Raw genomic sequence first — 47507 nt, 5'->3', positions numbered from 1 at the left:
CTGCACCCATGATCGATGTTGCGATGGTCCGGAAGGCGGTCGACCCGTCTTCGCTGTCTGTCAAGAAGCCTGTGGCGGCCGAACTGCAGAGGATCATGAGGGTCAAGTCGTTCGCCAGTGACCGCGGCGGCGCTGCGTTGATCCGAGCGTCGGCGCTCATCGCCGTGTTCGCGGGACGTGAGCGCAGCAGAACCCTCGCTGAAGCGCTCCGGGTACCGGATCAGGATCTGTCGCATGTTCAGCGGGGATGCCAGCGAGAGGCGTACGCCACCGGCTGCTGTGCCTCCGCTCGTGGTGCGACGCCGCCGACGGTGGAGGATCGGACACTCGGCTGGTCAGTGAAGCAGCCTCTGATGGATGGGCTCGGGCTGCGTCATCACATCGACCGATCTCCCGAAGAACGTCAACTGGACGAGTTCATGCCCGTGTCTGGGCACCTCGATCTGTACGCATCGGACATGACGATCCTGTCGACGATGTGGCTCTTCGGAGGATCCGAGGAATGGCCCGTCCCGCGGATCGAAGACGAGTGGAACCGCAATGCGACCGCCATCCGGAATCTCCCCGGACACCTCCATGACTGATCGCACGCTGCATCCGCAAACAGGAGGCAGAGATCCCGTCCACCGAGTGATTCTCACGCTGCGGAGGCGGCTGCACCCATGATCGATGTTGCGATGCTCCGGAAGGCGGTCGATCCTTCGTCCTTACGCGTTGCACGACCAGTCGTCGCGGAACTGACGAAGATCGCCGCGTTGAAGTCGTTCGGCAACGACCGGGGAGGCGCTGCCTTGCTCAGGGCTTCGGCGCTGGTCGCCGTGTTCGGGGGTCCGGAGCGAAGTGCGTTGCTCGCAGCCTCGCTGCGGGTTCCCGATCCGACGCTGCCGCACACGCAGAGGACTCGGCAACGCGGGGCCTACGCCACCAGCTGTTTCGCCGCTGCGCGCGACGACGTTCCACCGCCTGTGGAGGACCGGGTGTCAGGCTGGAGCGTCAGGCAACCGCTGCTGGACGGACTCGCGCTTCGGCACTACATCGACAGATCCGCTGCAGAGCGGGAGGTGGACGAGTTCATGCCGGTATCGGGTCACCTGGATGGCTCCGTGTCGGACATGGCGATCCTGTCGACGATGTGGCTCTTCGGAGGTTCCGAGCACTGGCCCATCCCGCGCATCGAGGTCGAGTGGGACCGCAACGCCAACGCAATCCGAGGACTCCCGGGGTACCTCGCCGACTGATCGCGCGCGGCGCGAAGGACGGTGGTTCTGCGGTGCTTCCCCCATGATCGTCGCTTCGACAGCGGTCGGCAGCGACGGCTCAGTCCTCGTCGAGCGCCCCGACCAGCTCCGGCGCCGTGAGCAACCGCGGCTCGTCCTCGATCGACGACGGGTCGGTGATCACCTTCGACTCGTCGAGCAGGGACAACCGCCGTGCACTCGGCAGCACCTGCCGTTCGAGCGACCCCACGAACCGGTTGTAGTCGACGACGCTGCCGCGGATCGAGCGCCCGAGCTTGTCGACGTGCCCGGCCATCGTCGACAGCCGGCCGTAGAGCTCCCGCGACACCCGGAACAGCTCGCGCGCCTCGGTCGTGACGACGTCCTGCTGCCACGAGAACGCCACGGTCTTCAGCACGGACCAGAGCGTGACCGGTGACGCCAGGGCCACGCGCTTGCGGAAGGCGTGGTCGAGCAGCCCGGGGTCGGCGGCCAGGGCACTCGCGATGAGGGACTCCGACGGGATGAAGGCGATCGTGAGTTCGGGGGAGGCGTCGTACCCGGACCAGTACTCCCGCGCGGCGAGGGCGTCGACGTGTGCCCGGAGCGCCTTGACGTGCTGCGCGACGAGGGCGTCCCGCCGAGCCCCCTCGGCACCGGTCGCGGTCGCCGGGATCTCGGCGGCCTGCAGGTAGGCGCTGAAGGGCACCTTGGCGTCGACGGCGATGCTCTTGCCGCCGGGCAGGTGCACGATCATGTCAGGTCGTGCGGCGCCGGCCGAGGTCGTCACGGAGGACTGCACGTCGAAGTCGACGCGTTCCAGCAGCCCGGCGGCCTCGACCACGTTGCGGAGCTGCGTCTCGCCCCAGACCCCCCGCGTGCTGTTCGAGGACAGCGCGCTCGCCAGGGTCTCCGCCGTGGCGCGGAGCCGTTCCTCGGACTCGGCGGCGGACCGCAGCTGCGTGGAGATGGCGCCGTACTGCTCGCTGCGGGACCGTTCGAGCTCGGCGATCTTGGCGCGCATGACGTCGAGCGTCTCGGCGACGGGGCTGAGCGCGGTGAGCACCTTCGACTCGCCCTGGGCCCGGACCGACTCGGCGCCGTGCATGCGCTGCACCAGGTGTTCGAGTTCGGCGGACCGGCGTTCGAGCGAGTCCACCTGTCGCCGGTACTGGGCGTCCTGCGCGTCGAGTCGTTCCTCGGCGTCGCGCCGGACCTCGTCAAGGCGCGTGCGCAGCGCCTCGGCGGTCGCTGCAGCGGCTTCGGAGGCGGTCGCCGCGGAGACGGCGCGGGAGCGCGCGAGCGACCAGGCGACCGTGGCGCCCGCCAGGGCGCCGACGAGCAGGCCGATCAGCAGGCCGGTGAGCAGGGCGGTGAAGTCCATGGTCAGACCTTCCCAGGTCCCACCGACAGCAGCGTGGCGAGGCCGTGGCGAGCCTCCAGACCGACCTCAGAAACCATGTAATGACATTAGGCCAATCAGCGTGTACAGTCGTGATCGTCCGCCGATGAAGCCGCACGGAAGGTCCCTCGCGTCGCATGACCAACGAAGCTCCCCACGCCTACGACGTGATCACCATGGGTCGCGTGAGCGTCGATGTCTACCCGCAGCAGACGGGACCGCTCGAGGACGTCACGACGTTCTCGAAGTCCGTCGGCGGCAGTGCCACCAACGTGGCCATCGCAGCCGCTCGGCACGGCGCGGACGCCGCGGTCATCACGCGCACGGGCAACGACCCGTTCGGCCGGTACATCGCGCGGACGCTGCCCGAGTTCGGCGTCGCGAACGCGTTCATCGAGACCGTCGACGGGCTGAACACCCCGGTGGCGTTCTGCGAGATCCTGCCGCCGGACGACTTCCCGCTCTACTTCTACCGGGCGCCCAAGGCCCCGGACCTGATGATCACGACGAAGTCCCTGCCGCTCCACGAGATCGAGCGGGCGCGGGTCTTCTGGACCACCGTCACGGGGCTGAGCGAGGAGCCCAGTCGGAGCGCGCACCACGCGGCATTGAGGGCGCGGAGCGAAGCGGAGCTTGCCCGAGGGATGTATACAGTGTTGGACCTGGACTACCGGGCCATGTTCTGGTCCTCGCCCGAGGCCGCGACGCGCGAGGTCGCCGGCGCGCTCGAGCACGCCACCGTCGCGGTGGGCAACCGCGAGGAGTGCGAGGTCGCGGTGGGGGAGACCGACCCGGTCCGCGCTGCCGACGCCCTGCTCGAACGCGGCGTCGAGGTCGCCATCGTCAAGCAGGGCCCCAAGGGCGTGCTGGCCAAGACCCGGGACGAGTTCGTCGAGCTCCGGCCGCACACGATCGACGTCGTCAACGGCCTGGGGTCGGGCGACGGGTTCGGCGGTGCCCTCACGCACGGTCTGCTCGCCGGTTGGGGCCTTGAACGGACCCTCGCCTTCGCGAACGCGGCCGGTGCGATCGTCGCCACGCGCTTCGAGTGCTCGACCGCGATGCCGACGAGTGACGAGATCGAGCAGTTCCTGCAGGAGAACCCGACGGAGGAGGCAGTCCGTGCCTGAGTCCACCAGCACCAGCACCATCGCCGGCACCGCGATCAGCAGCGGCGCCTTCCAGCGGCTGCGCGACGTCCGCGCCGGCTCGCCCCACGTCGTCGCCGAGACCCTCGCTGCGCGCGTCCGGCGTCCCCTGCTCGGCGACGACGGCAAGCTCTTCATCGTCGCCGCCGACCACCCGGCCCGCGGTGCGCTGGCAGTCCGTGACGACGCGTCCGCGATGGCCGACCGGTACGACCTGCTCGAACGGCTCGTCGTCGCCCTCGGTCGGCCGGGCGTCGACGGGGTGCTCGGCACGCCGGACATCCTCGAGGACCTCGCGCTCCTGGGCGCACTGGACGGCAAGGTCGTCGTCGGGTCGATGAACCGCGGCGGGCTCCGCGGCGCCACGTTCGAGATGGACGACCGGTACACCGCGTACTCGGCCGCCGCGATCAAGCAGGCCGGGCTCGACTTCGCCAAGCTGCTCGTCCGCGTGAACCTGTCCGACGCCGGCACCGCGCCGACCCTCGAAGCGACGGCACGCGCCGTCTCCGAAGCCGCGGCGCACCGGCTGCCGATCATGCTCGAGCCGTTCATGTCCGACTGGCGCGACGGCAAGGTCGTCAACGACCTGACCGCCGACGCGGTCATCACGTCGATGGCGATCGCTGCCGGGCTCGGGGAGTCCAGCGCCTACAGCTGGCTGAAGATCCCCGTGGTCGAGGACATGGAGCGCGTGATGGCGGCCACGACGCTGCCCACCCTGCTGCTCGGCGGGGACCCCTCGTCGCGGCCGCTGGAGACGTACGCCCGCTGGGCGAACGCCCTGGCCCTGCCCGGCGTCCGTGGCCTGGTCGTCGGACGCACCCTGCTGTACCCGCCGGACGGGGACGTCGCGTCCGCCGTGGACGTCGCGGCCGGGCTCGTCCACAGCCAGGAGGCCCGGCGCGGGTTCTCCACATCTGCTCACGACGGCGGTGCGGAGCGCGATGCGTCCGCCACGATGAACACGCCCGTCCCGGAAGGAAGCAACGCATGACCATCACCGACCAGACCACCACGACCGTCGGCCACTGGATCAACGGCAAGCACGTCGCATCCTCCTCCGGCGCAGCGCCCGCCAGGGTCGCTCCCGTGTACGACCCCGCCCTCGGTGTCGCCACGAAGCAGGTCGCGCTGGCCGACGAGGCCGAGGTCCAGGCGGCGATCGCGAGCGCGAAGGCGGCGTTCCCGGCCTGGGCTGACCTGTCCCTCGCCAAGCGGCAGCAGATCCTCTTCGCCTTCCGCGAGGTCCTGAACCGCGACAAGGCCGAGCTCGCCGAGATCATCACGAGCGAGCACGGCAAGGTCATCGACGACGCCCTGGGCGAGATCGCCCGCGGGCAAGAAGTCGTCGAGCTGGCGACGAGCATCCCGAGCCTGATGAAGGGCGAGTTCAGCGACCAGGTGTCGACCGGCATCGACGTCTACTCGATCCGGCAGCCGCTCGGCGTCGTGGGGATCATCAGTCCCTTCAACTTCCCGGCGATGGTGCCGCTGTGGTTCCTGCCGATCGCGATCGCGGCCGGCAACACCGTCGTGCTCAAGCCGAGCGAGAAGGACCCGAGCGCCGCCATCTGGCTGGCGCAGAAGTTCCAGGAAGCCGGGCTGCCCGACGGCGTCTTCAACGTGCTGAACGGTGACAAGCTCTCCGTCGACGGGCTGCTCACGAGCCCCGACGTCGAGTCGATCTCGTTCGTGGGGTCCACGCCCATCGCGCAGTACGTGTACGAGACCGGGACGGCGCACGGCAAGCGCGTGCAGGCCCTCGGCGGCGCGAAGAACCACATGCTCGTGCTGCCCGACGCCGACCTCGACCTGGTCGCCGACAACGCGATCAACGCCGGGTTCGGCTCCGCGGGTGAGCGCTGCATGGCGATCTCGGTCGTCGTCGCCGTCGAGCCGGTCGCCGACGAACTGATCGCGAAGATCAAGGACCGCGCGGCGACGCTGCGCATCGGTGACGGACGTCGTGGCTGTGACATGGGCCCGCTCGTCACGAAGCAGCACCGCGACAAGGTCGCCTCGTACATCGAGGTCGCCGAGCAGGACGGTGCGACCGTGGTGGTGGACGGCCGCACGGTGCAGCCCGACGGCGACGAGAACGGCTTCTGGCTCGGCCCGACGCTCATCGACAAGGTGCCGACCACCAGCCGCGTCTACACCGAGGAGATCTTCGGCCCGGTGCTGTCGGTCGTGCGGGTCGCGTCCTACGAGGAAGGCCTCGAGCTGATCAACTCCGGCGCGTACGGCAACGGCACCGCGATCTTCACGAACGACGGCGGCGCAGCCCGACGCTTCCAGCGCGACGTGCAGGTCGGCATGATCGGCATCAACGTGCCGATCCCGGTCCCGGTCGCGTACTACTCGTTCGGCGGCTGGAAGAACTCGCTGTTCGGTGACCACAAGGCGTACGGTGCCGACGGCGTGAGCTTCTTCACCCGGCAGAAGGCCATCACGTCCCGCTGGTTGGACCCGTCGCACGGCGGCATCAACCTCGGCTTCCCGTCGAACGGCTGAGCACACCGATGACGAACGACAGCTGGTTCATCCCTCGGGGCAGTCGCTCCGAGGACGGCTGGACCGACGTGGTCGACGGCCGCATCGCGGGCTGGGCGCACACCGGTCTGCGGACGGCGACGCTCGAAGACGGGCGTGAACTGCGCCTCCAGGCCGCCGCGGTGGAGCGCATCGTCGTACCGCTCGCGGGGAGCTTCGACGTGACCTACGCCGGTGCCGCCGGTGACGGGTCGCAACGACTCGAGGGGCGTGCCAGCGTCTTCGACGGCCCGACGGACGTGCTCTACCTGGGGTCCGGCTCGTCCGCCACGATCACCGGGACGGGCCGGTTCGCCGTCGCCGAGGTCCCGACCGACCAGGTCGCCGCGAGCACGTACATCCCGCGCCAGGCCGTCCCGGTCGAGCTCCGCGGCGCCGGCCAGTCGAGTCGTCAGGTGCACAACTTCGGCACCCCGGCAGCGCTCGACGCGGTGAAGGCGATCGTCTGCGAGGTGATCACCCCCGCAGGCAACTGGTCCTCGTACCCGCCGCACAAGCACGACACCACCGTGCCCGGGCAGGAGTCGGACCTCGAGGAGATCTACTACTACGAGTCCGACGTGGCACGTGGTGTGGACGCCCCCGACGCCGCCGAGCCCTTCGCCCTGCACCGCACCTACGCCTCGGACGACCGGCCGATCGACGAGTTCCGTCAGGTCCGCACCGGCGACATCGCCCTGGTGCCGTACGGCTGGCACGGTCCCGCTGTGGCCGCACCGGGCTACGACATGTACTACCTCAACGTGATGGCCGGGCCCGACCCGGAACGCGTCTGGAACATCACCGACGACCCGGCGCACGGCTGGGTCCGCAGCGTGTGGGCGAGCGAGCAGCTCGACCCGCGTCTGCCGTACGAGAGGGAGAACGCGTGAGCACCGCGCAGCGCCAGTCCGGAACGACACGCCGGATGACCGTCGGCCAGGCCCTGGTCGAGTTCCTGGCCAACCAGTGGACCGTCGACGGCGACGTCCGCGAGCGCACCATCCCGGGGATCTTCGGCATCTTCGGCCACGGCAACGTCGCCGGCGTCGGGCAGGCGATCAAGCAGCTGCACGTCGAGCAGCCCGGGTTGCTGCCGTACCACCAGGCCCGCAACGAGCAGGCGATGGTGCACGAGGCCGTCGGTTTCGCCCGGATGCACCGTCGCCGTGCCACCTTCGCCGCGACGGCGTCGGTCGGCCCGGGCGCCGCGAACATGCTGACCGCCGCTGCCCTGGCGACGACGAACCGGCTGCCGGCGCTGCTGCTGCCGTCGGACACGTTCGCCACGCGCACCACGGACCCGGTGCTGCAGCAGATCGAGTTGCCGCACGACACCTCGTTGCAGGTGACCGACGCGTTCCGCCCGCTGTCACGCTACTTCGACCGCGTGGAGCGCCCCGAGCAGCTCTTCTCGATCGCCCTGGCCGCCATGCGGGTCCTGACCGATCCGGCCGAGACCGGTGCGGTCACGATCGCCCTGCCCGAGGACGTCCAGGCCGAGCAGCTCGACGTCCCCGTCGCGTTCCTGCAGCCGCGCGAGTGGCACATCCGGCGCCCGCTGCCCGAGCGCAGACCGCTCGAGCGTGCCGTGGCCGCGATCCGCAGTGCTGCCCGTCCGGTCATCGTCGCCGGCGGCGGGGTCCTGTACGCGGACGCCGCTGCCGAGCTGCGCGCCTTCGTCGAGGCCACCGGCATCCCGGTCGGCACCTCGCAGGCCGGCGGCGGTGCGCTCGCCTGGGACCACCCGCAGTACCTCGGCGGCATCGGCGCCACCGGCACGGCGGCCGCCAACGCGATTGCTGCCCAGGCCGACGTGGTGATCGGGATCGGGACGCGCTACAGCGACTTCACGACCGCGTCGCGCACCGCGTTCCAGAACCCCGACGTCACGTTCGTCAACGTCAACGTGGCCGCGTTCGACGCGTACAAGCACGGCTCGCAGCTGCCGGTGGTCGCGGACGCCCGGGAGGCCCTGGTCGCCCTGTCCGCGTCGCTGACGTCCGACGCGGCGTTCGTCGTGGACGCCGAGTACGCCGCCGAGATCGCGGCACGGAAGTCCGCATGGGACACGGCCGTCGACGCCGCGTTCGCGCCGTCCGGCAACGCCCTGCCCGGCCAGCCCGAGATCATCGGCGCGGTGCAGTCCGTCTCCGATCCCCGCGACGTCGTCGTCCAGGCAGCCGGATCGCTGCCCGGCGACCTGCACAAGCTGTGGCGGGTGCGTGACGAGCTCGGGTACCACGTCGAGTACGCCTTCTCGTGCATGGGCTACGAGATCGCCGGCGGGATCGGGGTCCGTCGCGGTGCCCCCGACCGGGACACCATCGTCATGGTCGGCGACGGCTCCTACCTGATGCTGCACACCGAACTCGTCACCGCGGTGGCCGAAGGCATCAAGATCATCGTCGTGCTCATCCAGAACCACGGGTACGCCTCGATCGGGCACCTGTCCGAGACCGTCGGGTCCGAGCGCTACGGCACGCGGTACCGCTACCTGGACGAGACCCAGTCGTTCGAGGACGGCGCCCCGCTGCCGGTCGACCTCGCCGCGAACGCCCGGTCCTACGGCGTCGACGTGATCGAGGTCCAGCCGGGTCCGGATGCGATCGAGGACCTCAAGGCCGCGGTGCGCCAGGCCAAGGCGAACGACCACACCACGCTCGTGCACATCAACTCCGACCCGCTCGTGTACGGCCCCGAGGGCGACGGGTGGTGGGACGTCCCGGTCGCACAGACCTCGACCCTCCCGAGCACCCAGCAGGCCCGCGCTGCGTACGAGCGGCAGGTCGCGGCACAGCGCCCCCTGCTCGGCTAGCCACCCCGACCACCACCGCAGAGAGACCCACGTCGACATGACCGAAACCCCCGCCGCCTCCATCCGCATCGGCACCGCCCCCGACTCGTGGGGCGTCTGGTTCCCGGACGACCCGAAGCAGGTGCCGTGGCAGCGCTTCCTCGACGAGGCGAGCGCCGCCGGGTACGAGTGGATCGAGCTCGGCCCCTACGGCTACCTGCCGACGGACCCGTCGCAGCTGTCCGACGAGCTCGAGTCGCGCGGACTCAAGCTGTCGGCCGGCACCGTGTTCACCGGGTTCCACAAGGGTGACGACCAGTTCCAGCGCGCCTGGGACCAGGCCGTGGCCGTCGCCGGACTCGCCGCGGCGCTGGGCGCCGAGCACCTCGTGACCATCCCGGACCTGTGGCGCTCCGACGCCACCGAAGAGGTGCTCGAGTCCCGCACGCTGACGGACGACCAGTGGAAGCGCCTGGGTGCGGGCCACGACCAACTCGGCAAGGCGCTGCTGGAGGAGTTCGGGGTGCACCAGCAGTTCCACACGCACGCCGACAGCCACGTCGGCACGTACAAGGAGACCGTGCGCTTCCTGTCGGTGACGGATCCGCAGTACACGAACCTCTGCCTGGACACCGGGCACTTCGCCTACTACGGCGGCGACAACCTCAAGCTCATCGCCGAGCACCCCGAACGCATCGGCTACCTGCACCTGAAGCAGGTGGACACCGACCTGCTGTTCGACGTGCTGAAGAACGACGTGCCGTTCGCCACCGCGGTGTCGCAGGGGATCATGACCGAGCCGCCGAACGGCACGCCCGCGCTCGCGCCGATCATCGAGGCCGTCGCCGCGATCAACCCGGCGATCTTCGGCATCGTCGAGCAGGACATGTACGGCTGCTCCGTCGACGCCCCCGGTCCCATCGCCGAGCGCACGTTCCAGCACATCTTCGGCTCGACCTCGGCCGCCCGCGCGTCCTGACGGCTGAGCGACCCACCACACCACTGCAGGAGAACAGCATGAGCACCACTGACAACCTCCGCGTCGCCGTCGTCGGCGCGGGCGCCATGGGCAGCGACCACATCCGCCGGATCACCTCGACGATCGCCGGTGCCGACGTCGTCGCGATCGTCGACCCCGACACCGCCCGTGCGACCGCGGCGGCCGAGAAGGCGCCCGGTGCGATCACCGCCGCCTCGTTCGAGGAAGCGCTCGACGCCACCGCGATCGACGCCGTCATCGTCGCGACGCCCGGGTTCCTGCACGAGCCCGTCCTGGTGCCGGCGATCGAGCGCGGACTCGCGGTGCTGTGCGAGAAGCCGCTGACGACGAGCGCCGAGGACTCCCTGCGGATCGTGGAGCTCGAGCAGGCGTCGTCGGACCGCCCGAAGATCCAGGTCGGCTTCATGCGCCGCTTCGACAAGGGGTACCAGGAACTCCGAGCCCTGCGCGAGTCCGGGTCGAACGGCGCCCTGCTCGCCCTGCACCACGCGCACCGGAACCCGACCACCCCGCCGAACTTCAGCGAGTCGATGCTGATCCACGACTCGGTGATCCACGAGATCGACATCATCCCGTTCATCACCGGTGAGCCGATCACGAGCGTCGAGGTCAAGAAGCCCCGCAGGAACTCCCTGGCGCCGGCCGACCTGCCCGAGCCGCAGTTCGTGCTGTTCACCACCGAGTCCGGCACCATGGCGATCGTCGAGATCAACGTGAACGCCCAGTTCGGTTACCAGGTCACCACCGACGCCGTGTTCGAGTCGGGTGTGGCCTACATCGGCCGCGAGACCTCGCTCAACCTGGTGTCGCACGGCGTCTCCGGGCAAGGGGTCACGCCGTCGTTCGTCGAGCGCTTCGGTGCCGCCTACGACGAAGAGGTCCAGCGCTGGGTCGACGCCGCCAAGCAGGGCGGCATCGACGGGCCGAGCGCCTGGGACGGCTACACCGCGTCCGTCGTCGCCGAGGTCGCGGTCCGTGCGCAGCAGTCCGGTGCGCTCGAGACCGTCACCTACGCCACGGCGAAGCCGGCGTTCTACGAGACCACCGCCGCGCTGCAGGGGGCGTAGTCCGTGCCGAAGATCGCCCTCGACCCGACGCCGTTCCACCACGACCTGTCGCTGCTGGAGTTCCCGCAGAAGGTCGCCGACCTCGGCTACGAGTACCTCCAGCTGACCCCGCACAGGGACTTCATCCCGTTCTTCCGACACCCCAAGGCCGACGACGACCTGGTCGACGCGTTCGCTGCGGCCTGCTCGGACGCCGGAGTCCAGGTGGCGAGCGTGCTGCCGGTGCTGCGCTGGTCCGGCCCTGACCGCGATGCGCGAGAAGCAGCCGTCGCGAAGTGGAAGCGCGTCATCGAGATCACGAAGCGGCTCGGCGTGGACACCATCAACACCGAGTTCTCCGGCCGGCCTGAGCGCCCCGAGGAGTCCGAGGACGCGTTCTACCGCTCGATGGAGGAACTGCTGCCGATCATCGAGGCCGCCGACCTGCGCGTGCTCATCGACCCGCATCCGGACGACTTCGTCGAGGACGGGCTCGAGGCACTCCGGGTCATCCGGGGGCTGAACTCCAAGCACGTCGGCTTCGTGTACGTCGCCTGCCACACCTTCCACTACGGCGGCAACATGGACGAGGTCATCGACGCCGCGGGCGACTCGCTCCAGTTGGTCCACGTCGCCGACGCCTACGACCACCACCGGTCGCACGGGCTGCGCTACATCACGAACCCGCCGGGCAACCCCGTCCGCGTCCACCAGCACCTGCCGGTCGGCCAGGGCGACGTCGACTTCGACGCGTTCTGGGCCGCGCTCGACCGGGTCGGGTTCTCCTCCCGACCGGACACCGTCGCCGTGTCCAGCGTCTTCGCCGAGGACGAGCACGCCGACGAGGTCTCGCGCTTCCAGCTCGACACGATCACGAAGGGACTGCACCGATGACGACTGCACCGATCACGACTGCACCGACGAGCGCCACGCTCGAGACGTCGACCGAACGCGTGGTCGACACCCGCCCTGTCACCCTGCAGGCAGCAGAGCAGACCGTCACCGCGCTGTGGAACGACTCCGCCGATCCGCGAGAGCTGTCGACCGCGATCCACGAGTACGGCGCGGTGGGAGCGACGTGCAACCCCGTCATCGCGTACACCTGCATCAAGCAGGACCCGGGGACCTGGGTGCCGCGCATCCGGGCGATCGCCGAGGAACACCCGACCGCGGGGGAGTCCTGGATCGGGTGGAAGGCCGTCGAGGAGCTCTCGATCGCCGCCGCCGCACAGTTGTTGCCCGCGTTCGAGGCCTCGGGTGGTCGGAACGGTCGGCTCAGCATGCAGACCGACCCCCGCCTCCACCGCGACGCCGACGCGCTCGTCGAGCAGGCGGTGCGCTTCTCGGGCCTCGCCCCGAACATCATCGTGAAGATCCCCGCGACGAAGACCGGCATCGCGGCCATCGAGGAAGCCGCCTACCGCGGGGTGTCGATCAACGCGACGGTCTCCTTCACGGTGGCGCAGGTCGTCGCCGTGGGGGCGGCGATCGAACGCGCGCTGGACCGTCGTGCGGCGGAAGGGCTGCCCGAGCAGGAGTTCGGCCACGTCGTCACGCTGATGGCCGGGCGCCTGGACGACTGGCTGAAGACCGTCGTCAAGCGCGACCACGTCCTGATCGACCCCGGGTACCTGGAGTGGGCGGGCGTCGCTGCCGTCAAGCATGCGTACCGGGTCTTCCAGGAGCGCGGCTACCGCGCACGGGTCCTCGTCGCTGCGTTCCGGAACGCGTTGCAGTGGTCGGAGTTCCAGGGCGGGGACCTCGTGGTGTCGCCGCCGTTCCAGTGGTCGAAGGACATCAACGACAACGCGTTCCCGTTCCGTCCGGACGCCATCGACGACGCGGTCCCCGCGCACGTACTCGACGCGCTGCGGGCTGCCACGCCGGAGTTCGCGCGCGGGTACGACGTGGACGGCATGACCATCGACGAGTTCGAGCGGTTCGGTGCGACGGTGACGACCCTGCGGCAGTTCCTGGACGCCGATGCGCAGCTCGACGCCCTGGTCCGGGACATCATCGTCCCCGTCGCGTAGCCCGCCCGGTACCCGGCCGCCGCCCGGTCTGGTCCAGCTAAGCGACAGTGCTCGCGCGACATCCGCGCGAGCACTGTCGCTTTTCCGACGCAGTTCATGTGCTGACAAACTCGGGCACGCAGGCTAGAATCGTTGTCGCGCTCCAACGCGCCACTGAACGAAGGAGTTCTCATGGACACGATCGGCGTCGGCCTGGTCTCGGTCGGGTGGATGGGCCGACTGCACTCGCGGGCCTACCGGGCGATCCCGGACCACTTCCCAGAACTCGACGTCCGCCCCCGGCTCGTCGTGGCCGCGGACCCGATCCCCGAGGCCCGCGCCCAGGCCGTCGAGCGGCTGGGCTACGAACGCGCCGTCGCCGACTGGCACGAGGTGCTCGCCGACCCCGACGTCGACGTCGTGTCGATCTGCTCGCCGAACTTCCTGCACCGCGAGATGGCCGTCGCCGCAGCGGCCGCGGGCAAGCCCTTCTGGATCGAGAAGCCGATGGGCCGGTACGCCAGTGACTCCCGTGCGATCCACGAGGCCGTCCAGCAGGCCGGCATCGTCACGAGCGTCGGCTTCAACTACCGCCACGCGCCGGCGATCGAACGCGCGCGCGAGCTGGTCCGCAGCGGACGCCTCGGACGCATCACGAACGTGCGGGGATCGCTGCTCGCCGACTACTCGTCCGACCCGGACGCTCCGCTGACCTGGCGCTTCGAGCGGGACCGCGCCGGCTCCGGCGTCCTCGGCGACCTGCTGTCGCACGGCCTCGACCTGGCGCAGTACGTCGTCGGACGGATCGCGAGCGTGACCGCGCTCGCCGAGACCTTCGTCACCGAGCGCCCGCTCCCCAGTGCTGGCATCGTCGACCGGTCGGCCGCGGCGACCGGCGAGCACAAGCCGGTCGAGAACGAGGACTACGCGGCACTGCTCTTCCGCTTCGGGGACGGCGCCGTCGGCACGATGGACTCCAGCCGCGTGATGCACGGCCCGCACGCCGAGTACACGTTCGAGGTCTACGGCACCCGGGGCTCGGTGCGCTGGGACTTCCAGCGGCTCAACGAACTCGAGGTCGCCCTCGACGGGCAGGAGCTCGCCGGGTACGCCACCCACTACGTCGCACCGGGGGACGGCGACTTCGCGCGCTTCCAGCCCGGTGCCGGCACGGCCATGGGCTACGACGACCTGAAGACGATCGAAGCGGCGCAGTTCATCGCCAGTGTGCGACGGGGCGAGCAGCTCGCACCGTCGGTCGCCGATGGCCTGGCTGCTGCGTCCATCGTCGAGGCGGCCGAGGCCTCGCTCGCCGACGGGGCGTGGCACGAGGTCGCACGGGTCGACGGGCCGCTCACCTACCCGGAAGCGACACCAGTGCTCTAGGGGTGCCCACGGGCAGAAGGACGGGAGGCGCGGTGCCAGCTGGCACCGCGCCTCCCGTCCGTTGTCGGGGCGCACTGCCTCGTGGTACTTTGTCCTAACAAAGTCCCGAACCGCAGGAGGCACCATGCCGCTCGTCCGCATCGACCTGAACACCGGACGCACCCCCGAGGCGGTGCGCGCCATCGCTGACGCGATCCACACGGCCATCGTCCAGGTCTACGGGATCCCTGAGCGCGACCGGTTCCAGGTCATCACCGAGCACCCGGCGCAGCAGATCATCGCGCAGGACGCCGGGCTCGGGTTCGAGCGCACCGACGGCGTCGTCATGATCCAGGTCTTCACCCAGCGCGGACGGAGCGACGAGGCGAAGCAGGCGCTGTACGCCGCGGTCCACGACGCGCTCGCCGCGGTCGGCGTCGCATCCGAGGACGTCTTCATCGGCTACGTCGAGAACGGCCCGCAGGACTGGTCGTTCGGGTTCGGCCGCGCGCAGTACGTCACCGGCGAGCTCGCCACACCCTCGGCGAGCTGAGCCCCGCGTTCGCCTGGGTCGCGCTGGCCTACTTGTCGACGAGGGTGACCTCGAACGAGTACCGGTCGGGTCGGTAGCAGTGCACGCCGTACTCGACCGCCCGGCCCGAGGCGTCGTACGCGGTGCGGCTCATCGTCAGCACCGGGTCGCCGTCCTCGATCTCGAGCAGGTCGGCCTCGTCGCCGGTCACCGCACGGGCGCCGATCCGCTGCTTGGCCACCCGCATCGTCACGCCCCGGCCCCGCAGCAGCTGGTAGAGCCCGTGCGCCTGCAGGTCCTCGTCGGTGATCTCGAGGAACTCCGGCGGTAGGTAGTTCTCGAGGATGGCCATCGGCACGTCCTCGGCGAACCGCACTCGCCGGATGTGCGCGACGACCGTGCCGGGCTCGACGCCGAGGGCCTCGGCGACGGCCTTCGGTGCGGGGACGTCGTCGCGCGTCAGGAGCTTCGTCGCCGGCTGCTGGGCGCCCTGGGCCAGGTCGTCGTACAGGCTCGTCAGCTCGACCTTGCGGGTGACCGGCCCGTGCACGACCTGGGTGCCGATGCCGCGACGACGGACCAGCAGCCCCTTGTCGACCAGGTCCTGGATCGCCCGGCGGATCGTCGGGCGGGACAGGCCGAGCCGTTCACCGAGCGCGATCTCGTTCTCGAGCCGTGCACCCGGGGGCATCGCTCCGGAGCGGATGGACTCCTCGATGCGTGACGCGACCTGGAAGTAGAGCGGCATCGGACCCGACCGGTCCAGGTCCAGGAACAGGTCGGACGGCAGCTGGCCTTCGTTGGGCATCGCGGTCCTTCGGGGAGTGCGGTCGTGCGGCACCGGTGCCACGCGTGGATTGTCGTGACAATACCATCGGGCCGGAGCGGGCCAGGCCATCAGGCCGGAGCGGGTCCGCGTCGCGCCGCGGTCAGCGCCGGAGCGGGTCCGCGTCGCGCCGCCGTCAGCGCCGGGCGGCAGTGTCGAGCTGCGCGAGGCCTTTCTCGAAGTCCTTGCCGATGAGGTCGTCGAGCCGCAGGACCTTGCCCATCACCCGGGACATGAACGTCTGCGGTGTCGTCATCGTCCACACCACGCGCGTCCCACCCGACACCGCGTGCAGCCGGAAGGCCGCCTCGCTCGTCGACCGGAACGGCGCCGTGAAGCGCAGGTCGACGTCGACGACCGTCGGCTCCGACCGGGTCAGGACCATGCTGCCGGCGCCCGCCTTGCGGTTGCCCTTCCACGTGTACGAGGACCCGACGACGCCCGGGACACCCTCGTACGAGCGCTGGAGGTCGCGATCGGTACCCTCCCACGGCGACCAGTCGACCCAGCGGTGGAAGTCCGCCAGCAGGGGCGTGATCTGCTCCGGGCGGGCGGCGATGACCCGCTCTCGCTCGATGATGGTGGGCAGTGCCATGCGATGAGGCTAGTGCCCCGCGGGAGATGCGACCGGTCAGTCCGCGAAGATCATCGGGCGGTTCGACAGGCGCGGCTGGTTCACCGGGCGGGGCTTCTCGGCCCGCATCCGCACCGGGTCGATCGTGACGCGGACTGCTGCGCCCAGCGCCTCGACCGTGTCGGCGTCGTGCCGGCCCGCGGCGTGCACGACGATGGCGGCGCAGGCCTCGGCGTCGGCAGCGGCGTCGTGGTGCTGGAAGCCCTGGTACCCGGCAGCCATCGCGGCGACGGGCAGCCGGTAGGAGTCGAGCGTGTACGTCCTGCGGGCCACCTGCAGCGAGCACATCGAGTGGTGCTCGGACAGGGTGGTCCCCGTCGCGGAGCAGCCCCCCGCGATCACGCCCATGTCGAAACGGGCGTTGTGCGCGACCAGGACGTCACCCGCGGTGAAGGCCACGATGTCGGCGTACTGCTCCGCCCAGCCCTTCGCCCCGATGACGTCCGACGCGACGATGCCGTGGATGCGGGTGTTCCACTCGAGGAAGGTGTCGTGCCCCTCCGGCGGGCGGATGAACCACGACGCCCGTTCGACGACCCGGCCCGCGCGGACCTTGACGAGGCCGACCGAGCAGGCGCTTGCGGGCGAGCTGTTGGCGGTCTCGAAGTCGATCGCGGTGAAGTCCAGTGACACGGTCCGATCGTCGCACGGGGTTCCGACATCCCCCGAACCGACGACGGCGTTGCGCGGTCAGCGCCCCGCCCGGAAACCGTCCGTCAGCGAGGAACGGCCCGTCAGCGCCGCCGGGTCCGCCGCGCGCCACGGCGTCGACGCGCGGTCGTGCGCCAGGTCGCCGCCCGCCGGGTCCGCTCCGCCGCCCACCACGGGTCCAGCAACGTGCCGACGAGCTCGAACGCCACCGCTGCCGCATCCAGACGCCAGCGCATCGGCAAGGACTTCACGTGCTCGGCGAACCCCGACGCGAACTCGGAGGTCACCGGCGGGAAGGCCGTCTCCGGCGGCGGGGTCGCAGCGCGCCAGCGGTCCTCGTCCTCGTGGTCGATCGCCGCGTCGTCGGGGTCGTACTCCACCAGGACGTCCGCCTCGAGCTCGGCCAGCGCGTCGTGCAGCGCCTCGAGCTCCCGCGGCGGCAGTGCCTGCAGCGCGGTGACCGTCTCGGGCGCGAAGTGGCGCCGTTGTTCCCGTGCGTCGAGTCCCACCGAGTGGACCCCCAGCCCGTCGCGTTCGAACCACATGGTGCAACCTTCCGTCCGTTCGTCCCCACGACCAGGCTGGCACGACGAGGGTGGCTGCGGCTGGGTAGCCTCGCCGGATGGAGAACGACGCACCCCCGCTCGTGCTGGTGCTCGCCGGCGCCGGGTACGGCCAGCAGGCGCCGCTGCTGTGGTGGACACGCTCGATCGCGCAGGCCGCCGGGTGCGAGGTCGTCGCACCCGCCTGGGTGGTCGACGACGCCGCCGGCGCAGACCCGGTCCCGTTCGTCGAGGCCGCCGTGCACGCCGCACTCGGCGACCGCCTGCCCGACCTCGTCGTCGCGAAGTCGTTCGGCTGCGCCGCCCTGCCCTGGGCGCTGCGACACGGCGTGCCCGGCATCTGGTTGACCCCGGTCCTGACCGACGGCGCCGTGGCGGCCGCGCTCGCCGCGGCCACCGACGCGCACGTCGCGATCGGTGGGTCCGACGACCCCGTCTGGCGGCCGGAGCGTGTCTCGGGGACGGCTGCGCGCCTCCAGACCGTCGACCGCGTCGGCCACACGCTCGAGGTGCCAGGGGACTGGCGCGCGTCCCAGCGCGTGCAGGCGGACGTGCTCGCGCACGTCGAGCAGCGGGTACGCGCGTCGGTCCGCTGACTCCAGTTGTCCACAGCCTGGAGGCCCGGGTCGGCTCCGGCAGGCGGCCCCGGTAGGCTGTCCTCCCGTGGCTCTCACCATCGGAATCGTCGGTCTCCCGAACGTCGGCAAGTCGACCCTGTTCAACGCCCTCACCAAGAACCAGGTCCTGGCGGCGAACTACCCGTTCGCCACCATCGAACCGAACGTCGGCGTGGTGAACCTGCCCGATGCGCGCCTCGACCGCCTGGCCGAGCTGTTCCACTCCGAGAAGACCGTGCCCGCGCCGGTGTCGTTCGTCGACATCGCCGGCATCGTCAAGGGTGCGAGCGAGGGTGAGGGGCTCGGCAACAAGTTCCTCGCGAACATCCGCGAAGCCGACGCCATCGCGCAGGTCGTCCGCGGGTTCACCGATGACGACGTCGTGCACGTGGCGAACAAGGTCTCGCCGAAGGACGACCTCGAGGTCATCAACACCGAGCTGATCCTCGCCGACATGGAGACCATCGACAAGGCGCTCCCGCGGTACGAGAAGATGCTCAAGCTCAAGCAGGCCGAGCCCATCGTGCTCGACACCGCGCGCGAGGCCCGTGCCGCACTCGAGCAGGGCACGCTGCTCTCCGCCACCTCCATCGACCTCGAGCCGATCAAGGAACTCGGGCTGCTCAGCGCCAAGCCCTTCATCTTCGTCTTCAACGTCGACGAGGCGATCCTGACCGACGCCGACCGCAAGGCCGAGCTCGCCGCCCTCGTCGCTCCCGCGCAGGCCGTGTTCCTCGACGCCCAGGTCGAGTCCGAGCTGATCGACCTCGACCCCGCCGACGCCGCCGAACTGCTCGAGTCGACCGGTCAGACCGAGTCCGGGCTCGACCAGCTCGCCCGCATCGGGTTCGACACCCTCGGGCTGCAGACGTACCTGACCGCCGGGCCCAAGGAGTCTCGGGCGTGGACGATCGGCAAGGGGTGGAAGGCGCCCCAGGCTGCCGGGGTCATCCACACCGACTTCGAGAAGGGCTTCATCAAGGCCGAGGTCATCTCGTTCGAGGACCTGGTCGAGACGGGCTCCATCGCCGAGGCCCGGTCCGCGGGCAAGGCGCGCATCGAGGGCAAGGACTACGTCATGCAGGACGGCGACGTGGTGGAGTTCCGCTTCAACAACTAGATCGTTGATCTGGTGCGCATCGAGCCGCGAAATCTGACACAGATTTGACTGCAAATATGGCTGCAAACGAAGATCCCAAGCAGGTATTTGCACCCACTTGCCCTCCTCGTGGCGGATGAGGAGGTCAGCTCCGCTGCCCTCCAGGGGGGAGAAGCAAAGCGCCGAGCTGCGCTCGTCGAATCGCAGCTCCGTTGCGAGCTGCAGCCTGCCGTGGGCAGTCTGTGGGAAGCGGTGCTTCCCAGCGAAGGCCGCAAGCGCTCTTCGCTATCCCGCTGGAAGGATGTTGGCACCCTTCCAACCCGCCCTCGGGCCGTTGCCACTCCGAGACCCCGCCGAAGGCTGCACCAGCAGACTTCGCTCCTCTCCACTGCGAACCCGCCCAGTGGTCTACGGAGATGCGCACACGCCTTCACTTCGGGCTCCGCTCGTTCCCAACTGCGGAGGGCAGTTCCATGTCCACAGCACATGGAGTGCTGGAAACTGTCTCCAAGGAGCCAACACCTTCACTCAATGCCCCTACTCGACTCCAGACGATGAGCCGAACTAACAGGAAATCTGAGCTTCAAGCACGGAAGCGGGAGCGGCGGCAGCGGCGATGGTCCGCGGTGATTTTTCTTCTTTTTGCTCGCGGACCGTAGGAGAGCAGTTCTGAGCCTAGGGTCAACAGCCGTTGTCACCGATGAGCCAGGGGTCAGCAGGAGAACAACTCTCCTAGGTTCCTAACTGCGCCGATGCACTCGACAATCAGCTCTCGAGTTCGTCCAGAGCAAGCGACACATCATGCAGCTCTTCATCGATTGCCCGCACTCGCCGCTCCCAGACGGCCGCCATCCGTTCCTCTCGCGGTTCACGCTCTCGGATACCGCGCTCCAGGGCTTCTCTCCGCTTAGCCAGGTGGGCGAGTCGAGTCTCTACTGCTGCGCGCTCCTCGTAGGTAGCTGTGACGCGGTGCATGTGCTGCTCGTCCCGGTAGGTAGGCTCAAGTTCGTCCACCTCGTTGACTAGCCTGCGTCCTTGCGCTTCCAAAACCTGTCGTTGTGTCTCAAGGAACCGTTGCTCCTCAGTCAGAACCGCAAGCTCCGTATGCATGTCTGCGCGCTGCCGCGAGGTCGAGCCATCGGAGCGATGCCGTTCGATGTTGCGCAGCTGACCCTCTCGGAGCTGGACAAGCTGTTCTCGGCGCTCGTGAAGGACACGCCGCGCGCGCTCATTGCCGCTCGATACCTCTTGCACCTCGTCCAGTGAGTTGTCGCTAACCGCGATCTGAGTTCGTTCCTTCGCATGCTTGAGGAACTGGAGGGGTTCATACAGATGAATGCGCCGCTCGGCTGCCGCCCAGTACTCATCGATGAGTTCGGGCCGCGCCCCTTGCGTTTGGCCTCGTTCGATGAGCCACCAATCTTCCTTCGCGTCGTCAGTAACGAAAATGACTGGTTTCTTCATGGCCTCGCCGAGCCGCAAGATCTCCTTCCATATGACAAGATCGCCGTACTCGTTACCGTTCGTCTTATTTGCATCTTTGTAGCCCGGCGGGACTTTGTGCTCGTAGCGCTGCTTGCCATCTTCCTCAATGGCGTCCAGTTCCTCGCGGCTGAAGCCCTGCCCAACCCGCTGGTCGTAGAGGTCGCTAATGCGGAAGAAGGTTCTTTCTGGATCGCCGTCTCCAGCAATCCACTCCGCGTGCTGTTCCGCTTGGGCGTCAACCTTGGCGGAGAATCGCTCGAAAAGCTTATCCAGCTGCTTCGTCAACTCGTTACGGTTCAGCGACGGATGATGCTTGTACTCGTTTAGCTTGCCAGTAACGGCATTTCGCGCTGTGCCAACGGACGCCTTGACCTTCGAGAAGGCATCGGCGGTGTTGCTGATCACTTCAAGCCTGCGACGCTGAAACTCTAGGCCGACCTGGTGAGGAATCCAGAGCGAGTCCTGGAGGCTTTCGAGCACGCTCAAGAACTCATCGCGAGTGCTCGGCGTGTAACGGAAGAAGTTCAGCAGGGTGTTGGTGTCCAGCACGATGATGCCCTCCGTCCAGAGAGCATCAAGTTCCTGGCCGGCTGGCGCGTAGTACGCCCTGAACACATCTCGCATGGTCATCCCTCCACCGCTGAGCGTTACTCATCCTAGCGGCTCGGCAGTACCACTCTCGATAGTTAGTCTCGGAGGTGGTGAACGATGAATGACACGCCACTACTCGGAGAACGGGTCGGGTTCCATGTGGACATCGGTTGGCCGCGCCCTAACCCGTGCTGGGGCGACTGTAGCTACTGCGCTCAGGGCCAGTACCGCTTCAAGGATGAGCAGACAGCTCAGCGACTTCTCGACCTTCTACGGTTCTGGCGTAACTGCGCCGACAGTATCGATATACCTCCTCGACTGAGGAGGTCATGATGCCCTTTCACCACCTGTTCAAGAAACAGTCTTCATCTGTTTGGGACGAGATGCTGAGTTGCGCTCGGCCGCCGCGCTTGCTTGCGTGTCGAGGTGAGTGAGTGGTGAGGCCGGAAGGTCCTATGTTCGCTCATGCTTTGACAGAAAAGGTCTCCGCGCATCACGGCAAGGCGAGCTTCGCGTATGGCGCTTCCACGATGCGCCTTCAGCCTGTCGTGAAGTCACGTTGCTTGCTTGGGGAGAGGTGTTGACCGCGTTCGCGGTAGATGGAATGCTGGCTGCATGGAGCGCATCGTCGTCTGGGACAGAAGTACCGAGGATCTTGGGTTTGCTGAAATAGAGGTCAAGAGCATCCGAGCGCTACACGGCGGTAGTACCGAGGTCGTCGAGGTGCCGTCCTCCGTTGATTGGGAGGATCTTGGTGCCTTCGTCGGCTCGGTAAAGCCAACTGTATTTCATTTCATCGGTCATGGATCGGCGAATGGATCGCTTGCGCTGTCCGAGGACCTTCGTCGTTCCTCATCGGATCTCATTCGACTTGTTCGTGCAGCCTATTCGGGCCTGCGCGGGGTGTTCTTGAGCGGTTGTTTCACCGCGAATCCAGGTCCAGAATTGCTGGCGGAACTCACTCCGGCAGGCGGATGGCTGGTTGGAACCACTGCTGCCGTGGAGGATGAGCTCGCTGCGCAATATGCTGGGCATTTCTACAGACAGCTCCTAAATGTGAACGCGGACCCTGCTCGTGCAGATCAGGTGGCTTCTGCATACGTTGTGTCTGATTGGGTGGAGCTTCCTCCGCACCGAGTGTGGGTATCGCACTCCAACCTACCGCCAGTGTCACAAATGGCACAAGACATTCACATCGCTCTAAGACAGATCCTGGACCGCCCTGCGTTCAAAATCGAAATGCGTCAAGAATTTTCTCTCCAGCAGGTTCTAGACGCCCTCGACGACGTGAGTCACGCGCTCGGTACGGGCCAAGTGCGCTCAAGGAGGTGGCGCACTGTTGTCGATCCTGCTTCATTCCCTCCAGAGTGGCTGCAAGATCGAGCTATCCAGAAGTTCGTGGGGTCGGCACATAGGGCCATTGTGAATGTGCGACACGCACTCGCTGACCTCGACGGCTTTTTGAACGGGGCAGACAATGTGGGGAATGTCGTCGCGCAACTCACTGATAAAGAGTTGACGGCGGTGATGGAGTTGTCGAATAAAATTGATCATTCCAGGAATGTCATTCTCAAGGAAGTAAACAGGCTGTTGGTGTCAAGGCAAGTGCTACCCCTCCCTCCGATACCTTTGTCTTTCAGTGCGCAAGAGCTTGCGGCGGCGAGACGACTGAGCAACGGTGACTGAGCAAGTCTGTGGCGTGAGAACTTCGCCGCGACGGACTATGAGCGCTACCGTGCTCCCATGACGTACACGGTCGACTTCGTCGATGTCTCCACGACGGGCCTCGAGACCTCCCCGGTCGCCGACGCCCTAGCCGGCCTCCGCGCGAACGAGGCCCGGTACTACAAGAACAAGTACGACCGCGTGTTCGTCACGAGCACGGTCGACGAGGCGCCCGAGGTCCTCGCGTACATCGAGAAGGTGCTCAAGGACGAGCGCGACATCGTCATCGCGTCACCCGCGCTCGAGGTCTCGGCGTTCGAGGTCGACGGCCTGAAGATGGCGTACGTGTTCTACGAGTCGGGCCTCGCGATCAACGTGATGTACGCGATCGAGGACGGCGGCAAGCGCGCGGTCGGCTTCAAGCTCTCGATGGGCATGGACGTCCCCGACGAACTGAGCTCGTTCAAGTTCGCCCGGCAGCGGTCGAAGTTGGCTGGGGAGATCCGCGGCTCGTACTTCGTCGTCAAGGGCCAGTACTAGGAACGGGCAGTACCAGGAACGGACAGGGCTAGCCCCGCACCGTCAGCACCTCGGCGCCGTCCTCGGTGATCGCGATGGTGTGCTCGCTGTGCGCCGTCCGCGCTCCGGTGGCACTCCGCAGCGTCCAGCCGTCGTCGTCGGTGACCAGCTCGTCGGTGTCGGCCATCACCCAGGGCTCGAGCGCCAGCAGCAGCCCCGGCCGCAGGGTGTAACCACGCCCCGGACGCCCGTCGTTCGCGATGTGCGGGTCGCCGTGCATGGTCGACCCGACGCCGTGTCCGCCGAACTGCAGGTTGACCATGAACCCGGAGGACCGCAGCACCGCCCCGATCGCCGCTGACAGGTCACCGATCTTCGCGCCGGGGACCGCGGCGGCGATGCCGGCGGTCAATGCGCGCTCGGTCGTCTCGATCATCGCCAGGTCTGCAGGGTCGGCGGTGGTGCCGACCACGAAGCTGACGGCGGAGTCGGCCACGACCCCGTCGAGCGACACGGCGAGGTCGAGCGTCAGCAGGTCGCCGTCGCGCAGGACCTGGTCGCGGGGGAGGCCGTGCAGCACGGCGTCGTTCACCGAGGTGCAGATGTAGTGCGCGAACGGTCCGCGCCCGAACGACGGTGCGTAGTCCACGTAGCAGGACACCGCACCGGCCTCGAGGATCATCGACTTCGCCCATGCATCGATCTCGAGCAGGTTCGTCCCGACACGGACGCGCTGCTGCAGCGTGTGCAGGATGCGTCCGACGAGTGCTCCGACCGCGCGGGCTCGGGGGAGTTCGGATGGTGTGAAGACCTCGATCATGCCGACAACTGTACCGGTATTAGTATGGGCGTCATGGTCCGTCTCCCGCTCACACCCGCCGACGTCGAACGTGGGCGGCGGCTCGGGGAGATGCTCCGTCGAGCACGCGGCGAGCGGTCGATGCTCCGCGTGGCACTCGACGCCGGGGTCTCCCCGGAGACGCTCCGCAAGATCGAAACCGGCCGTGTGGCAACGCCGGCGTTCCCCACGATCGCAGCGATCGCCGACGTCCTCGGGCTCTCCCTCGACGCAGTCTGGTCCGAGATCTCCGACCGCACATCCGCCCAGCGCGCCTCCTGAACGCCCACGCAACAGCCGATGCCTAAGGTCCACGCAGGAGGTGGATCGTGAAGTACATCAACTACGACGGCAGCGTCATCATGACGGGCGACCGCATCGCCGAAGCGCTCGCTGACTACGCGGCGGTGCTCGGCGCCAACGGACGGACCGACTCGGTCCACGTCCCGACGATCGGCGCGGACGGATCGGTCGAGTCGACGACGGTCCTGGTCGGGCCGGCGAGCGAGCTCGTCCTGACCGCAGCGCCCGACGACGAACTCGACATCGAGGACCGCGACTTCATCCGCCGACTGCGTGACGCAGCGGCGCACGCCGGCCCGGACCTCCCGCTCAACGCGGACGGCCGCACGCCCTTCGAGGGCGCCGACGGCCCCTGACCGGCAAGCGACCACCCATCGAGAACGACAGAACGCCGCCCCGAGGGACGGCGTTCTGTGCTTCGGCGCGGACGAGGATCCGGCCGGGAGGCTCCACTCAGGCTGCGAGCGCGAGCTCCGACCGGCGGATGGTCGCCGCCTGCAGCAGGGTGCGGCTCGACTCGCCGAGCCACGGCCGTCCGGGGACGGTCCAGCCGGCCTCGCCGTCCACCGCGACACGGGTGCCGGGGGTGACGAAGACGTCGAGCGTGTCGACCGGCACGCGCACGAGGTACTCGCGCTGGGTGCGGTCGTCGCGGACGGGGAACTCCGCGATGCGGTCAGGGGTGATGACGGGGGCCGACGTGGCGGTCCCCGCGATGGTGATGCGTTCGTTGCTGGTCATGGTGCTGTTCTTCCTGGTCTTCTGGCCTCTCCGCGATGCGGTCCGGTGGACGACTGGTGTCGCATCGGTCGCTCGTGCGGGGGCATGCACGTCGGAGATCGACGTGCTGCTCGGCCTGGTCCAACGAGTGGACGTGCGGCGGAGCGGTGGTCCCGTGGGAATGCGACTCGGGTGAGTCGGCTTCGAGACGGTTCGGTGTGCGCGAGTCAGATGGGTTCGCTGCAATGCACCAACTGAGAACTGTACACGAAGAACGCCCCGGCGTCCACACTCGACCGGAAGACGGACGGGAGGCGCGTGGCGGACCCGCCACGCGCCTCCCGTCTGGTCGGTCGGTCAGTTCAGGGCGGGGGTGTCCTCCGGCACGACGCCACCGCCGTACAGGTCGGTCGCCAGGTCGCGCAGCGCGCGGAGCGCGACGCGCTGCGTCAGCGGGCCGTAGGAGATGCGGGCGACCCCGAGGGCTTCGTACTCGGCTGCGGGCAGGGCGCCGGGCAGGCCGATGACGCTGAGGTTGCCGTGGCCGAGTCCCTCGACGAGGCGCTCCACGACGTCACGCTGGATCGCGCCGGGGACGAAGACCAGCGGCGCGCCGGCGTCGAGGAAGGCCTTCCCGCGGGCGATCGCGTCCGCGATGCTCTCGTCCAGCGGTCGGTCGCCGCCCTTCGCGATGGCGTCCGTCCGGGCGTTGAGCTGGAACGGGACGCCCTCCTGCTCCGCGGCGCGCATGATCGCGGCCACGCGGTCGACGGCCTCGTCGAACGGACGCAGGCGGTCCTCGACGTTCGCGCCGACGACACCGAAGCCGATGGCACGGCGGATCGTCTCGGCCGGGTCCTCGTACCCGTCGTCCAGGTCAGCGGTGACGGGCAGGTCGACGGCCTCGGCGACGACCCGTGCGCCCTGCAGTGCGAGGTCGAGGGGCATGCCGCCGTCGTCGTACCCGTACGACGCGGCGATCGAGTGTCCGGCGGTCGCGATCGCGCGGGTCTCGGGCAGGGCTGCGACGGTCTTCGCGCTGATCGCGTCCCACACGTTCACGACGCGGAGGATCTCGGGGGCTTCGTGCAGGGACTTGAGGGTCGACGCCTTGTCGGCGGTGCTCGTGCTCATGGCACCGACAGTAGGCGTGCGTGCCGCAGGGCGGCCGGAGGTCCGGATCACCCGCCGTGGTGGAACGGGTTCCGCAAGCGGTCGCGGTCGGCCAGGTGTCGCGCGGTCACCGACTCGTCGCGGCCGACGGCGGCTTCGCTGACCGCCGAGCGGACGGCGTCCCGAGTCGCACGGCGCACGGCGGTCTCGTCGGTGGCGTCGCCGTCGATCCAGAGCGCGACGAACACGAGCACCTCGTTCGTCGCGGGGACCAGTCCGTCCGCGGCGGCGTCGAGCGCGCCCTGCGCAGCTCCGAGCTGTGCGGCGCCGGAGACGAGCCCCGCGGCGTCGGGGGTGACCGGCGCGGTCTTGTTGAGGAGCAGGACCGGCGGCAGGACGGTCTCGTACGAGGGCTGGTCCGGGCCGACCGTCGCGAGGATCGGCGTGAACCCCTCGCGCGGCTGTGTCAGGGCGCCGAGGAGCGAGGCCGCCGTGGGGGAGCCGCGTCGGGCGAGGACGACGTTCACGTGGACGCCGTTCGGGGCGAACCCGCCCCAGCCCTGGGCGATGCGGCCGTCGAGGTCGTCGAGGTCCTGGAGGTCGTCGAGGTCGTGGGTGTCGTTGCGGGTGTTCATCGGTGGTTCCCTTCGCGGCGGACGAGGTGCGGGCCGACGCCGGCGATGCTGCCGGTCTCGGTGAGTGAGCGTCGGGCGGTCTCCGGGGCCAGCCGCAGCGAGACGACCCCGCCGACCAGGCACACGACCACGAGGACCGCGAGCGTCCATGACAGTCCGAACGCCCCGAGTGCGACGGGCAGGAGGAACGTGCCGATCGCCGCGCCGACGCGGGACATCGCGCTCGCGAAGCCCATGCCGGTGGTCCGGATCGCGGTCGGGAAGACCTCGAGCGGGTAGACGCCGGGCAGGATGCTCATGACGCCGTAGAAGAGCAGGTAGCCGAAGAAGCAGACCACCGTCACGGCGACGGGCAGGTGCAGGGTGCCGCTCAGCGCCACGACCGCCAGGAAGACCGCGGTGGCGAACATCGGGATCACCAGGAGCGGACGTCGGCCGACCCGGTCCACCAGGAGCCAGCCGGTCGCCGCACCGACGAGGGCGACGAGGGTGCCGAGCAGGGCGGCGCTGATCGGGTCCTCCAGGCCGATGACCCCGAGGACCTCGGACTGGAAGAACGCCAGGGCGAAGTACGGCACGACGATGCACATCCAGAAGACGCTCACGAACACCGTGCGGGCGAGGTAGTCGCGGACGAACAGCGACCGGAAGGCCGTCGGGACGGAGCCGTCCTCGCGGTAGTCCTCGTCGTGGATCGTCGCCCCGACGGCGGCGAGCGACGCGGTGGCCTCGTCCACACGGCCCTGCGCCACCAACCAGCGGGGTGACTCGGGCAGGCCGTGCCGCAGGCAGAGGATCACGATCGCCGGGACGGCTGCGGTCGCGAGTTCGACGCGCCAGAGCTCCGGGTGCGCGCGGAGGAGCACGAACCCGATCAGGAAGGACAGGACGTACCCGACGTTCCAGAGCAGCTCGAGGAGCCCGAGGTGGTGCCCACGGTCCTGTGCGCGCGTGTACTCCCCGAGCAGCGGGGAGCCGATCGCGTAGTCGCCCCCGACCGCGACACCGAGCAGGACCCCGAGCGACACGACGTGCCACAGCTGGGTGACCCCGAGCATGAGCACCGCGGCGACGAGGAACACCAGCAGGTCGACGATGAACATCGTCTTCCGGCCGATGCGGTCGGTCCAGTACCCGATGGCGGGCCGCCGACGATCGTCCCGATGAGCGTCGACGAGGACACCAGCCCGAGCTCCGTCGGCGTGAGTGCCAGGTCCTCGCGGATGCTGCCGGCGGCGATCACGGCGGCGATGGCCGCGAAGACGAAGCCGTCGAGGAACATGCCGCCCCCGGTCGCGGCGGTGAGGCGTCGGAGGAACCGCTTGCGCTGTGCAGCGCCGGTCCCGGACACGTCAGCGCCGCTTCCGCCGCCTGCGCGTGCGGTCGTGGCGGTCACGAGCGGTCCACCGCGAGGTAGACGGTCTCGAGGTACTCCTCGATGCCCACGTGCCCGCCTTCGCGACCGAGCCCGGACTGCTTGACGCCGCCGAACGGTGCACCTGCCTCGGACACCAGCCCCCGGTTCACGCCGATCATGCCGGCCTCGATCCGGGTGCCGAGGTCGAGCGCCCGGGCGACGTCCCGGGTGTAGACGAACGCCGCCAACCCGTACTGCGTGGCGTTCGCCAGGGCGACGGCCTCGTCCTCGCTGCCCACGACCGTGATCGGCGCAACCGGCCCGAAGACCTCTTCGCCCGAGATCCGGGACCCCGGCGCGACGTCGGTCAGGACGGTCGGGCGGTAGAAGTACCCGGCACCCTCGACGCGGGAGCCGCCGGCGCGGACGACCGCCCCGTCGGACACCGCGGCCTGCACGAGCGCATCGACCTTCTCGACCGAACGAGCGTCGATGAGCGGCCCGATCGTGGTGGTCGGGTCGGCGCCCGGGCCGGGCACCAGTGCTTCGACCCGCTCGACGAACCGCGCGGTGAACTCCTCGGCGACCGCGGCGTGCACGATGAACCGGTTCGCCGCGACACAGGACTCGCCGCCGTTCCGGAACTTCGCGAGCATCGCGCCCTCGACCGCAGCGTCGACGTCGGCGTCCTCGAGCACGATGAACGGACTGTTGCCGCCGAGCTCCATCGACGTCCGGAGCACCTGGTCCGCAGCCTGGCGCAGCAGCGTCCGGCCGGCACCGGTCGATCCCGTGAAGCTGACCTTGCGCAGGCGCGGGTCGGCCATGAGCGCTGCCGACTGGGCGGCCGCGTCCGTCGTCGGCACGAGGTTGACGACCCCGGCGGGGACGCCCGCTGCCTCGAGCACCTCGACCAGGAGCGCCGAGGTCAGCGGGGTCTGCGCGGCGGGCTTCAGCACGACCGTGCACCCGGCGGCCAGGGCGGCCCCGATCTTCCTGGTGCCCATCGCGAGGGGGAAGTTCCACGGGATGACGAGGTACGACGGCCCCACCGGACGCTTCGTCGTGAGGACGTGGAACGCTCCCGACGGCGCGGTGCCGAAGTCGCCGTGGACGTGGGCGGTCTGCTCGGCGAACCACCGCAGGAACTCCGCGCCGTAGGCGACCTCGCCCCGGGCCTCGGCGAGCGGCTTGCCCATCTCGGCGGTGATCACCGCGGCGAAGTCGTCGGTCCGGCGGACGACCTCGTCGAAGGCCCGGCGCAGGACCTCGGCGCGTTCGCGTGGCGCCGTCCGTCCCCAGGCGTCCTGCGCCGCGTGGGCGGCGTCGAGTGCTGCGAGTGCGTCCGTGACGGAGCCGTCCGCGACCTCGGCGAGGGGGTGCATGGTCGCCGGGTCGTCCACTGTGAAGGCGCCCGCCGCGCGGCGCCACACGCCGCCGACGAACAGGCCCGTCGGGACCGAGACCCCCACGACGTCTGTGCGTCCGGCCCGGCTCACCATGCGATCGCCTCGTCGTGCACGATGACGCCGCGGCTGAGTCGGCCGGCAGCCATGTCCTCGAATGCCTCGTTCACCTGGTCGAGCCGGTAGGTCTTCGACACCAGCCGGTCGATCGGCAGCGCGCCGCGACGGTAGAGCTCCAGGATCCTGGGGATGTCGACGGACGGCCGGCTCGAGCCGTACAGGCACCCCGTGACGACCCGTTCCGAGCGGACCAGGTCCGGTCCGGGGAGGGACGGACGGGCGTCCGGCCCCGGGACCCCGACACACACGACCGTGCCGCCGGGGACGGTGGCGCGGAAGGCGGTGTCCAGGATCCCCGGAGCACCGACGGCGTCGATCGCGACGTCCGCGCCGTCGCCGTCGGTGAGCGCGAGGACACGGTCGACCAGGTCGTCCCCGGGAGCGAGCGTCGCGGTGGCGCCGAACTCGACGGCGACCGCGCACTTGTCCGGCACCGGGTCGACGACGATCACCTGCGCTGCGCCGGCGAGTGCGGCACCCATGACCGCGGAGAGCCCGACACCCCCGGCACCGAACACCAGGACCGACTGCCCCGGCTGGACCCGTGCACGGTTGACCGCCGCGCCGTACCCGGTCAGCACGGCGCACCCGACGAGGGCGGCGAGCCCGAGCGGGACGTCCTCGGGGATCTTCACGGCGCTCGCCGCGGGCACCACCGTGTGGGTCGCGAACGTCGACAGGAACGAGTAGTGGTTGACGTCCTGACCCTGGTGGTGGAGCCGGACCGTGCCGTCGAGCATCGTGCCGGCCAGGAGCGCCGGAGCCGCCGCGGTGCAGAGCACCGGACGTCCGGCGGCGCAGTGTCGGCAGTGGCCGCAGTTCGGCATCCACGACAGCGCGACGTGGTCGCCCGGCTGGACGTGCTCGACGTTCGCCCCGGTCGCGACGACGACTCCGGCGCCCTCGTGCCCGAGGACGGCCGGCAGCGGCGACGGCGTGTGACCGGACCGCGTGTGGGCGTCGGACGCGCACACGCCGCTGGCAGCGAGTCGCACGAGCACCTCGTTCGGGCCGGGGTCGTCGAGGTCGAGCGGGACGATCCGGAACGGCGCGTCCGTGTGGGTGAGCAGGGCGGCTTCGATCTGCAACGCAGTCTCCTCATCGAGCTGTGGTTCGGTGCGGGCGGCACCGACACCGGAACGCTACCATTTCAGATACTGGTCGTGAAGACGGGCACCCAAACGACGTGCGATGACGTGCGGACTCGCGCCGAGCCTCCTGGCCGGTGCATCCTGGGACGCATGCCGCACGACGACCAGGACCCCGTCGGCACGCTCCGCGGGGTCCGCACGAGCATCAAGTGGACGCGCTACGCGCCCGACGTGCTGCCGTTGTTCGTCGCGGAGATGGACCACGAGGTCGCGCCGGAGATCCGGCAGGCGCTCGTGGAGCGGGTGCAGCAGTCGGACCTCGGCTACCTCGACGGTCCCGGGCCGCTCGCGCCGGCCTTCGCGCGGTTCGCCGCGGACCGGTGGGGCTGGGACCTCGACCCGGCGCGGGTGTACCTGGCGACCGACGTCAGTGTGGGCATCGTCGAGACCCTGCGCCTGGCGCTGCCGGAGGGCGGGCGTGTGGCGATCACGCCGCCGGTGTACCCGCCGTTCTTCGAGCTCGTCGAGGAGGCCCGATGTCAGGTCGAGGAGGTCCCGCTCACGGAGCAGTGGGGCGTCTACCGGCTCGACCTCGCCGGCCTCGAACGGGCGTTCGCGGACGGGGTCGGTGTGTTCCTGCTCTGCAACCCGCACAACCCGATCGGCCTGGTGCACGACCGCGCGGACCTGATGGCGCTGGCCGAGCTCGCTGCGCGGTACGACGTGCTCGTCGTCTCGGACGAGATCCACGCGCCACTGACCCACCCGGGCGTGCAGTTCACCCCGTTCGCGTCGATCGCGGCGGACGCGGGCGCTCGCAGTGTGTGCGTGACCTCGGCGAGCAAGGGGTGGAACCTGGCCGGGGTGAAGTGCTCGGTGATCGTCGCCGGGGACGACCGGACCGCGGCGCTGCTCGACACCCTGTGGGAAGAGGTGGCCTGTCGGACGAGCATCCTCGGCCTGCACGCCAACCTCGCGGCGTTCTCGCTCGCGGTGGGGTGGCTCGACGACGTCATCGACCGGATCGTGGCGAACGACCGGCTGCTCGCGAAGCTCCTGGCCGAGCACCTGCCCGGGGTGGTCTACTCGCGGCCGCGCGCCGGCTACCTGGCCTGGCTGGACTTCCGCGGGCTCGGGCTGGGGGAGGACCCTGCGGTGCAGCTGCGGGAGCACGCCTTCGTCGCGCTGAACTCCGGACTGCCGTTCGGCGCCGAGGGGCGGGGCTTCGCGCGGATCAACCTGGCGTGCTCACCGGACACCCTGCGCGAGGCCGTGCTGCGGATCGCCGCCGCCTACCCGTCGAGTGCGCAGGAAGCGGTGGTCTGGCACACGGCCTGACCGGCAGGGTCAGGCGTCGATGTACTGGTTCCGGCCGACGACGCGGATCGACAGCTCGACCTCGCTGGACGGGACCTCCTCGGTGAGCGACACCCATTCCCGGGCGACGAACCCGACCGACGGCCAGCGGGACACCTCGGTCACCAGGAACCCGTCGATGAACACCTGCCACATGCCTGCGTCCCGGACTGCCTGGACCTCGTGCGTCGCCATGCCGGAATCGTAGCGGGACTGGTCCGTCAGAGGTCGAGCACCATCGCGACGTCGGCCCGGGCGTAGGGGCTCACGTGCCGTTCCTCCGGTGCGAGGTGCCGGAAGCCGGACGTCTCATAGAGGTGCACGGCGCTCCCCAGCGCGGAGTTCGTCTCGAGCGTGACCCGGCGCGCTCCGAGCTCCCGCGCGCGGTCGATCGCCGCCCGGATCAGCCGCCGGCCGGTGCCGTGTCCCTGGTGGTCGTCGGCGACCGCCATCTTCACGAGCTCGAACACGCCGTCGCCCTCAGGCGCGATGCCGACGCACCCGACGACCACGTCCCCGAGGCGGGCGACGAACACCGCGCCGCCCGGCTCCACGACCCGGCCGACCGGGTCACCGAGGATCGCACGGTCGGCGTCCTCGAGCGCGAAGAACCGGGTGATCCACGCCTCGTTCAGCGTGCGGAAGGCCACGGCGTCAGCGGGGGTGGCGAGGTCGTCGATCACGACGGAGGCAGTGTCGGGCATGCCTCCATCCTGCGACGCCGAAGAAGTCCGGTCCAATACTCGTTCACGCCGATCGATACGCTGTGTGCATGGATTCCCGCGACGTCGACCTCCGGCACCTCCGCGCCTTCCTGGCGGTGGCGGACACACTGCACTTCGGTCGCGCGGCCGAGCAGCTGCACATGGCGCAGCCGGCGCTGTCGCAGCAGATCCGGCGCACCGAGCGGGCACTCGGCGTCGACCTCTTCGTGCGCACGTCGCGCAGCGTGGCGCTCACCCCCGCCGGTCGGGTGCTGCAGGGCCGCGCCCGGTCACTCGTGGCGCAGGCGGCACGGGACCTGGACGAGGCGGTCCGCGTCGGGCGCGGTGAGGTCGGCCGGCTCGACGTCGGGTTCGTCGTGTCGGCGCTGCCGCTCGGGCCGATCGAGCGCGTGCAGCGGTTCCGCGAGCAGCACCCATTGGTCCGAGTGGAGCTCACCGAGGGCTACACCTCGCGGCTGCTCGCCCGGGTCGTCCGCGGCGAGCTCGACCTGGCGGTGGTCCGCGACCCGGACCCCACCGACGGCGTCCGACTGACCCCGTTCCGCCGCGAGCGGTTCGTGGCAGCGGTCCCGCGCGGGCACCGGTTCGCCGACCGGTCGGCGATCGCGGGCAGCGAGCTGGTCGACGACCCGTTCGTGTTCTTCCCCGCCGAGGCCGGGTCGCTGGCGACGGCGCGCAACCTCGCTCCCGTGCTCCGGGACGGCCGGGGTCCGGTGGTGGTGCAGGAGGCGACGACGTGGGCGACCGTGCTGCACCTGGTGGGCGTCGGCCTCGGTGTGACGGTGGCGCCGGCGAGTGCGACCCTCGCCGCGCCGGACACCGTCGTGCTGCTGCCCCTGACGGGGACCCACGAGAGCGAGCTGTGCTGGGCCACCCGCGCCGACGACGACCGGCCGGTCCTGCACGCGTTCATCGACGCCGCTGACTGAGCTGCCGCCCGGGCCGGGATCAGCCCAGCGGCAGCACCGGTGCGCGGTGCGCGCCCAGTTCGTCGTCGCGCCAGGGTCGCCGACCGCGCAGCGCGAGCCCCACCTGCGTCAGCACGAACGCCACGTGCGGTTCGACGTCCGGGTCCCACGGGCCCTCGACCCCGAGCCCGAACGACCCGAGTTCGTCGTCCGCCTCGTCGGTGATCGCGAGCCGCCAGCGTCCTTCGCCGAGGTCCTCGACCACGGCCCACCGCGCCGTCGCGAAGCGCCCGGTCACGCCGTCTTCATGATGTCCGCCGTGAAGTTCTGCACGCGCTGCAGCAGGGCCTCGCCGCGCATGGCGATCGTCGCCGGCGGGTTGAGGTGCGGTGGCGCGGTGCGGATGAGCATCGAACACCCGAGGTCCTCGCAGATGTAGGTGCCGATGGTGTTGCCGTTCCGGCCGGACTCGCCAGCGCGCGCGGCGGAGAACAACCGCACCTGCGTGGCCGGCTGCGGGGAGTGGCAGAACGAGCACATCGCCGCGATGCCCGGTCGCAGGGAGCCACCCGCCGAGCGCACGACGATGCCGACGGCTCGGTCGTCGATCCACGACACGATGTACCCGCGGCGCGCGGCCTGCGGGTCGCGCCAGCCGAGGAACTCACGATCGCCCCAGAGCATCTCGTGCAGGCCGGGGATCGGGAGCTGCGCGAGTTCGTCCGGGGTGGCGTTGACGAACGACGAACGGATGTCTGCTTCGGTCAGTGGCTTCACGGTGGGATCACCCTATGCCTCGGCTCCGACACGCGTCGCTTCAGGTCAGACGGGAGGCTCGGATCGCCGCGAGCGCGCTGGTCGCGTCCGCCACCAGGACGGCCCGTCGCACCGCCTCGCGTCCGACCCGGCGCGCGGCCGCGTCGTCGGCGGCGAACTCGACGAGCACGCGCGTCGAGCGCGCCATGGCGCGCGCGCCCGGCACCCACGGGACCGCACGCTCGATCGACTCGGCGACCGCGACGACCGCCGCGTGGTGCTGCTGCAGGTGGGCGCGTTCGTGGGCGACCACGGCCTCCAGTTCGTCGGTCTGCAACCGCGCGGCCAGCCCGGAGCTCACCAGCACCCCGCCGCTGCGTCCCGGGACGGCGCAGGCGAGCGCGTGGTCCGCCTCGACCACCGCGACGAGCGTGCCGTCGATCTCGCGGTGTGGGGCGGCGCCCTGCCGCATCGCCTCGCGGACGGCACGGTGCTCGGAACCGGGGCGGACGCGCACGGCGACGACGAAGGCGACGACGGCCAGGACAGCGACGCCGACGTTGAAGCCGTGGGTGGGGGAGTCGCCGATCGCGAACGGGTCGCTCAACGGACCGTCGGCGAGGACGACGAACGCGATGCCGAGGACGAAGCCGACCACGCCGACGACCACCGCGAGCGACCACGCGAGCAGGGCCGTCCGGGGCCGGTCGATCGTCCAGGCGGACCGCGTCAGGACGCGCGGGGCCAGGACGACGACGGCCAGGGCCATCGCGACCAGGACGACGCCGGTGACGACCACGCTGCGTGCTCCCGCCGTCGCTGGGTCAGGAGCGGGCGCGGGCGTCGAGCGCGCGACGCAGCACGTCGAGGTCGTCCGAGGCCAGTGAGCCGGTGAACTGCAGGAGCGCTGCCTCGCGGTCGGACGCGGCGGCCAGGGCGGTCGACATCAGCGACGCGGTCTGTTCCTCGCGGGAGTGCGTCGCGCGGAAGGTCAGCGGCGCCTCGGCGTGCTGTTGCCGTTCGACGGTGCCCTTGCGGCCGAGGCGGTCGAGCACGGTGAGCACGGTGGTCAGTGCCGGGCGGGGCTCCGGGAACGCGTCGAGGACCTGACGTGCCGTCAGCCCGCCGTCCGCCGACCAGAGCGCGTCGAGCACCGCCTGTTCGAGCTGCCCGCGCGGGCGTTGCCGTTGTCCTGCCACGGAGGTCACTCTACGAGATGTCGAAGGGTCCGGACGGTGCCCGGCCGAACGCCCGGATCCGTCACGTGCTCGAAACGTTCGCTCGGTAGAGTGTGGGGACAACAGAACATCGAGGCCGATCACCCGCCGCGGGAGACGCCGTCCGCCACCGCTCGTCGGTGCGTCCGGCACCGAAGGAGCAACCTCCCCGCCAATCTCTCAGGTCCAACACCGCAGCGGGCAGGCCACTCTGAAAAGCAGTCGACTCGCGTGCCCTCCGGGTGCGGACCGACTCGCCCACGGTGAAAGCCGCCGGACCTCACGGGCCGCGGTGAAACTCTCAGGCCCATGACAGAGGGGGAGTTCGTGCCCGACGACGGTCGTCGGGTCCTGCCCGTCAGGAGAACTCCGTCATGTCCGATCCCCTCGACACACCCCTGCGGTCGTCGCCGCTCGAAGCCGTGCACGAAGCCGCCGGTGCCGCGTTCACCGACTTCGCCGGGTACCGGATGCCCGTGCGGTACTCCTCCGACCTCGCCGAGCACCACGCCGTCCGCCAGGCCGCCGGGGTGTTCGACCTGTCCCACATGGCCGAGATCGGCGTGAGCGGCCCCCAGGCCGTGGCGTTCCTCGACCACGCGCTCGCCGGGGCCTTCGGCGCCATGACCGTCGGCCGGGCGAAGTACTCGCTGCTGCTCGGCGAGGACGGCGGCATCCTGGACGACCTGGTCGTGTACCGCACCGACGACGACGTCTACCTGGTGGTCGCGAACGCCGCCAACCGGTCCGTCGCCGTCTCCGCGCTGCAGTCCCGGGCGGACGGCTTCGACGTCGTCGTGTCGGACGACTCGGACACCACCGCGCTCGTGGCGATCCAGGGTCCGGCGGCCGCGGGAACCCTCGACGAACTCGTGGTCGAGGACCGGTTGCAGCTGGAGACCCCGCTCGACGAGCTGCGCTACTACCGCGTCCTGCACGCCACGTTCGACGGCTCCGAGGTGCTCGTCGCCCGCACCGGCTACACGGGCGAGGACGGCTTCGAGGTCTACTGCGCCCCCGACGTCGCCCCCGTGCTCTGGGACGCCCTGCTCGAGGCGGGTGCCCCGCGGGGGGTCGTTCCCGCCGGGCTCGCCGCGCGGGACACCCTGCGGCTCGAGGCCGGCATGCCGCTCTACGGGCACGAGCTCGGCGTCGACGTCCGTCCCGCGCAGGCCGGACTCGGCCGGGTGCTCGCTGCTTCCGGTTCCTACGTCGGGTCGTCCGGCGTCGCGCCCGCAGAGGACGCACCCATGCTCGTCGGGCTCGTGATGGAGGGCCGCCGCGCTGCCCGTGCCGGGTACTCGGTCCTGCACGAGGGTGCGACGGTCGGCACCGTGACCTCCGGCGCCCTGTCCCCGACCCTCGGGCACCCCGTGGCGATGGCGTTCGTCGCGCCGTCGGTCGCCACCGGGGGACAAGTCCTCCACATCGACGTCCGCGGTACGGCCATCCCCGCGACCGTCACCCCGTTCCCCTTCTACCGCCGCCCCGCGCTGCGCTCATCAGAATCGAGCTAGATCCATGACCGACCAGACCGCGCTGCAGTACACCAAGGACCACGAGTGGCTCTTCGTCCAGGGCGACGTCGTCACCGTGGGCATCACCGACCACGCCGCCGAACAGCTCGGTGACGTCGTCTACGTCGAGCTCCCCGCCGTCGGCACCGCCGCCACCGCGGGCGACCAGCTCGGCGAGATCGAGTCGACCAAGAGCGTCGGTGAGCTCTTCGCCCCGATCGAGGGCGAGGTGGTCGAGGTCAACGACGCCGTCGTCGACGCCCCGGACACGGTCAACCACGACCCGTTCGGCGCCGGCTGGCTCGTGAAGATCAAGGTCGAGGGCACCGACTTCCCCGGCGACCTGATGGACCACGACGCGTACCGGGCGTTCGTCGCATGACGCGCGACGACCGGAACCTGCAGACCACGTTCGCCGACCGGCACATCGGCACGACCCCGGCCGACCAGCAGACCATGCTCGACGTGGTCGGACGGACGTCGCTCGACGCCCTGGTCCGCGCGGCCATCCCCGAGTCGATCCACGCTGCGCCCACGCACGCGTCGTCGATCCCCGCAGCCATCGGGGAGACCGAGGCGCTCGCCGAACTCCGTGCGATGGCGTCGAGGAACACCGTCCGGCGGTCGATGATCGGCCTCGGGTACCACGGCACCCACACCCCCGCGGTGATCCAGCGCAACGTGCTCGAGAACCCCAGCTGGTACACCGCCTACACGCCGTACCAGCCCGAGATCTCGCAGGGCCGACTCGAAGCCCTGATCAACTTCCAGACGATGGTCGCCGACCTGACCGGCATGGCCACCGCCGGGGCGTCGATGCTCGACGAGGGCACCGCCGTGGTCGAGGGCATGCTGCTCGCCCGACGCGCGTCGAAGGTCAAGGGCGACGCCTTCCTGGTCGACGCCGACCTGCTGCCCCAGACCCGCGCCCTGCTGGACCACCGCGCCGACGCCGTGGGGATCAGCCTGCGGACCTTCGACGTCGTCGACGGACCCACCGACGCCCAGCTCGACGGTGCCTTCGGTGTCGTGCTGCAGTACCCGGGCGCCTCGGGCCGCGTCGTCGACCCATCCGCGGTCATCGAGCGTGTCCACGCGGGGGGCGGGATCGCGGTCGTCGCGGCGGACCTGCTCGCGATGACGCTCCTGGCGAGCCCGGGGGACCTCGGTGCCGACGTCGCCGTGGGGACCTCGCAGCGCTTCGGCGTCCCCCTCGGCTTCGGTGGCCCGCACGCCGGCTACCTGGCCGTCCGCGCCGGCCTCGAACGCCAGCTGCCCGGCCGTCTGGTCGGGGTGTCCTTCGACGCCGACGGCGACATGGCCTACCGACTCAGCCTGCAGACCCGCGAGCAGCACATCCGGCGCGAGAAGGCGACGAGCAACATCTGCACCGCGCAGGTGCTGTTGGCCGTCATGGCGTCGATGTACGCCGTCTACCACGGGCCCGAGGGTCTGCGCTTCATCGCGAACCGCGTCGCACGCTCGGCCTCGGCGCTCGCCGACGCCGCGCGCGAGGCCGGCGTGCAGGTCGTCTCCGACGCCTTCTTCGACACGGTCGCCCTCCGACGGGCCGGTGGTGCGGACGCGATCGTCGCCGCAGCAGCCGAGCGCGGGTACCTGCTGCACCGCGTCGACGCCGACACCGTGCAGGTGTCCGTCGACGAGACGACCACCCCGGAGGACCTGCGGGCCGTCATCGCGGCGCTCCATGCCGCTGCCGCTGCCGGGGTGGGACCGGACCAGCAGGCCGCCGAGGCCGCCGTGCGGGACGCGACCCCGAGCCTCCCGGCCGACCTGGCGCGGCAGAGCGAGTACCTGACCCACCCGGTCTTCAGCGCGCACCGCAGCGAGACCCGCATGATGCGCTACCTCAAGCACCTGGCGGACAAGGACTACGCGCTCGACCGGGGCATGATCCCGCTCGGCAGCTGCACGATGAAGCTCAACGCCGCGACCGAGATGGCAGCCGTCACCTGGCCCGAGTTCGCGAACGTGCACCCCTTCGCCCCGATCGAGGACGTCACCGGGTACCTGGCGATGATCGGCGACCTCGAGACCTGGCTGGCCGAGGTCACCGGCTACGACACCGTGTCCCTGCAGCCGAACGCCGGCAGCCAGGGTGAACTCGCCGGACTGCTGGCCATCCGCGGGTACCACCGGTCCCGCGGCGACGACCAGCGCACGGTCTGCCTCATCCCGTCGAGCGCCCACGGCACCAACGCGGCGTCCGCGGTGCTCGCGGGCATGCGGGTGGTCGTCGTCGCGTGCGACGAGAACGGCAACGTCGACCTGGCGGACCTCCGTGCCCGCGTCGCCGAGCACGCCGACACCCTCGCAGCGCTGATGATCACCTACCCGTCGACCCACGGTGTCTACGAGCACGACATCCGGCTCGTCTGCGACGCCGTGCACGACGCCGGCGGTCAGGTCTACGTCGACGGCGCGAACCTCAACGCCCTGCTCGGTCACGCGCGCTTCGGTGACTTCGGCGGCGACGTCTCCCACCTCAACCTCCACAAGACCTTCTGCATCCCGCACGGCGGCGGCGGCCCGGGTGTCGGACCCGTCGCGGCGAAGGGGCACCTCGCACCCTTCCTGCCCGCGCACCCCATGGCGCAGCAGGACGACCGTCGACCGGGCTCGTCCTCGTCCTCGTCCGATCGGCTGGCGCACGCCGGCGGACCGGTGAGCGCTGCGCCGTACGGCAGCCCGAGCATCCTGCCGATCACGTGGGCCTACGTCCGGATGATGGGCCTCGAGGGGCTGACCCGGGCGACCGAGGCAGCCGTGCTCGGTGCGAACTACATCGCCGCACGCCTGCGTGACGCCTACCCGGTGCTGTACACCGGCGCGTCGGGCCTGGTCGCGCACGAGTGCATCCTCGACCTGCGGCCCCTCCGCGAGTCGACGGGCATCACCGTGGACGACGTCGCCAAGCGCCTGGTGGACTACGGCTTCCACGCCCCGACCATGTCGTTCCCCGTCGCGGGCACGCTCATGGTCGAGCCCACCGAGAGCGAGGACCTGGCCGAGATCGACCGGTTCGTCGACGCGATGCTCGCCATCCGCGCCGAGGCAGCCGCCGTCGAGCGTGGAGAGTGGCCGGCGGACGACAACCCGCTCGTGGGCGCTCCGCACACGGCGTCGTCGGTGATCTCGGGTGAGTGGTCGCACGCCTACACCCGCGAGCAGGCCGTCTACCCGCTGCCGGGGATCGTCGGGCGGAAGTACTGGCCGCCGGTGCGCCGCATCGACCAGGCGTACGGGGACCGCAACCTGGTGTGCGCGTGCCCGCCGGTCGAGGCGTTCGCGTAGGGACGGTCGCGTCCGAACGCAGTGCGAAGGCCCGGAGTCGGTGACTCCGGGCCTTCGTGCCGTTCTGGTGTGGGGCTGTGGGGCTGTGGGGATGTGGGTCATCCTGCTCTGGGCGCTCCGACCCCTACACCATCACGGTGTCCGGATGGAGCGGTCCTTTCGTCCAGAGTGTGGATTGTTGCATCGAGCCGTCGCCCAGCGCGCTCATGGCACGCGCTGCACGATGCCCGCCGAAATGCGGACCGTCCGGTGCGTGACACCACCCCCGGACGAGTGGCACACTGCGAGGAAGTCTTCCGAACTGCAACGAAGATGATGCACATGCAACAAACCAGCTTGTTCTGCCCAGAATCGCGGACTTCTTGCACGTCAGTGCAAGGATCCTGCAAGTTGGTTACCAGTGTGTAACCGATCGTTCCTGAGTTTGGCGCGTGATCGCCGTGCTGCCTACGCTGCAGATGTCACACGCGCCCGGCGACACCTCTGTGCCTGGCGCGACCCATGCACCAGGAGGAACTCTTGATCAAGAAGCGCGCTGGGCTCGCAGCCCTCGCCGTGCTCGGGGCCACAGCACTCGCCCTGGCCGGCTGCTCCAGCAACAGCGGCGGCAGCGGCTCCGGCTCCAGCTCCAGCTCCGGCTCGACGAACGCCGCAGGCATCGTCACCACCAACGGCAGCGAGCCCCAGAACCCGCTCATCCCGTCGAACTCCACCGAGACCGGTGGCGGCAAGATCATCAACGCGATGTTCGAGGGCCTCATCTCGTACGACGCCAAGGGCAAGCCGGTCAACGAGATCGCGAAGAGCATCACCACCGATGACTCGAAGACCTACGACATCAAGCTCAACACGAACTTCACGTTCACCAACGGCGAGAAGATCACGGCGGAGTCGTTCACGAAGGCGTGGAACTGGGCCGCTCAGTTCTCGAACGCGCAGGGCGCGAGCTACTTCTTCGAGAACATCCAGGGGTACAACGCGGACGCTGACTCCGAGCTCACCGGCCTCAAGGTCAAGAGCGACGACGAGTTCACGGTCACGCTGAACTCGGCGCAGTCGGACTTCCCGCTGTCGCTCGGCTACTCGGCCTTCATGCCGCTGCCGTCGGACTTCTACAAGGACACCAAGGCGTTCGGTGAGAACCCGATCGGCAACGGCCCGTACAAGTTCGCCTCGAGCTCGGCGTGGACGCACAACCAGTCCATCAAGCTCGTCACGAACAAGGACTACGAGGGCAAGCGCAAGCCGAAGAACGGTGGTCTGACGATCACGTTCTACACCTCGCAGGACACCGCCTACGCCGACGTGCAGGGTGGCAACCTCGACGTCCTCGACGCGATCCCGGACAGCGCCTTCCAGACCTACAAGTCCGACTTCCCGGACTCGAACGTCAACCAGGCGGCGGCGATCTTCCAGGGCATCTACCTGCCCTACTACCTCGACCACTGGAAGGGTGAAGAGGGCCAGCTCCGTCGCGAGGCGGTCTCGATGGCGATCAACCGCAAGCAGATCACCGACAAGATCTTCGACGGCACGCGCACCCCGGCCAAGGACTTCACCTCCCCGGTGATCTCCGGCTGGAACGGCGACCTCAAGGGCTCGGACGTCCTCGAGTACAACAAGTCCGAGGCGAAGAAGCTCTGGGCCGAGGCCGACAAGATCTCGCCCTACAACGACACCCTCACCATCTCGTACAACGCCGACGGCGGACACGAGGCGTGGGTGACCGCGGTCACGAACTCGATCTCGAGCACGCTCGGCATCAAGGCGCAGGGCAACGCGATCCCGACGTTCCAGGAAGCCCTGGACATCCAGAAGAACGACAAGCTCACGGGCGGCAGCCGCACCGGTTGGCAGGCCGACTACCCGTCGCTGTACAACTTCCTCGGCCCGACCATGGGCAAGGGCTCGTCGAGCAACTACGCGCGCTACGACTCGGCGGAGTACAACAAGCTCCTCGCTGAGGGTCGCTCGGCGTCGTCGGTCGAAGAGGGCAACAAGATCTTCGACCAGGCCCAGGAACTGCTGTTCAAGGACCTGCCCGAGATCCCGCTCTGGTACTCGAACGTCACGGGTGTCTGGTCCGCCGACAACGTGTCGAACGTCAAGTTCGGCTGGGACTCCGTGCCGCTGTACTACGACATCGAGGTCAAGAAGTAACACCAGGCTCTCCACGGAGATCCACCGCTGAGCAGGTATCCTGCTCCGCGACCACCGGACGGGGGTTCGGAGACCGACGGTCTCCGGGCCCCCGTACCACGGCGGAACCACCTTCCCCACCACCGCGGGCGCCGCCGCCCGCACCGGACACCCGTGCCGACCCTCGGACCGTCCACCCTCACGACAATGAACCTGAACCACATGCGCGCTGCGCAGGACCGGGCGATCTGATGCTCTGGTACCTCGGCAAGCGCCTCCTGCAACTCATCCCGGTCTTCTTCGGGGCCACGTTCCTCATCTACTTCATGGTCTTCTCGCTGCCGGGTGACCCGATCGCCGCGCTGTTCGGCGATCGCCAGCCGTCGCCGCAGGTGATCGCGCAGCTGCGTGCCGAGTACAACCTGGACAAGCCGTTCATCATCCAGTACCTGCTCTGGATCGGCGGCGTCTTCCGCGGCGACCTCGGCGTGACCTACTCGGGTCTGCCCGTCTCGCAGCAGCTGGCGCAGGCGTTCCCGATCACGGCACGCCTGGCGATCCTCGCGCTGGTCTTCGAGTCGGTCGCCGGCATCGTCGTCGGCGTCGTCGCCGGCCTGAAGAAGGGCAAGTGGTTCGACGCCACCGCGCTCGTCGTCTCGCTGCTGCTCATCTCGGTCCCGACCTTCGTCGTCGGGTTCGTGCTGCAGTACGTGTTCGGCATCCAGCTCGGGTTGTTCCGCGTGACGGTGTCCGGTCAGGCGCCGTGGTCCGAGCTCGTGCTCCCCGCCATCGTGTTGGCATCGGTGTCGTTCGCGTACATCGTGCGCCTGACCCGAGCCAGCGTCGCCGAGAACATGAGCGCCGACTTCGTGCGCACCGCGACCGCGAAGGGGCTCGCCCGTCGTCGTGTGGTCGGCGTGCACATCTTCCGCAACTCGCTGATCCCGGTGGTCACGTACCTCGGTGTCGACATCGGCAACCTGATGGTCGGTGCGGTCGTCACCGAGGGCATCTTCAACATCCGCGGCGTCGGTGGCACCGTGTTCCAGGCCGTCAAGCTCGGTCAGGGTCCCACGGTCGTGTCCTTCGTCGCCGTGATGGTCATCATCTTCATGCTCGCCAACCTCCTGGTCGACCTGCTCTACGCCGTCCTGGACCCGAGGATCCGCTATGCCAAGTAACGCCGAGTCCCGATCCGCGACGCACTTCGTCGCGCCGCTCGAGGAGACCCCGCTCCAGGCGATCGACCAGGTCGACGAGTCCGAGAAGACCCGCTCGCTCTGGACGGACGCGTGGGACTCCATGCGGACCCGTCCGACGTTCTGGATCTCGTCGGCCCTGATCCTGCTGATCATCGTGGTCGCGCTGTTCCCCGGCCTGTTCACGCACGTCGACCCGCGGGCCGCCGACCTCAACAACAGCGACGGCGGTCCCCGTGCCGGCCACATCCTCGGCTTCACCCGCCAGGGCAGCGACGTGTTCGCCCGTGTCATCTGGGGAGCGCGCAGCTCGCTGATCGTCGGCATCGTCGCGACCGTGCTCGTCTCGATCGTCGGCATCGTGATCGGTGCACTGGCCGGCTTCTACGGCGGCTGGCTCGACACGATCGTGTCCCGCATCGGCGACATCTTCTTCTCGATCCCCACCGTCCTCGGTGCGATCGTGATCATGTCGGTGATCCCCGCTCGGAACGCCATCACGGTGTCCCTCGTGCTCGCCGCCTTCGCCTGGCCACAGATCGCCCGCATCATGCGCGGCGCCGTGCTCAGCGCGAAGCAGGCCGACTACGTGATGGCCTCGTCGGCGCTCGGTGTCAGCCGGTTCGCGACGCTGGTCCGCCACGTCATCCCGAACTCGCTCGCGCCGGTCATCGTGGTCGCCACGGTGTCGCTCGGTTCCTTCATCGTGGCCGAGGCCACCCTGTCGTTCCTCGGCATCGGTCTTCCGCCGTCGGCCCTCAGCTGGGGTCTCGACATCGGGACGGCCCAGCAGTCGATCCGCACGAACCCGTCGACGATCTTCTGGCCGTCGGCAGCCCTGTCCATCACCGTGCTCGCGTTCCTGCTCCTCGGCGACGTGGTGCGCGATGCGCTCGACCCGAAGGCGAGGGCCCGTCGATGACCGAGACGCTCACCGAACCCACCACCAGCCGTCGTGGGACCCCGGGCACGCCGCTGCTCGAGGTCAAGGACCTGCAGATCGGCTTCCGCACCCAGGGCGGCTTCGTCCAGGCCGTCCGCGGCACGAGCTTCACGCTCGAGCAGGGCGAGCGCCTGGCGATCGTCGGCGAGTCCGGCTCCGGCAAGTCCACCAGCGCGCAGGCGATCATCAAGCTCCTGGCCGGCACCGGCGAGGTGACCGGCGGCTCGATCAAGTTCAACGGGCGTGAGCTCGTCGGACTGACCGAGAAGGAGATGTCCGAGATCCGCGGGAAGGAGATCGGCTACGTCCCGCAGGACCCGATGTCGAACCTCAACCCGCTGTGGTCGATCGGCTTCCAGGTCGAAGAGGCGATCAAGGCCAACGGCATGGCCACGGGCAAGCACGCCATCCGTGCCCGCGCCGTCGAGGTGCTGCAGGAGGCCGGCCTCGGCGACGCCGCCACCCGCCTCAAGCAGTTCCCGCACGAGTTCTCCGGCGGCATGCGGCAGCGCGTGCTCATCGGCATCGGTCTGTCGAGCCGCCCGCAGCTGCTCATCGCCGACGAGCCGACCAGTGCGCTCGACGTCACCGTGCAGCGGGTCATCCTCGACCACCTCGAGACCCTGACGCGCGACTTCGGCACCAGCGTGCTGTTCATCACACACGACCTCGGCCTCGCCGCCGAGCGGGCCGAGAAGCTCGTCGTGATGTACAAGGGCCAGGTCGTCGAGTCCGGGCCGTCGCAGGAGATCCTCGCGAACCCGCAGCACCCGTACACGCAGCGACTCGTCGCCGCGGCGCCCTCGCTGGCGAGCCGACGGATCCAGTCCAAGGTGCAGCACGCGTCGGTGGACATCGCCGACGCCGGCAGCGACGACGCCGAGCTGATCGCCCGCGCCCAGCAGCGCGAGCACCAGCCAGCGAAGGACCTCATCGTGGTGAAGAACCTCGGCAAGGTCTACAAGCTGCGCGGCCGGAACCTCGCCACGCGTGAGTTGAAGGCCGTGGACGACGTGTCGTTCGCGATCCCGAAGGGCACCACCACGGCGCTCGTCGGCGAGTCCGGCTCGGGCAAGTCCACCGTCGCCAAGCTCGTCCTGCAGCTCGAGAGCATCACGAGCGGCACCGTCCAGTTCGACGGCATCGACATCGGCGCGCTGAAGGGCAAGGAGCTCTTCGACTTCCGCCGCCGCGTCCAGCCCGTGTTCCAGGACCCGTACGGCTCGCTCGACCCGATGTACAACGTCGGCAACACGATCGCCGAGCCGCTCGCCACGCACAAGGTCGGCGACAAGGCCAGCCGTCGAGCCCGTGTGCTCGAGCTGCTCGACCAGGTGGCCCTGCCGAAGTCGATGGTGAACCGCTACCCGAACGAGCTCTCGGGTGGGCAGCGGCAGCGCATCGCCGTGGCTCGGGCGCTCGCGCTCAAGCCCGAGGTGATCGTGCTCGACGAGGCGGTGTCCGCGCTCGACGTGCTCGTCCAGGGGCAGATCCTCGACCTGCTGACGGAGCTGCAGTCCGAGCTCGGCCTGACCTACCTCTTCATCACGCACGACCTGGCGGTCGTCCGCCTCGTCGCGGACAACGTCTGCGTGATGCGCAAGGGGCAGATCGTCGAGAAGGCGACGACCGACGAGGTCTTCGCCAACCCGAAGCAGGAGTACACCCGCGACCTGCTGGCCGCCATCCCCGGCGCCAGCTTCGAGTTCGGTCGCTGACCGACCTGGTCGCCACACGGAACGCGTCGTCCCACTGCGGGTCGGCGCGTTCCGTCGTTCCGGCCGCAGCTCCGGCCTGGAGGCCCGCCCCACCCCCGCCTCGCCCCGCACCCGGTCACGCCCACGACCCACACCCCTGCCTCGCCTCGCCTCGCCTCGTCACGCGAGCGGGCGGAACACCAGCGTGCGACGCATCCGGCACCACGAGTTCTCGCCCGCTCGCGCTCGGCAGCCGAGCGACCTCCGCTCGGCCGTTCCGCGAGCGGGCGGAACACCCGCGTGTGCGACGTCCCGACTGCGCGTTGTCGCCCGCTCGGATCCGGGCGGGCGGGCGTCAAGGGAGGAACCGGCCCGGGCGAGCGGGCGAGGACGGGCGCAGACGGGCGCGGGCGAGCGGATGGGCGCGAGCGAGCGGGCGAGGACGGGC

47 protein-coding genes and 1 riboswitch are annotated in these 47507 nt (G+C 69.6%); of the genes, 28 read left to right on the top strand and 19 right to left on the bottom strand.

Going from position 1 to position 47507, the window contains the following annotated elements:
- Together BIU90_RS00535 and BIU90_RS00530 are read left to right on the top strand one after the other, a co-directional pair.
- Window positions 1-584, top strand: a 584-nt coding sequence (locus tag BIU90_RS00535) for a hypothetical protein (RefSeq protein WP_217640878.1), incomplete at its 5' end; no start/stop codon positions are given.
- Window positions 585-662: 78 nt separating this feature from the next.
- A complete protein-coding gene (locus BIU90_RS00530; protein ID WP_071298286.1) occupies window positions 663-1238 on the top strand; it encodes a hypothetical protein in 576 nt (191 codons plus the stop codon).
- Window positions 1239-1317: 79 nt separating this feature from the next.
- Here BIU90_RS00530 and rmuC read toward each other — a convergent pair whose 3' ends face one another.
- Entirely contained in the window at window positions 1318-2601 is a 1284-nt protein-coding gene (gene rmuC, locus BIU90_RS00525) for a DNA recombination protein RmuC (protein ID WP_071298285.1), read from the bottom strand.
- A gap of 155 nt (window positions 2602-2756) precedes the next feature.
- Between rmuC and iolC the strand changes: the two genes are divergently transcribed.
- The 11 genes from iolC (at window position 2757) to BIU90_RS00470 (ending at window position 15075) form a co-directional block, all read left to right on the top strand.
- A complete protein-coding gene (gene iolC, locus BIU90_RS00520) occupies window positions 2757-3749 on the top strand; it encodes a 5-dehydro-2-deoxygluconokinase (protein WP_071298284.1) in 993 nt (330 codons plus the stop codon).
- A 19-nt stretch (window positions 3750-3768) separates the two neighbouring features.
- Window positions 3769-4764 (top strand): class I fructose-bisphosphate aldolase, encoded by a 996-nt coding sequence (locus BIU90_RS00515; protein WP_083403570.1) that lies wholly within the window; start codon window positions 3769-3771, stop codon window positions 4762-4764.
- A complete protein-coding gene (locus BIU90_RS00510; RefSeq protein WP_071298282.1) occupies window positions 4761-6284 on the top strand; it encodes a CoA-acylating methylmalonate-semialdehyde dehydrogenase in 1524 nt (507 codons plus the stop codon). Before BIU90_RS00515 ends, BIU90_RS00510 begins: the two co-directional genes overlap by 4 nt.
- Before the next feature lie 8 nt (window positions 6285-6292).
- Entirely contained in the window at window positions 6293-7195 is a 903-nt protein-coding gene (gene iolB, locus BIU90_RS00505) for a 5-deoxy-glucuronate isomerase (RefSeq protein ID WP_071298281.1), read from the top strand.
- Window positions 7196-7230: 35 nt separating this feature from the next.
- The gene (gene iolD, locus BIU90_RS00500; RefSeq protein ID WP_071298280.1) at window positions 7231-9120 is read left to right on the top strand and encodes a 3D-(3,5/4)-trihydroxycyclohexane-1,2-dione acylhydrolase (decyclizing); all 1890 of its coding nucleotides are present in this window, start codon (window positions 7231-7233) and stop codon (window positions 9118-9120) included.
- Window positions 9121-9157: 37 nt separating this feature from the next.
- Entirely contained in the window at window positions 9158-10078 is a 921-nt protein-coding gene (locus BIU90_RS00495) for a sugar phosphate isomerase/epimerase (protein WP_071298279.1), read from the top strand.
- Between the two features lie 38 nt (window positions 10079-10116).
- Window positions 10117-11166, top strand: a complete 1050-nt coding sequence (locus BIU90_RS00490) for a Gfo/Idh/MocA family protein (RefSeq protein WP_071298278.1) — start codon at window positions 10117-10119, stop codon at window positions 11164-11166.
- 3 nt (window positions 11167-11169) lie between these two features.
- Entirely contained in the window at window positions 11170-12039 is an 870-nt protein-coding gene (locus BIU90_RS00485; RefSeq protein WP_071298277.1) for a sugar phosphate isomerase/epimerase, read from the top strand.
- Window positions 12036-13178: a transaldolase family protein gene (locus BIU90_RS00480; RefSeq protein ID WP_254786893.1), complete on the top strand. Its 1143-nt coding sequence runs from the start codon at window positions 12036-12038 to the stop codon at window positions 13176-13178. Before BIU90_RS00485 ends, BIU90_RS00480 begins: the two co-directional genes overlap by 4 nt.
- 171 nt (window positions 13179-13349) lie before the next feature.
- Window positions 13350-14543: a Gfo/Idh/MocA family protein gene (locus BIU90_RS00475; RefSeq protein WP_071298276.1), complete on the top strand. Its 1194-nt coding sequence runs from the start codon at window positions 13350-13352 to the stop codon at window positions 14541-14543.
- Between the two features lie 124 nt (window positions 14544-14667).
- Window positions 14668-15075: a tautomerase family protein gene (locus tag BIU90_RS00470; RefSeq protein ID WP_071298275.1), complete on the top strand. Its 408-nt coding sequence runs from the start codon at window positions 14668-14670 to the stop codon at window positions 15073-15075.
- A 28-nt stretch (window positions 15076-15103) separates the two neighbouring features.
- Here the strand turns inward: BIU90_RS00470 and BIU90_RS00465 are convergent, their stop codons facing one another.
- From BIU90_RS00465 to BIU90_RS00450, 4 genes are all read right to left on the bottom strand, one after another.
- Window positions 15104-15862 (bottom strand): GntR family transcriptional regulator, encoded by a 759-nt coding sequence (locus BIU90_RS00465; protein WP_071298274.1) that lies wholly within the window; start codon window positions 15860-15862, stop codon window positions 15104-15106.
- A gap of 154 nt (window positions 15863-16016) precedes the next feature.
- The gene (locus tag BIU90_RS00460; RefSeq protein WP_071298273.1) at window positions 16017-16475 is read right to left on the bottom strand and encodes an SRPBCC family protein; all 459 of its coding nucleotides are present in this window, start codon (window positions 16473-16475) and stop codon (window positions 16017-16019) included.
- Window positions 16476-16511: 36 nt separating this feature from the next.
- Window positions 16512-17147 carry an exonuclease domain-containing protein gene (locus BIU90_RS00455; RefSeq protein ID WP_071298272.1) on the bottom strand — a complete coding sequence of 212 codons (636 nt, stop codon included), beginning with the start codon at window positions 17145-17147 and terminating at the stop codon, window positions 16512-16514.
- A gap of 101 nt (window positions 17148-17248) precedes the next feature.
- A complete protein-coding gene (locus tag BIU90_RS00450; protein ID WP_071298271.1) occupies window positions 17249-17710 on the bottom strand; it encodes a hypothetical protein in 462 nt (153 codons plus the stop codon).
- A gap of 77 nt (window positions 17711-17787) precedes the next feature.
- Here BIU90_RS00450 and BIU90_RS00445 point away from each other — a divergent pair, with 77 nt between their 5' ends.
- Both BIU90_RS00445 and ychF read left to right on the top strand, forming a co-directional pair.
- On the top strand, window positions 17788-18324 hold the full coding sequence (locus tag BIU90_RS00445; RefSeq protein WP_071298270.1) for a hypothetical protein: 537 nt from the start codon (window positions 17788-17790) through the stop codon (window positions 18322-18324).
- 67 nt (window positions 18325-18391) lie between these two features.
- A complete protein-coding gene (ychF, locus tag BIU90_RS00440) occupies window positions 18392-19465 on the top strand; it encodes a redox-regulated ATPase YchF (RefSeq protein ID WP_071298269.1) in 1074 nt (357 codons plus the stop codon).
- Window positions 19466-20209: 744 nt separating this feature from the next.
- On the opposite strand, the gene BIU90_RS00435 is transcribed toward ychF, so the two are convergent.
- The gene (locus BIU90_RS00435) at window positions 20210-21553 is read right to left on the bottom strand and encodes a PIN-like domain-containing protein (protein WP_139195033.1); all 1344 of its coding nucleotides are present in this window, start codon (window positions 21551-21553) and stop codon (window positions 20210-20212) included.
- Window positions 21554-22135: 582 nt separating this feature from the next.
- Here BIU90_RS00435 and BIU90_RS17760 point away from each other — a divergent pair.
- Window positions 22136-23206: a CHAT domain-containing protein gene (locus tag BIU90_RS17760; RefSeq protein ID WP_083403562.1), complete on the top strand. Its 1071-nt coding sequence runs from the start codon at window positions 22136-22138 to the stop codon at window positions 23204-23206.
- Window positions 23207-23263: 57 nt separating this feature from the next.
- A complete protein-coding gene (locus tag BIU90_RS00430) occupies window positions 23264-23725 on the top strand; it encodes a phage tail protein (protein WP_071298267.1) in 462 nt (153 codons plus the stop codon).
- A 28-nt stretch (window positions 23726-23753) separates the two neighbouring features.
- Here the strand turns inward: BIU90_RS00430 and map are convergent, their stop codons facing one another.
- Window positions 23754-24524, bottom strand: coding sequence for a type I methionyl aminopeptidase (gene map, locus BIU90_RS00425; RefSeq protein ID WP_071298266.1), 771 nt, complete (start codon window positions 24522-24524; stop codon window positions 23754-23756).
- Between the two features lie 33 nt (window positions 24525-24557).
- Between map and BIU90_RS00420 the strand changes: the two genes are divergently transcribed.
- Together BIU90_RS00420 and BIU90_RS00415 are read left to right on the top strand one after the other, a co-directional pair.
- A complete protein-coding gene (locus BIU90_RS00420; protein ID WP_071298313.1) occupies window positions 24558-24824 on the top strand; it encodes a helix-turn-helix domain-containing protein in 267 nt (88 codons plus the stop codon).
- Window positions 24825-24871: 47 nt separating this feature from the next.
- Window positions 24872-25201, top strand: a complete 330-nt coding sequence (locus tag BIU90_RS00415; RefSeq protein WP_071298265.1) for a hypothetical protein — start codon at window positions 24872-24874, stop codon at window positions 25199-25201.
- Window positions 25202-25298: 97 nt separating this feature from the next.
- On the opposite strand, the gene BIU90_RS00410 is transcribed toward BIU90_RS00415, so the two are convergent.
- The 6 genes from BIU90_RS00410 to BIU90_RS00385 all read right to left on the bottom strand — a co-directional run bounded on the left by BIU90_RS00410 (window position 25299) and on the right by BIU90_RS00385 (window position 31284).
- Window positions 25299-25586 carry a hypothetical protein gene (locus BIU90_RS00410; RefSeq protein ID WP_071298264.1) on the bottom strand — a complete coding sequence of 96 codons (288 nt, stop codon included), beginning with the start codon at window positions 25584-25586 and terminating at the stop codon, window positions 25299-25301.
- Between the two features lie 336 nt (window positions 25587-25922).
- On the bottom strand, window positions 25923-26699 hold the full coding sequence (locus BIU90_RS00405; RefSeq protein ID WP_071298263.1) for an isocitrate lyase/phosphoenolpyruvate mutase family protein: 777 nt from the start codon (window positions 26697-26699) through the stop codon (window positions 25923-25925).
- Between the two features lie 47 nt (window positions 26700-26746).
- Window positions 26747-27313, bottom strand: a complete 567-nt coding sequence (locus tag BIU90_RS00400) for a formaldehyde-activating enzyme (RefSeq protein ID WP_071298262.1) — start codon at window positions 27311-27313, stop codon at window positions 26747-26749.
- Window positions 27310-28452, bottom strand: a complete 1143-nt coding sequence (locus tag BIU90_RS00395; RefSeq protein WP_302847379.1) for an MFS transporter — start codon at window positions 28450-28452, stop codon at window positions 27310-27312. Before BIU90_RS00395 ends, BIU90_RS00400 begins: the two co-directional genes overlap by 4 nt.
- 253 nt (window positions 28453-28705) lie before the next feature.
- Complete coding sequence (locus BIU90_RS00390) at window positions 28706-30172, bottom strand: NAD-dependent succinate-semialdehyde dehydrogenase (protein WP_071298261.1); 1467 nt, start codon at window positions 30170-30172, stop codon at window positions 28706-28708.
- Window positions 30166-31284 (bottom strand): zinc-binding dehydrogenase, encoded by a 1119-nt coding sequence (locus BIU90_RS00385; RefSeq protein WP_071298260.1) that lies wholly within the window; start codon window positions 31282-31284, stop codon window positions 30166-30168. The genes BIU90_RS00390 and BIU90_RS00385 overlap by 7 nt, the downstream gene beginning before the upstream one ends.
- Before the next feature lie 153 nt (window positions 31285-31437).
- Here BIU90_RS00385 and BIU90_RS00380 point away from each other — a divergent pair, with 153 nt between their 5' ends.
- Window positions 31438-32625 (top strand): MalY/PatB family protein, encoded by a 1188-nt coding sequence (locus BIU90_RS00380; RefSeq protein ID WP_071298259.1) that lies wholly within the window; start codon window positions 31438-31440, stop codon window positions 32623-32625.
- Between the two features lie 9 nt (window positions 32626-32634).
- Here BIU90_RS00380 and BIU90_RS00375 read toward each other — a convergent pair whose 3' ends face one another.
- Complete coding sequence (locus BIU90_RS00375; protein ID WP_071298258.1) at window positions 32635-32838, bottom strand: hypothetical protein; 204 nt, start codon at window positions 32836-32838, stop codon at window positions 32635-32637.
- Window positions 32839-32864: 26 nt separating this feature from the next.
- Window positions 32865-33347 carry a GNAT family N-acetyltransferase gene (locus tag BIU90_RS00370; RefSeq protein WP_071298257.1) on the bottom strand — a complete coding sequence of 161 codons (483 nt, stop codon included), beginning with the start codon at window positions 33345-33347 and terminating at the stop codon, window positions 32865-32867.
- Between the two features lie 68 nt (window positions 33348-33415).
- Here BIU90_RS00370 and BIU90_RS00365 point away from each other — a divergent pair, with 68 nt between their 5' ends.
- Window positions 33416-34297, top strand: a complete 882-nt coding sequence (locus tag BIU90_RS00365) for a LysR substrate-binding domain-containing protein (protein ID WP_071298256.1) — start codon at window positions 33416-33418, stop codon at window positions 34295-34297.
- 19 nt (window positions 34298-34316) lie between these two features.
- Here the strand turns inward: BIU90_RS00365 and BIU90_RS18015 are convergent, their stop codons facing one another.
- From BIU90_RS18015 to BIU90_RS00345, 4 genes are read right to left on the bottom strand one after another with little or no spacing between them, the layout of a single operon-like run.
- Window positions 34317-34574: a hypothetical protein gene (locus BIU90_RS18015; RefSeq protein WP_071298255.1), complete on the bottom strand. Its 258-nt coding sequence runs from the start codon at window positions 34572-34574 to the stop codon at window positions 34317-34319.
- Entirely contained in the window at window positions 34571-35053 is a 483-nt protein-coding gene (locus BIU90_RS00355) for an FBP domain-containing protein (RefSeq protein ID WP_071298254.1), read from the bottom strand. Before BIU90_RS00355 ends, BIU90_RS18015 begins: the two co-directional genes overlap by 4 nt.
- Before the next feature lie 40 nt (window positions 35054-35093).
- Complete coding sequence (locus tag BIU90_RS00350; RefSeq protein ID WP_071298253.1) at window positions 35094-35831, bottom strand: M56 family metallopeptidase; 738 nt, start codon at window positions 35829-35831, stop codon at window positions 35094-35096.
- A 25-nt stretch (window positions 35832-35856) separates the two neighbouring features.
- Window positions 35857-36231: a BlaI/MecI/CopY family transcriptional regulator gene (locus tag BIU90_RS00345; protein WP_071298312.1), complete on the bottom strand. Its 375-nt coding sequence runs from the start codon at window positions 36229-36231 to the stop codon at window positions 35857-35859.
- A gap of 119 nt (window positions 36232-36350) precedes the next feature.
- Window positions 36351-36454, top strand: a riboswitch (glycine riboswitch).
- Between the two features lie 169 nt (window positions 36455-36623).
- On the opposite strand from BIU90_RS00345, the gene gcvT reads away from it, so the two are divergent.
- The 7 genes from gcvT to BIU90_RS00310 all read left to right on the top strand — a co-directional run bounded on the left by gcvT (window position 36624) and on the right by BIU90_RS00310 (window position 47080).
- Window positions 36624-37766 carry a glycine cleavage system aminomethyltransferase GcvT gene (gene gcvT / locus BIU90_RS00340; RefSeq protein WP_071298252.1) on the top strand — a complete coding sequence of 381 codons (1143 nt, stop codon included), beginning with the start codon at window positions 36624-36626 and terminating at the stop codon, window positions 37764-37766.
- A gap of 4 nt (window positions 37767-37770) precedes the next feature.
- Window positions 37771-38148 carry a glycine cleavage system protein GcvH gene (gene gcvH, locus BIU90_RS00335; RefSeq protein WP_071298251.1) on the top strand — a complete coding sequence of 126 codons (378 nt, stop codon included), beginning with the start codon at window positions 37771-37773 and terminating at the stop codon, window positions 38146-38148.
- Complete coding sequence (gene gcvP / locus BIU90_RS00330; protein ID WP_071298250.1) at window positions 38145-41081, top strand: aminomethyl-transferring glycine dehydrogenase; 2937 nt, start codon at window positions 38145-38147, stop codon at window positions 41079-41081. Before gcvH ends, gcvP begins: the two co-directional genes overlap by 4 nt.
- Before the next feature lie 519 nt (window positions 41082-41600).
- A complete protein-coding gene (locus BIU90_RS00325) occupies window positions 41601-43241 on the top strand; it encodes an ABC transporter substrate-binding protein (RefSeq protein ID WP_071298311.1) in 1641 nt (546 codons plus the stop codon).
- A gap of 230 nt (window positions 43242-43471) precedes the next feature.
- On the top strand, window positions 43472-44401 hold the full coding sequence (locus tag BIU90_RS00320; protein WP_071298249.1) for an ABC transporter permease: 930 nt from the start codon (window positions 43472-43474) through the stop codon (window positions 44399-44401).
- Window positions 44391-45341 (top strand): ABC transporter permease, encoded by a 951-nt coding sequence (locus tag BIU90_RS00315; protein ID WP_071298248.1) that lies wholly within the window; start codon window positions 44391-44393, stop codon window positions 45339-45341. Before BIU90_RS00320 ends, BIU90_RS00315 begins: the two co-directional genes overlap by 11 nt.
- Window positions 45338-47080 (top strand): ABC transporter ATP-binding protein, encoded by a 1743-nt coding sequence (locus tag BIU90_RS00310; protein WP_071298247.1) that lies wholly within the window; start codon window positions 45338-45340, stop codon window positions 47078-47080. Before BIU90_RS00315 ends, BIU90_RS00310 begins: the two co-directional genes overlap by 4 nt.
- Window positions 47081-47507 lie beyond the last annotated feature (427 nt).

Source organism: Curtobacterium sp. MCBA15_001 (assembly GCF_001864835.1).
In the GTDB taxonomy this organism is placed as follows: domain Bacteria; phylum Actinomycetota; class Actinomycetes; order Actinomycetales; family Microbacteriaceae; genus Curtobacterium.
This window is presented reverse-complemented; position numbering and strand designations above follow the sequence as displayed.

Bases quoted from the DNA above. Each gene is read 5' to 3' on its own strand.
- BIU90_RS00435 (WP_139195033.1), bottom strand. From the start codon at position 21,553: ATGCGAGATGTGTTCAGGGCGTACTACGCGCCAGCCGGCCAGGAACTT.
- BIU90_RS00420 (WP_071298313.1), top strand. From the start codon at position 24,558: ATGGTCCGTCTCCCGCTCACACCCGCCGACGTCGAACGTGGGCGGCGG.
- BIU90_RS00365 (WP_071298256.1), top strand. From the start codon at position 33,416: ATGGATTCCCGCGACGTCGACCTCCGGCACCTCCGCGCCTTCCTGGCG.
- iolC (WP_071298284.1), top strand. From the start codon at position 2,757: ATGACCAACGAAGCTCCCCACGCCTACGACGTGATCACCATGGGTCGC.
- BIU90_RS00480 (WP_254786893.1), top strand. From the start codon at position 12,036: ATGACGACTGCACCGATCACGACTGCACCGACGAGCGCCACGCTCGAG.
- BIU90_RS00530 (WP_071298286.1), top strand. From the start codon at position 663: ATGATCGATGTTGCGATGCTCCGGAAGGCGGTCGATCCTTCGTCCTTA.
- BIU90_RS00380 (WP_071298259.1), top strand. From the start codon at position 31,438: ATGCCGCACGACGACCAGGACCCCGTCGGCACGCTCCGCGGGGTCCGC.
- BIU90_RS00450 (WP_071298271.1), bottom strand. From the start codon at position 17,710: ATGTGGTTCGAACGCGACGGGCTGGGGGTCCACTCGGTGGGACTCGAC.
- BIU90_RS00460 (WP_071298273.1), bottom strand. From the start codon at position 16,475: ATGGCACTGCCCACCATCATCGAGCGAGAGCGGGTCATCGCCGCCCGC.
- BIU90_RS00475 (WP_071298276.1), top strand. From the start codon at position 13,350: ATGGACACGATCGGCGTCGGCCTGGTCTCGGTCGGGTGGATGGGCCGA.
- BIU90_RS00405 (WP_071298263.1), bottom strand. From the start codon at position 26,699: ATGAGCACGAGCACCGCCGACAAGGCGTCGACCCTCAAGTCCCTGCAC.
- iolD (WP_071298280.1), top strand. From the start codon at position 7,231: ATGACCGTCGGCCAGGCCCTGGTCGAGTTCCTGGCCAACCAGTGGACC.
- BIU90_RS00430 (WP_071298267.1), top strand. From the start codon at position 23,264: ATGACGTACACGGTCGACTTCGTCGATGTCTCCACGACGGGCCTCGAG.
- BIU90_RS00390 (WP_071298261.1), bottom strand. From the start codon at position 30,172: ATGGTGAGCCGGGCCGGACGCACAGACGTCGTGGGGGTCTCGGTCCCG.
- BIU90_RS00400 (WP_071298262.1), bottom strand. From the start codon at position 27,313: ATGAACACCCGCAACGACACCCACGACCTCGACGACCTCCAGGACCTC.
- BIU90_RS00445 (WP_071298270.1), top strand. From the start codon at position 17,788: ATGGAGAACGACGCACCCCCGCTCGTGCTGGTGCTCGCCGGCGCCGGG.
- BIU90_RS00370 (WP_071298257.1), bottom strand. From the start codon at position 33,347: ATGCCCGACACTGCCTCCGTCGTGATCGACGACCTCGCCACCCCCGCT.
- rmuC (WP_071298285.1), bottom strand. From the start codon at position 2,601: ATGGACTTCACCGCCCTGCTCACCGGCCTGCTGATCGGCCTGCTCGTC.
- BIU90_RS00375 (WP_071298258.1), bottom strand. From the start codon at position 32,838: ATGGCGACGCACGAGGTCCAGGCAGTCCGGGACGCAGGCATGTGGCAG.
- BIU90_RS00510 (WP_071298282.1), top strand. From the start codon at position 4,761: ATGACCATCACCGACCAGACCACCACGACCGTCGGCCACTGGATCAAC.
- BIU90_RS00410 (WP_071298264.1), bottom strand. From the start codon at position 25,586: ATGACCAGCAACGAACGCATCACCATCGCGGGGACCGCCACGTCGGCC.
- BIU90_RS00310 (WP_071298247.1), top strand. From the start codon at position 45,338: ATGACCGAGACGCTCACCGAACCCACCACCAGCCGTCGTGGGACCCCG.
- BIU90_RS00465 (WP_071298274.1), bottom strand. From the start codon at position 15,862: ATGCCCAACGAAGGCCAGCTGCCGTCCGACCTGTTCCTGGACCTGGAC.
- BIU90_RS00490 (WP_071298278.1), top strand. From the start codon at position 10,117: ATGAGCACCACTGACAACCTCCGCGTCGCCGTCGTCGGCGCGGGCGCC.
- BIU90_RS00495 (WP_071298279.1), top strand. From the start codon at position 9,158: ATGACCGAAACCCCCGCCGCCTCCATCCGCATCGGCACCGCCCCCGAC.
- gcvT (WP_071298252.1), top strand. From the start codon at position 36,624: ATGTCCGATCCCCTCGACACACCCCTGCGGTCGTCGCCGCTCGAAGCC.
- iolB (WP_071298281.1), top strand. From the start codon at position 6,293: ATGACGAACGACAGCTGGTTCATCCCTCGGGGCAGTCGCTCCGAGGAC.
- map (WP_071298266.1), bottom strand. From the start codon at position 24,524: ATGATCGAGGTCTTCACACCATCCGAACTCCCCCGAGCCCGCGCGGTC.
- BIU90_RS00320 (WP_071298249.1), top strand. From the start codon at position 43,472: ATGCTCTGGTACCTCGGCAAGCGCCTCCTGCAACTCATCCCGGTCTTC.
- gcvH (WP_071298251.1), top strand. From the start codon at position 37,771: ATGACCGACCAGACCGCGCTGCAGTACACCAAGGACCACGAGTGGCTC.
- BIU90_RS17760 (WP_083403562.1), top strand. From the start codon at position 22,136: ATGGAGCGCATCGTCGTCTGGGACAGAAGTACCGAGGATCTTGGGTTT.
- BIU90_RS00315 (WP_071298248.1), top strand. From the start codon at position 44,391: ATGCCAAGTAACGCCGAGTCCCGATCCGCGACGCACTTCGTCGCGCCG.
- gcvP (WP_071298250.1), top strand. From the start codon at position 38,145: ATGACGCGCGACGACCGGAACCTGCAGACCACGTTCGCCGACCGGCAC.
- BIU90_RS00470 (WP_071298275.1), top strand. From the start codon at position 14,668: ATGCCGCTCGTCCGCATCGACCTGAACACCGGACGCACCCCCGAGGCG.